We start from the raw sequence: 57,671 nt of genomic DNA on the forward strand, positions 1-57,671 counted from the left end.
GTGCTGCTACGCAACGGCCAACTCTATACGCCACGGAAGAAGGTGACGCCTGCGAAGGATTAACGCCTCCTTTGCTAAAGTCCCTGGCATAATTCCCAGTTAAAATCTGGATATTATCTCGATTTTTCGCTGGGTTCAGTTTGAGCTGTCCTTTTTTCGGCACTCCCAGCTGTTACAGCCAAGAAAATTTCCAATTCGACCGATTCGGGGACTTGACATCATACCGCTGGACTTGAACCTGAACCGCACCCGCAGCGTCGGTGGAGACGCCGCTTGGGAGGGATGCTGCCGCGGCGCCGGAGTTTTGCGCAGGCACTCTCATTTCCGTGCGGGACGATTGTCCCTGCCCCATAAGCGCCGGTTCCGACAGAAGCAAGCCGGTTACGGCTTCGATCAAAATAAGTACAGAGGTAAGCAATCCGATCCATAAATGAAGCTGGCGATATTTTCTCATAGCCCATTTCTCCTTGCGAGCGCAGGCGCTCTATATTTTAAGAATTCCAATCATTTGGCAGGCTGTCCAGCCTCTCTGCCGCCTCCCGCCGGGCGTCCTTGGCCGCCTGCGCCTCCCGGCCCTCGACCTCCGCCGGGACCCATGCCGGTATTCGCGGTAGTAACACCCGATTCGTTGACATAAGTAACTGTGTCGCCCAGCTTGAAGGTGACGACCTTGGCGCTTCCGCTAACCGTTCCTCCCTGGTACATGCCGTCTTGCACCGTGCCGGAGGACGCGCCGCCGGTGGAGATAGTATACTCTTCTCCGGCTTTCAAATTCGCCCCGGATACGACGATGCTGCTGAAAGCTTTCGCCGGCGCGAATGCTGCGACCTCCGCCCCCGATCCGTCCGTGATCGTCACCAGTGTGCCGCCTTCCAAAGTACTCGGGAAGGTCATCAGGAAGGAGCGCTGCGGCGAAGTCTCGGACGGCGCTTGGGCCATGCCCGAGCTTCCGGCGGCGATGAGTGTGCCGCCCGACAGATCGAAGGTGCCGTCGTAATCCAATGCTCCGTTGCCGTCGCGAGTCGGGCCGTTCACAATGACGGTTCCGCCGGTCATGGATACCGAGCCGTTGGAATCAAGCCCGTCGCCCTCCGCGTCGACATATACGTAGCCGCCGCTGATCGTCAGCATGCCGTTCGCAGAGCCGGACATTCCCTTGCCTCCCTCGGCCGAATCGCTGCCGCCGCCGCCGTTCAAGCCGTCGTCGCTCGCGACAAGATGAATCGTGCCGCCCGAAATCGCGATATCCATACTTTCAATGCCTTCATAGCTCTTGCTGATCTCGATCGTCCCGTCCGAAATGGAGATGGAGGTGTCGGCGTGGATTCCGTCATCCCCGGTTGCTAGGCTGTACTTCCCTCCCAGGATAGCGATATTGGCATTGCTATGAATGGCGTCGTCCGCCGCGTCAATCTCGAAATCTCCGCCCGAGATCGTCATATCGGCTGCTGCCTTTAGCGCTTTGGCGCTAGGAGATTCGCTATCGTCCTGCTGAGTCTGCTCCCCGGCCGTGTTCGGGTTCTGCCCCGCCGCCTGTCTGTTAAAGCCTCGCGGACCTTGATCTTGATCCTGATGTGTCTTGGTGGAGGCTGCGCTGCCGCCGCCTGTAACAATACGGAATGTCCCGCCCCCGATCAGTAAGGAAGCCGCCGACTGAATGCCGTCGTTCGCGGAAGTTATGTTCAGCGTCCCTCCCGCAATAACGACTTTCCCTTTGTTCTCGTCGGTATCGTTCGTCGTCTTCACGCCGTCGCCGCCCGCTTCAATCGTGATCGAGCCGTCTTGCACGGCGAACAGATCGCGGCCGATCAGGCCGTCGTCCGCGGCTTTCACGCTGATCGTTCCGCTCATGATCTTCAGATCGTCCTTGCTGGTAATGCCGTCGTTCGCATTGCCTTGAACGGACAGCTTGCCGGCGCCGTTGATCGTCAGATCGCCTTTGCTATACAGCGCCGCCGTCGGCGCATCGTCTGACGTATCCGCGTAAGTCGCACCGTCCGTTAATGCATTGTCCGTGCCTTCCGGCAGCGTGACGATCGTTTTATCCGCTTCTTTCACATGGATCGCCGGACCGTTATCGTTATGGATCTGGACGCCGTTCAGCACCAGATGCACGACCGCATCCTTCGGCGCATTAACGACAATCTGACCGTCGAACGTCCCCTTCGCTATATAAGTGCCGGCTTCGGAAATGGTTACGACATTTCCCTCGGCCTTGGCTCCCGATCCCTCTACAGCAGCACCGGAGCCGTTTAATGTAATCGCGGTCGAACCGTCCTCGCTCCAGCTTGTCAGCGCATCGTCTTCATTGAAGCCTGCCGTCTCCGATGCGTTCACGTTCGTCAGCTGTACGGCGGCTGCCGAAGCGGAGCCGCCGGATGGAAGCGCGGCGGAGGCGGAAGACGAAGCGGCGGTTGTGGCTGCCGTCTCGGAAGTATTCGCGCTGCATCCGGCGACAAGGATAAGGGCTAGAAGTGCGGCGGCGATCTTTTTGGATTTACTGTAACGTTTCATAAGCTATCAGCTCCTCATTGGTTTTATTCCTGCAAAGCAGGATTCATAGTCAGCGTAATATCGAGATTGCCGTTCCGCGTACGGACGGCGTCGAGCAGTTCCTTCTGATCCGTATTCGGGCCGAGCTTCACGGCATAAATGACTTCGTACAGGCTGCCGAGCTCGGTGGTCCGTACTTTTTTCAATTCGTAATCGATGTTAAACTTCCGGAAAATGTCGTCGAACGCTTCCTCGTAACCGAGACTCTCCGGGATAGTGACCTTCAGCGTCTTCATAGACTCCTTGCTGACGCCGAACTTGACGGCTCTTAGAATAAACATCAATGCGCACAAGAGCACGGTGAACAGCGCTGCGTAGCCGTAAGCCCCGACGCCGCAGGCAAGGCCCGACGCCATCGAGAACAGGACGTATGAGATATCTTTCGAATCGCCAGGGGCGCTGCGGAACCGGATGATCGAGAAGGCGCCGGCAAGACTGAAGGCGCGCGCAATATTGCTGCCGATCAGCAAAATAATAACGGCGACAATTACCGGTAAAATCGTCATCGTGAGCGTGAAGCTCGGCGAAGGCGAGGTTTGCGTCTTCATATAGGTCCAGCTGATCATACCGCCGAGAAGGATAGCGACCGCGAAGGTAAGCAACGCCTGGGACATCGTTAATTGCGAGACGGTTGCGCTTGAATTGAAGATAGACTCGATCATAGAAACACCTGCTCCTTTACTGGTTCCGCGTAACGGATCGATTTTTTATACTCGTTGCCATACTTGGAGAAGCTCGTTCGATACATCTGATGAGCCGACAGCAGCTTGGACAGCCAAACCGGAATCGTCTTCTCCGCCTTCACTTCCATCAGCCACTGGCCGCGCTCCAGCAACTGCTCGCCGTAATCGCCGCACTCCAGCGACAGATCGTAACGCCTCGTCCGGATATTCGTGTCGAACGTGATCCTCAAATCCCGGTTCCCCTTGCAAAACATCGCGATCCGGTCGTACGCCAAATACGTCATCGGCTGCAGCTCGTATCTTGACAGGAAGTATCCGATCTCCCGGATCACTTGCCGGTTCATTCCTTCCCGGTATGCCGGTGGCTGCCCGGTCCGGACAAATTCGTATGCTTCCTGAAGCCGGATCGCGGTGCGCCGCTTGTTGACAAGACCGAACACCTTTTTCTTCAGCTCCAGATAAACCTTGGCATCCGGAGCGGGGACGCCGTAAGCTCTGATCCGCAGTTTCTCTCTGTACTTCGGCTTCGAGAGACTGTTGCGCACCAAGCTGTGGTACTTGGTATCGTAGTACAGATTGCTGATGGAATAAAACTTGTCGTCCTTGTTGTACGCATCCGGCTCCATATATTCCATCAGGCTGCTGTAGAGCCGGTGAAACGCTTCGGTATCCATCAAGTATTTGTTCTCGTATCGGTTGAACACTTCGATCGCCATCGTTCAACGCTCCTTTCTCTGTTAGCGACTGTCTCGTATTTCGCATGTCTGTATCTTAGGAGGCGAACCTTTAACGAATCTTAAATTCCTTCACGAGCCGAAAAATTTTTGGAAACCGCATGGGGTTTTATGTTATAACCGAAGCAGACGAACCGAACCGGGAGCGGCTTAAGGTTGATTAAAGGTTCTCCTGCCATAATAGAAATATAAAGACGCGAAGGGAGTTGCAGCCATGAGAATATTAATTGTGGAGGACGAGATCAATTTGGCGGAGGCGCTCTCGCAAATTTTGAAGAAGCAGCACTATTCCGTCGACGCCGTTCATGACGGCCAGGAGGGATTGGATAACGCGCTGAGCGGCATCTATGACCTGCTTCTGCTGGATATCATGCTTCCCGGCATGGACGGAATGACGATCTTGAAGACGATTCGCGCGCAAGGCATCCACACGCCGGTCATTCTGCTTACGGCCAAAGGGGAGATTCCGGACCGAATCGCGGGGCTCGACTACGGCGCAGACGATTATGTAGCCAAGCCCTTCTCTACCGATGAGCTTCTGGCGCGCATTAGGGCGGCGCTCAGACGCAAGGGAGAGATCGTGCCCGAGGACGGGCTGCGATTCGAAGATCTTGAGCTGAATACCTCAACGCTGAAGCTTACGTGCAAAGGCAAGGAACTGAAGCTGATTCTGAAAGAAAGCGAATTGCTCGAGCTCTTGATGACGAGAAAGCAATCGGTAACTTCCAAGGAGCAAATGATCGAGAAGCTGTGGGGATTTGACTCGGACGCCGAGCACAATAACGTAGAAGTGTACATTTCGTTTCTAAGAAAGAAGCTGGCTTTCCTGCATTCCTCGGTCAAGATCAGCACGATTCGGGGCGTCGGCTACGTATTGGAGGTATCCTCCTGATGTTCGACAAACTGCGCAACCGGCTTCTTTTGATGAATATGGTCATCATTTCGATCATCATGCTCGGCGCTTTCACCATCATCTATACGATTACGTATCAAAACGTGCGCAAAGATATTATGATGGATCTTCAGCACACGGCGGATGCGTCGAATAAAAAGGACGGACCCATAGGCAAAAAAGGCGGACCCGCAGGACCGAGGGGCGGGGATATGCCGGGGGAGGATCATATGCGTTCCGTCTCCTTCTCGCTGCAAACCGACAAGCAATGGAGTATAACCGAAACGAACTCGCGGTTCGATATGAGCAGCGACTTTTATGCCGCCGCGGTGAAGAAGGCTGCCGAGCATCCCGAAAAAATCAGCCAGTTCACCCTCAACGGAACCCGCTGGGCCTACAGCGTCATCAATAATCAATCGGGGTATTTCATCGTATATATGGACGTCACCGACCGGCAAACGATTCTAACCAATCTCGTGTACACCTTCTCCGCCGTCGCCCTCTTCATGCTGGGGATTATTTATTTGACCAGCCGCTATTTCGCCGACCGGTCTATCGAGCCGGTCAAAGAAGCCTTTGAGAAGCAGAAGCGTTTTATCGCCGACGCTTCTCACGAGCTGAGGACGCCTCTGGCCGTCATTAATACCAATGCCGACGTTCTGCTGGCCAATGGCGAGGACACCGTCAACGGGCAGGCCAAATGGCTGCATCATATTAAGGCGGAGACGGAGCGCATGAAGACTTTGACGAGGGATTTGCTCTATCTCACCGAAATGGATGACGCCAAGCCGCGGATGCTTTACGTCCCCTTCGATCTGAGCGAAGCCGTAGAGAGTGTCATTCTGACCATGGAGGCCGTCATATTCGAGAAGGATCTTGCGCTGGATTACGACATTGAGCCTGAGCTAACCGTCACCGGCAGCAGCGAACAGATGAAACAAGTGGCGATGATCCTGCTGGACAACGCCATTAAATATTCCAATCCTAAGGGCTCTATCGTTCTTGCGTTGAAAAAGCATCAAAACCATGTGCGATTGACGGTAAGCAATACAGGACCGGGCATACCGGCGGAGCATCTGGATAAAATTTTCGACCGTTTCTACCGGGCCGATCCTTCGCGCTCGCGGCAAAACGGCGGCTATGGCTTAGGGCTTGCCATTGCGAAATCCATTGTCGTGCAGCATCAAGGCAAAATTTCCGCAAAAAGCGTTCCGAACGGGACGACGACGTTTGAAGTTCAGCTGAACGAGCGCTAGCTTCTTGCTTTTTCACACATCGGCGGCGGCAGCAAGCAGCGGCAACAACGAAAAACCGTTTCAAGCGATAAGCCTGAAACGGTTTTTTTGGCGATGCCTTATTATATTAGCTGCTTTCGGCCGGAACCCAGTTTCTTACCCCGTTGTCTTCCAGTATTCCCAAAGTGACATCGGTAATATCCGGGTCCTGAAGCAGTTGGTCTCTCACTTTAAATTTGATATCGTCCGCATCGGCCAGCGTTAAGCCGCGCTGCAGCTCGATCAAGCCTTCCACGTGATAATAGCGTCCTTCCTGAAGCACCCTCAGCTGGTAGATGTCGGTCACGAAGCTTTCGGCTAATATGATACCCGCGACCCTCTCCTCTACTTCGAGAGGAGCGGCTACGCCGATCAGACCCGCCATATTGTCATAGCCTACGCGAAAGGCGATTAGCACCATCAAGCAGCCGATCGCAACCGTGACGACGCCGTCCAAGACGGCAAAGCTGCTAAGCGAGGTGACGATAACGGCGAGAAGCGCAAGCAAACCGCCTATGGTTGCCACCAGATCTTCATAGAAGACAAGACGTGTCGGAGGCGCCGCCCGCTTCACATTGCGGAACGCGGCGGATACGACTGCCAACCCTTTCGCATCGCTGCGGGATTCGCGGACGACTTCTTTCATCGCTTTGACAAGCACGAAGCCGTCTATAAGAATAGAAACCGCCAATACGATTATATTGAGCCAGAAGCCGGATGAATGGATAGGATGCTGGATCAGATGAATTCCTTCCTTGATCGTCTCGTACGCCATAATCGTGACGACGATTACAGCGACCATACAGAACAAATTGATGACGCGGCCGAAACCGGCCGGGAATCGCTTCGTCGGCTTTTTCTCTGCAAGCACGCTTCCGGCGAAGACGAACATTTGATTGACGGCGTCCGCTACCGAATGCATCGTCGAAGCGAACATCGCGCCATTGCCTGTCATGACAGCCGCTGCCCATTTAATAAGGGCGATGAAGGTGTTGCCTGCCGCCGCGGTCGCGGACGACATATTTCCTTTTCGGATCAAACTTCTAAACGTATTTCGTTCGGGCTCGGGGTCCATGTAAGAAAAATCACTCCTATTATTGTATGGTTTTAAATAAAAAAAGGATTCTTCAAACTATACGGCCGCCCAAACGATCGGTTTCAAAAAATTCAGGCTAAAAACGGAGCCTGGCGACCGCCTAAACGGTCAGAACAGCCACCGCAAAACGAACATCGCCGCGATGCCCGTCACAACGGTCCCTAGCAAGCTGCGGGTGAACACGGCGACGAGGAAAGTCGGCAGCGCCGCCAGCAATTCGATATTGCGGGTCCATGGAATTAAATCCCCTTCCTTCATCAGCAATTCCTGGCCGACAAGCGCGGCCATAACGGAAATAGGAACGTATTTGAGCCAGCGCATCCCCCATTCGGGCAGCTGCAGACGGCTGAGCACCATCAGCGGGATGACCCGCGGGAGGAACGTCACAACGGCCGACCCTATAATAACGATCAAAATATACCATTTTATTTCCATTTATCCAACACCATACCTATCGTCGATGCAATCACGGCAGCAATAATAATGCCGAGACTGTCCGAAATATAGCAGCTCACGGCTATGGCGACGAGGACGGCCGCGGCCGCAACGAACGTATCGAGCGCGAACCGTTTGCGGGCGGCGACGGACAGCACCAGCAGTCCGATGAACATGGCCGGAAGAGCGAAGTCGAGCCCGAATTGCTCGGGGTTCGTGATCCACTGCCCGAAGAAGGCGCCGGCGATATTGGCGGCGATCCAGTTCAAGTACGCCGTCACGTTCAAGCCGTGCATCCATTTCTCGCTGAGCCGATGCTTGGCCGCCGCCCGGCTGATCGCCACGCCGAAGGTCTCGTCGGTCAAAAGAGTGCCCAGCAGCATGTTTTTCGCCGGGGACAGATGCCGGAAGTACGGCGATAAAGCCGCGCTGAGCAGCAGATGGCGAAGGTTCACCAGAAATATCGTAACGATGATAGCCGTGCTGGATGTGCCTGCGGCAATCATGCCGGATGCGATGAATTGGGCGGCCCCGGCATAGACCAATATGCTCATCAGCGCAATCTCGGCAATGCTGAGCCCGGCGGTCTTCTCCACCACTCCGGCGGCCAGCCCGATGCTCAAATAGCCGAGCAGCGTCGGAATGCAGTCCTTCACGCCCTGAAGGAAGCTTTCTTCTTCCGCCCGGCCCGAAGCCGCCAGTGGCTCTATTCTTAGATGTTCGGGCTTCGTCATTGGATTCATACCGATCTCTCCTATGCAAATCTTCTTCCTGTGACGACATGATACGAGTCCGGCCTGCTTCTCCACAGCGCCTCGACTTTATCCGGGCCCAGCTGCTTCGCGATCTCAGCGAACATCATGTCATGTCGAATTTCGACCGCTGCCCATACAAGGGCGGGGTCGCGCGTTTTCATCGCCATGCCGACGAAGGCGCGGACCTGCAGATGAAACGGTCATGCGTTGTCGTTCCGATTACTCGCTTCTCGCTTCCCTTGCCGGACAAGCGGCTTATTCGGGCCACAGCTCCTCGCGGTAAGCCATGTCCCAGAACAAATACTCGAATTGCGTCGTATGCAGGAAAATCTCTTCAAGCCGGTCGAGCTCCCGCTGCGGTTTCCCTTCGGCCAGCTGATCCAAGAGCCCGATGCACCACTTGGCGAGCGAACCGAACTCCTCCGAGCTGTACATCCGAATCCACTCTCCGTAATATTCATGATCCGCGGCCCCGGGAATCCGCGCTAATTCCTTGCCGATTTCCCAGTAGCTCCACATGCACGGCAGCAGAGCGGCAACCAGTTCGGCCAGCGAGCCGTTCTGGGCGGCATGCAGCATATAGTGCGTGTAAGCGAGCGTAACCGGCGACGGCTCGGCTTGCTCCAGCTCATTTTCGGATATGCCGAACCGGGCGGCATAGGCGCGATGCAGCGACATCTCTTCGTTCATCGTCGAGTGCAGCAGTCCCGCGAACTCGCCCATCGTTTTCAAATCCCCCGCCTTGACGGCGCCCAGAGCGAACAGCTTGGCATAATCGATCAAATACAAATAGTCCTGAATCATGTAAAACCGGAATTTCGCAAGCTCCAGCTCTCCGCTGCCCATCTCCCGGACAAACGGATGAGAGTGATTTTTGCGCCAGACAGGCTGCAGCTTCTCCATTAAATATTCGGAAAATGTCATCGTTCGTTCCTCCTTATTTGAGCGTATGGCTCCATTCGTATATAAACTTCAGCATCACCTGAGTAAACCGTACCAATTGCTCCACGGAAACCCGCTCATTGACGGAGTGGGCGTTGCGCAAATTGCCGGGACCGTAGATCGCGGCCGGAATGCCGGCGTCGGAGAACCAGCCGCCGTCGGTAACCGTCGGGGATACGTCCACGATAGCCGGTTCCAGAAGTACGCTCTCATGGGCGCCGCCGAGCAGGCGGACGGCCTCATGCTGCGGGTCGACCTGCAGCGAAGGGAATATCTCGCCGCGGTCCTCGATCATGGAAGCGCCGCCCCAGCGAAATTGCGGAGGGTTGTCCTTAAGCCACGGATCGGCCTGGGAAACCCGGCCCAGCCAGTCCTCAATCTCGCGCGCCACCCCTTCGTATGTTTCATTGGGGTAAAAATGCACCGTAATCCAAAGCCGGCATTCGTCGGCGATGAACGCGGCGTGTCTGCCTCCCTCGATCACCGCCGGATTGATCGTATTCGTCCCCGGCGCAAATCCGGGATAGCTTTTGGTCACCGCCCAATGCCGCTCCAGCTCCTGCAAGCCCTGAATAATCTTCATCATCTTCTCAATGGCGCTCGCCCCGTGAAGGCCGCCTCCGGCATGGATCATATTTCTGCGGGTCGCATCGTGATAGGTTTCCTTGCTTTTCACCGTTACCCAGCCCGTGATGACGCCGCCCTGACCTTGAATATGCAGGTCGCTCGTATCGACCACAACGGCGAAATCCGCGCTGTACCCGCGCTTGCAGCACTGGAGCGTTCCCGCCTCCCCTACTTCCTCCCCGATGACGGATTGGAACAGCACGTCTCCCGGGAGCCGGATTCCTGCCTCGTGCAGCAGTTGGACGGCGAACAGCGCGCCGGCCAAACCGCCCTTCATATCCGCCGCACCGCGCCCGACCAGCGATCCGTCCTTCACGAACGGATCGAACGGATCGGTATCCCAAGCCTCGCCTTGGCTAACCTCCGCAACGTCGACATGACCGTTAATAATCAAGCTTTTGTACCGTGCCGGATCTTGCCCCCGCAGAACGCCTACCACATTGGGATCGCCCGGATAGACGTCCCAGCGGTCAATGGCGAAGCCCTTTTCTTCGAGAAACGATGCGATAAAGCTCTGAGCCTCCGCCGTATTTCTTGCCGGCGGCGCCGGGGTTTGGAAGCGGATCAATCGCGAAGCCAGCCCGACCAGCTCCTCCGCCCTTGCTTCCACCTGCTTTAATAACGATTCCAACGGTTCGTTCATCCGTTTTTGTCTCCTTTCGTTTTTGAACACCAGAGCAACGTCCCCCCGCCGCTCTCGGGAAGGAAGCCGCGAACCCTATCCGGATAAAACAAAAAACCGCTTCCTGTCGAAGCGGTCTGCCTGCGCATGTATGAAGTCCCGGGCATTGTCCACTTCCCTTCGCTAGCATTACCTAGATCAGGTGTAAGGGTTGAGGCTCCCGCCTCTCTCAGCTTAACGCACCCCTAGTGTTTAAGTTTGCTATATTTCTTTCCACTAAATAGTACCACACCTGTCCTGCGGACTCAACCGATAACGCGGCCCGGCCCTTCTCTACCGGCTTCCGCATACGACCAGCGTTTGCCTAATTCGCTGCTTATTCACCGGGCTTCATAGGTATGCTATACTATGATAGGCGTTTGACAGCTTTACACTAAATTCATATTAAGATGTGGTGATCTCATGGGGGAATTGCAGCTGGCAATTCAAAATCACGGATGGAGAGCGCTGCGGCGGCTGCCGCTGCTCTTGTGGTCCATCTGGATTGTATTTTTGGTAGAGCTGCTGAGCCGGGGGCAATGGGGAGATACGTTCAAATGGACGTTTCATGCGATGCCCGAGCTCTTATTGAACACATTGCTTGTTCTCGGCTTTATGTTTCTGCTTGCGGCCGTGACCGGACGGATACGGCTATCGTTCTGGCTCGTCTCGGCGGTCTGTCTGATCTTCGGTCTCATTAGCGGGGTCAAACTGGATATTCTGGGCGTTCCGTTCCTGCCTTGGGACCTGCTGCTCACCAGCGAAACGAAGGATATGGCGCAATATGTGACGGGTCTGCTGAACTTCACCGTCATTTCCGGAATTATCGCTTTCATTGTCATCAGCCTGCTGCTTCTCTACAAGCTGCCGCGCATCGCGGTCCGGCTGAATTGGAAGCACCGGCTCGGCGTCGGAATCATCGCGCTGTTTCTGCTTTCCAACATTTATTCCGACAGCACGGCATCGATGAAAAACTGGGTTCATATCCAAAACATCGCTTGGGACCAGACCGAAAACGTCAAGACGAACGGCTTTCTGCTGACGACGATGATGAATTTGAAGTTTTTATTCATGAGTCAGCCTGACGGGTATAATAAGGAGGCGATCCGCTCCGCCGCCGCTTCTACGGTACCCGAGGTGCCGGCGCCTGGCGCCGTCAAGCCGAACGTCATCATCGTGCTGAGCGAATCGTTCTGGGACGCAACGCAAATTAAGGGCATTACGTTTAGCCGCGACCCGCTCCCGTTCTATCACGAGCTGGTAAAGAAATATACGAGCGGCACCTTCCTGTCTCCGCAATTCGGAGGCGGAACCGCCAATGTCGAGTTCGAAGTGCTGACGGGCAATTCCATGCGCTTTCTGCCGCAGGGCTCCATCCCGTACAATCAATACGTCAATAAGCCGATCGATTCGATAGCCAGCATTTTAACAAGGCAGGGGTATCATTCGACGGCGATCAACCCGTTTCACAGCTGGTTTTATAATAGTAAGAAAGTTTACGAGAACTTCGGTTTCTCGAAATTCATCTCCCAGGAATTTTTCAAGCCTGAATACGACGGACCGTACTTGGCCGACCGGGAGGTCGCGAAGCAAATTATCGACGCCAGCGAATCGACGAACGGCCCCGATTTTGTTTTTGCCAATACGATGCAAAATCATTATCACTACTATCCGGGCAAGTTCAAAGAGAATACGATCCAGGTATCCGGCGTCAGCGGCGAATCGCAAGGGCTGCTCGAAACGTACGCTCAAGGCTTGGTCGGGGCCGACGATATGCTGAAGCGTCTGGTGACGCACTACGAAACGACTAAAGAGCCGACGATTTTGCTGTTTTTCGGCGATCATCTGCCGAGTCTCGGCGACAACTACAAGGCTTATAAGGACAGCGGTTATTTACAGGAAAACGATCCGCAATTTTTGGACAAAATGTATCGCGTGCCCGTCCTGATTTGGAATAATTACTTGCCCGAGCATAAGGACAATATTCATATGAGCCCTTCGTTCATGACTCCTTATTTGCTTCAATTGGCGCAAAGACCCGGCACTTATTATACGGATTATTTGGCTCAGCTTTATAAAAGTATGCCCGTGCTGCCGCCGGAAAATTTATACGATCAGATGCATATCGACAAGGAAGCGCTGAAAACATACGAGAAACTGCAGTATGACATTATTTTCGGGGAACAATACGGCTACGGGGAAATGAAGAACGAGATCAAAGACGAGCATTATGTGCTCGGCCTGGGCCCGATGTCCATTGACGGAGTTCAGAAGGAGTCGGCGGAGGAAGGAACGGCGCTCAAAATTTCGGGCCATTATCTCCCTTACAACAGCATCGTGCAAATTAACGGGCAGCCTGCGGAAACGGAGTGGGTGAACCCCGGAGAGGTTATCGCCCTGCTGAAGCCCGATAAGCAGAAGCAGCTTCCCGCCAAAGTCCAAGTGATCGTGAAGGACTCCAGAGATAAAATCATTGCCAAGTCCAACGAATTTCAATTCTCGCAGTCGGCTGCATTGAACAAGTAACGGCGGCCGCGCCAGTATAACGCAATAAGCCGCAGTCTTAGGGAATCCCCAAGGCGCGGCTTATTTGTTTGCTTCTATTTTACATGCTGTTAAAATAATCCTTCAGCCCGCTCACGATGGCCTCCGCGGCTTTTTGCTGATAAGCCGAGGTGCGGACGACGCCCTCATCCTTGGCGTTCGATAGAAACCCGAGCTCGACGAGCGCCGACGGCCGGGCGTTTTCCCTAAGCACATGATAATCGCCGAAGGAGATGCCGTTGCTTTTTAATTCCAGCGACTGATCCAGCCGAGACTCGATCTTTCTCGCCAGCGGCATATCCTTTGTTTTCGAGTAGTAGAAGGTTAACGTTCCGCTGACCGGTTTCGGAGAAGAATTATAATGAATGCTTATAAAAGCGTCGGCATGCTTGGATTCGCTAATGACGACCCGTTTGCTTAGTTCAGGCTTCTCCTTGTCGCTCGTGCGCGTTAAAATCGCTTGCGCCCCCGCCGACCTCAGCTTGTCCGCCAAGTAAAGCGACGTCTTGAGGTTCAGCGTTTTTTCGCTGGATGCATATTTCTTGCCGATCACGCCGTTATCGTTGCCCCCGTGTCCGGGGTCGATAACGATGACTTTGCCCTGCAGCCCTTTCGAAGAAGATCCCAGCTGCTGCGCCGCCGTTTTGGCGGGCTGGCTTCCTATGTATTTGCCGAACACCCAGCCGTTCAGGCCGTTCGCGGCCTTCACCTTAACCCAATCCTGATTGCGTTCCATCACCTGCAGCTTGTCGCCCTGAGACAAGACGCCCAGCGCCGTATGCTCCGTACCCGGACCTTTGCGCATATACAGGGAGTCGACAAGGACATTGGCGTTGCCGGAGCTGCCCGAGGCCGTTGTGACGGAGCCGGATTTACCGCTTGGATTGGCCGCCGTGCTTCCCGTCTGCTTAATTAAATATTGACCTGCTACCCATCCGCTCATATTGCCGGATTTCACTTTGATCCAGCCGTAGGCTTCATCGGATATGGCGACGACCGTATTGTTCGATAAGGTTCCGACGACCTTGGAGCCGGCATCGGGCTGACTGCGGACATTTAGCGTAGTTGCAGCCACTTTTGCGCTGCCGGCAAGATTCGGCTGGGCTTGCGCCGGAACCGTACCGATCCAATTCATCGCCAAAATGGTTATTATGGCTGCCTTGAGAAATGTTCGTTTCATCCATGTACCTCATTCATTGGATTCGATGTCGCATTATGTATACTATAGCAGGAACAACCTTCCATCTAAAGTGTATATTTTCTCATTTTCGCATCGTTTTGATCTTATTTGACAGCATAGGACCTCCAGCGTTCTACTAGGGCTAATTAACTAGAGGCGGAGGCTGCCCCAAGCTCACTGAGGATATTCCGGCCGCTGTCCTCCCCGGTTACCTAGAAACGTGATGGAAAAAAAGTCTGCGGCGGCGCCCATTTGATCCTCCAATCCGTTTTTCTTAGGCGACCGCTGACGCTTTTCCGGATTCAAATGGCCCCTTCGCTCGTTTTTCACCATACTTCCAGGGGAGATTCAAGTTTACATAATTATAATTATGTAAACTTGAGCTGGCATTGCCCGGAAATCGATAAACAAACCCGTCGGCAAACTTTGGCACGAAGGCGAAGCCTCCGCCCGTTCCCTGCGCTGCCAGCGGCGGACAAGCCGCGGCCGGATCACCCGATCATCGGCCTGTCGGCGCTTCTGTCTCCCTCAGACTCTAGCTCAATAGCCCCGCTCCCGGTTTACGATTCCCCGAAGCGGCTCGCCGGCCGCAAATAGCCGCAAGTTGTCCATAAAAAATTGCCCGACTGCGTCAAACTTGCTTTGGCCCGACAAATGCGGAGTGACATAGACGTTAGGCAATCCCCAGAACGGATGGTCCGGGGCGAGCGGTTCCCGGTCAAACACATCCAGCACGGCGGCGCGAAGCCGTCCTTCCGTCATCGCTTCTATAAGATCCGGCTCGGAGACGAGCGGCCCGCGACCGACGTTGACCAGACTTGCCTCCGGCTTCATGGCGTGCAAAATGCGGCGATCGACCGCCTGTCTCGTCTGCTCCGTCAACGGCAGCGTAAGCACCAAATAATCGAGCTCCTTAACGAAAGACAACCACTGCGCTCCGTCAAAATGCCGATCCACGAGGGATGCCCGCGCGCCGCTAAAGCTCAGACCGTAGACGGTCATGTCGAAGGCGCGTGCTTTGCGCACGATTTCCGAGCCGATGGACCCGAGCCCGGCGACGCCGATCACTTTGCCCTGCAGAGCATCGACGCGAAAAGGCGACCACCGGCGCTCGGACTGCGCCTTCATCATGCGCGGCAGCTCTTTGCCGATCAGAAGCAAATAGGCGAATACATATTCCGCGATCAAGCCGCCGAATTGATCGACGATTCTTGTGATCGCGATATGGCGCGGTATCGCGGGATCGGATACGAGATCCTCGATGCCTGCTCCTATCGACTGTATCCAGCGGACGGAAGCCGCCTCCGGTCTCGACAGCAGCTCCGTCGGAAAGCGCCATGCCATGATGCAGTCGGTGCCAGGCAGCAGCTCCAGCGCCGCCTCCGGCGTCGATGCCGTTTGCACGGAAGCGACGCCGCGTTCTCTAAGAAAATCGGCATATTTGTCCGCTTCGCTCGTATGGTAGACCAAAATATTCGGAATGTTCCCGTTCACAATTTGCGATGCCTCCCGGTATTATGCAGATGACTGCAAAGCTTTTGTGCAAGTACGAAGCCCATTGTACCTTATTTCCGCCCGAAGTGTAAAACGCCCCCCACAAAGCAAATATCGCCGCGCCTCCTGCTGTTCAAGCAAGAAACGCGGCGATTGCCGGTTCGATCCCTATGTGATGTTAAGTTCTACCCCGCGGCGTCCGCGCCGCCCTCCGTCTCCCACATATTCACGACGTCGCCGCTTCGCGCCTCCGGCGTCACCGACCAGCCGGCGAGCTTCCCTCCGCGCACTTGCCCTTGAACGACCGTTTGCCCCGGGGCGTGGAGCTTGAAATCGACATCCCACCCCCGCGGCCAAGCCGGCAGCAAATAGATCGTATCCCCCGAGGTTTGCAGCAGCATATCCTGCAGTCCGATCATGCCGCTGCCGCCCCAGTTATGATCGGGCAGCCAGTCATGGCCCGGCCCCCAGAAGGCCGGGAAGCGCAGCGGACCGTCCGCCAGCTTCTTCACGGCAATGGCGGCCGCTTCTTCGGTCAAACCCATTCTCGCGCAGAAAATGTTATCCTGATGCCAGCTGATATGGTTTTTCTGCTCCGGCGTATCGACGCCGTACCGCCAGGTGTCGATAGCCACCTGCAGCTCCCCTCTGCCGATTCCATACAGCTCGTAAGGAAAGACGGGATACAGCTGCGGAATCTCGACGTTCAGGATTCCGTTCCAGCTCTGCGCGGGGGCAATCGTCTTGCGGCCGCCGATGTACCGGTACGGCAGCTCCGGGAGCCGCTGCAGCAATTCGCGGTAATAGGCTCGGGAGCCGCCGCGCTCGCTCCCGTCGAGCCATTCCCCGGGAAGCTCCAGCACGGCGCTCACGGCGGCGGTCAAAGCGGCGACCAGATCCGCCGGATTCAGCGCCAGCTTATACGTCTCGCAAGCGGTGGACGGGAACAGGACGAGCTTACCTTGCTCATCGAGTCTGCGGGTCGTTTCAAGCGAATACATATATTGGTAATGCTCGTCGAAGAACCGGATGGAGCTTTCGATCAACGGCATGTACTCGCGAATATCCGCGCCGGAATATTCGCGGAATTTCATGATCATGAAGGAAAACTCCAGCTGATTCAAATACAAATATTTGATCCATGGAGCTACTTGCTCGGTCGGGTCCATGAACGGCTTCCGGCAATGAATCCGGTCGTGGCTGTCCGGCCACCCCCATCCCCAACCGATGGGCAGGCCGAAGTTCTCCAACTGCTCGGTGAACGAGCAGCCCTCGTGTCCCCAATACACCTTGGTCCTAAGCTCCGCATTGGGCAGCGCCCGGAGATAGAAGTCGAACTGCGGCTTCATCAGATCGCCGTCGCCGCTCTTCAGCATCGGCCAATAGACGAGCCGCTGATTTTGCGCCGTGAAGCTGCCGCCGCCCCACCGGCGGAAATCCGCCGACTCGCTCTGCCAGCTGTCGTCGCCGCTTAGAACGAAGCAGGGATCGACGGTGAACAACCCGCCGTTGAATTTGGTCGGATACGTTCCGAAGGCGTTGCAGCCCAGCATGTAGCGGAACAACTGATAATTCCGCCCCGTCTGCCATACCGGATCGTCCGCGTCGGGCCGCTCCGGGCGGATATGGATGTAGCTGCGCTCCCAGTAGGCTCTCCACCATTCGCGGGAATCGGCCTTGGCCCGGACTATGTCCTTCTCCGCATGGCGGATCAAGCGATCCAGCTCCCGCCTCCACTCCTCTTCGCTGTCCGCCTGCGAAGTATGCAAGTATACCGCCACCCGGTGATTGTTCTCAGCCCGCTTGCTCTCCAGCCTCCACCCGCGATACGGCGTCCGGATATAGCTGCCCTCCTCGACGCCTGAGGGCTTGCAGCCGCTTCCCGTCATCATGCCGCCGAAGGTCAAATTCTTCTGCGGATTCCACAGCTGCCGCTCCACCTCTCCGAGACCTTCCAGCCGCACCACCTTATCGAAGAACAGCTCCTCCGAGCGGTTCCGATGGAAAAACAAGACGCCCTCTCCGTCAAATGCGACCTGATCCGGCTTCGTCGTAACCGTCCCCGGATAACCGACGGTGCTGAGCGCCGACATGCGCCGGTCCTTCGGCACCTCGCGCTCCTGGAGCCGCCAGTTCTCATACACGGCTTCCAGCAGCGTCGGCTGATCCCCGTATACCTCGACGTGGACGACCGGCTGGTGAACGTCCACCCACACTTCAATGCGGGTTTGCCCGCCGTCCGCCGCCGTGCCGGTAATTTCCGCGTATCCTTCTCTGAGCTTCAGCTCCTGGCGAAAGCCGCAGCCTTCTCCGAACGGGCTCGGATGCAGCCGCAGCCGCACTCTCCCGAGCTTCAGCATCTGGTTGTTTTCATCGAAGCTGCCGCTGCGGTCCATATAAAAGAGCAGCTCCTCCCCTTCTACCCATACGTTCAAACCGATATCGTGACCGCCCACCGGCATGCTCTCGCCCGAGTGTCTGCTCGGAGTATCCCATGCGATATGGCATTGCTCCAGCCATTGCGCCACTTCGTTTCCCTCCTTTTTTGCGGCATTTATTAAGACTATTTCATCGATTTATCGTACGCTTCCTGATAAATTTGCAAATACCGCGGCAAATTCAAGTTGTTGAAGCCGCTCACGTAGGCGTCCCAATCTTTGTCCAGATCCTTCGTGCCGGTAACGAATTGAAGCATATTTTGCTCGATATAGTCCGTTATGTTCTGCCGCAGCATCGCCGCTTCATCCGCTACCGCCGTATCCACCCACACCGACCAGTAAGGGTATACTTCCTTCGGCTGGTTGCCCTCATAGAGCTTCGTCGCTTCGAACAACCGCCGCTCGTAGCCTTCCGCAGTGTAAATATCTTTGGCCGCCGTCCAGGTGGCGCGGTATTCCGCCGTATTGTAATACTGGGCCAGCGCTCCCCACTTGTTGTTCAGCGGCGGCGAATTCGGCGCCTGCGCAATCGGCGTAATTTTGCCCTTCACGCCCAGCCCTTCGTCGTCCGGCCCCGCATCCTTCCAGCTGACTCCTTTCTCGCCGAAGTATCCGAGCGTCGTCCCTTCCTCGGAGAATAAATAATCGATCAGCTTCATCGCGGCAATCTGTTTGTCCTCGCTTGCCTTATTCGTAATCGCGAAGGTCGCCCCGGCGACGTCGCCGTATCTCCACAGCGTATTATGCGCCCCTCCCGGGCCGGTGAGCGGCGGCAGCGGATTGTAGTCCTTATCCCGCTCCGTGCCCGTCGTGACGAAAATGCCGGGATGCATCGCCGCGCCGGCTCCGAGGAGCTGGGCGTCGGCCTTGTCGCCGAGCTGCTTGTAAGCATCGCTGTTTTGGGTAAACGCTCCCGTATCGATCAAGCCGTCCTTGACGAGCGAACGAGCGTAAGCAAGCCCTTGCTTCCATTCCGGCTTATTCGCCGCCATATCTACCTTGCCGTCCTTCATGATGAAATACGTCGTATCGTCGTCATAAATAAAAGCGTTCATTCGGCGCGCTGTTGCGGTACGCAAACAACAAGGCGATCAACAGGCCGAAGAGCAGCGTCGGGACGACGAGCAGCAGCGTAATCTTCTCGATATAGATCGCTTTTTTCATCACGATATGCTGCGGCAAGCCAACGACATACGTCCAGCCGTTATAATCGGATAAGGCGGCGATGATCAGATGATCGCGCTCGATATATTGCCCGCTCGCATACTTCGGGCGCTCCGATTGCGCAGCATCCAGCCCCAGCGATGTGATGCTCCGGCCGTCGCGGTCGACGATATACGCCCAGCCGCCGTATTGATCCGTAATGCTGCGCAGCAGGCTGTTGATCTGATTCTCGTCGATATGAACGACCAGCGTGCCTTTCGTCGACGCCGCGCTTTCGAGCGTCAGCGATTGCAAATAAGTAATGACATGCATATCGCGCCCGGCGCGGCTGTATGCATGCGAAGGCAGCACGGTCCGATTTTGCGCCTGTTGCAAATACGTATCGCGCCACCGCTCGAACGTCCAGCCGGTGCAGCTCATAATAATCGTCCGGACGAACGTAGGCGCCGTCCGCGGAGACGATAATTTTCGAATCGTTTAAATAGATGTAGAAGTCCAGCATAAAATTATTGGTCAAGCTGTAGGGCGCAAGGTCCCTCCACGCCTTCCACATGCCGTAAATGTTTTGCTGCGCCGGGTCCGGGCTCGTCTCGCTCAGCAAGTAATTCAAATTTTGGTTCAACGCAACCTGCCTGGCGAACGCCTCCACTTCCTTCATCCGATGCTCGAGCACATCCTTGCTCTGGTTCAGCATCATGTCCGACGCTTCGAACGCATTCGCTTTGATGATATTCACCGAAGTCAAGTACGAGATGAGCCCCGTGCACAAAGGAATGAGAAGAATCAAAACATAGGATACAAGAAATCGCCTAAATACCCCGGAAGGCATTAGCAGCAGCTTTTTGACATTCAATTCGATCACCCGACCCTGCATAGATTGCGCTTACATTTCATCATAAAAAAACGTTATGTAAAAGTCAGTCGAATTGCGGCTTGTTTTTTGGCGAACGGTGAAAAGAAATGGCGTTTCTTCCCTAATGCGCCGCAGCTTGTTCTCCATGCCAAAAAGCCATAGACGGCCGTCTACGGCTCTCGATCCTTTTTAACGCGGTCCGGACATCTTTGAAAGACCGTCGCCCGGCGTTTTTCATGCGCCTTTTCCAGGGGTCTTTTCACCCAGCAGCGAGTTTAATTGCTCCAGTAAGTTGCCTCCCTCCGTCAGCGAAATGCTCCCGATCTTGTCGCAAATTTTTTCCAGAAATTCAAGCTCCTTCAGCCTAAACAGCGTCTGATTCTCGTCCATCAGCTTCGCCGTATTCAGCAGGCTGCGGGTAGAAGCGATCTCCTCCCGGCGCGTAATCAGGTTCGCCTGCGCTTTCTTCTCCGCCAGAAGCACCGTGTTCAAAATATCCTTAATATCACCGGGAAGCACAATATCCTTAAGCCCGGCGGACAAAAACTGGACTCCGTACTCCTCGCTCTTGCCGTTCAGACGCGTCAGCACGTAAGCGGCGATCTCCTGCTTCATCTTCAGCAGATCGTCCAGCTTCAAGCTGCCTACATATTCGCGCAAAATCAGCTGCAGCTGAATGTACAGCTGTTCCTGAAACGACTTGATCTGCAGCAGACGCAGCGGATCTACGATCCGGTATTGGCATACGAAATTAAGCCGCAAGGTCACTTTATCCTCGGTCATTATCTCCTGTCCGGTCATATCCATCTGCTGCTGGCGGAGATCGACGGTCTGAACCTGCACGGATACCGGCCCTTTCCAGAAATAATATTTTCCTGGCGCAAGCTCCCGTATCATCCGGTTGTTATAAAATAAGGCGCCCGTCTCGTGACTTGCGACCTCGAACGCTTGATAGTAAGCGGACAGCTTTGGCAAAATCGATGCTTCTATCGTATCCGGCAGCTCGGGCGCGCGCGTATCGACGCGAATATACTCATGCTTCTTCAGCACATTCCAGAACGCGTAAGTGCCCGCCGTCAGCAGACCGGCGAAATTGCCGTCCTCGTAATGCAGCACATATTCATGGTCGGCTACCCGGATAACGTCCAGCTCCTCCAGCAGAACGCTGTCGTGCAGAAACAGCCGCACATCCTTGCCCGGAACGGCGAACGGCTGCGTTACGCCGAGAATCGTTACCCGCTCTTTGGAAAAAGGCCGCAGCCGGTAGGTACCGGGCATTAGCGGCTTAATATAGCTTCCGTCGCGAAACAGCAAACCGCGTTCGTCGTTTTGAACCGTTATCGTCGTCCAGATCCATTTTTTCAAATTCATGACATCCTCCTTAGTCGACCTGAACATAGGAATCTCACCGCGCGTTCGGGCGGAATCCCGTTTAAGGACGGGGACGCCTGGGCTTTGAGCAACCGGATGCATGGAGGCCGGGCGAGCGGGCCGAACTTGCTCCCGCTGCCGCCAGCCTGCCGCCGATCATCCGCCGTCCGCACGGTCCCCGATCCGGTATCCACGGATTGCATAGCCTTACACGCAGTATGCTGTCTAAGCCATGAGAGATTCCCTGTGCCGGTCACTGTTAACTTTTTCAATAAGAGTTGAACCCCTTCATCAGCAGGAAGCACGGCGGCAAGAGCGCACAGTATACCAGCGTCAACCTGACGCAAGCACTGCCGGATTGTCTGAAATCCAAGCCCTGGTGCCTCTGCCCCTCGCACTTCAAATTGTAAGAATATGGCCTTCGCCGTTGCTTACAAATGCTATTATCGCCGATGCGGGGCTTGACGAACATGGCGGAAGTATTACAATGTGCCGGTCCTTGACGCGCAAAAAAATCCGCTTTTGGCACAAAAGCGGATTCGTTGCGTTGTATATCGATATTAGCGGGTTTCCCGATGCAAAGTGTGCCGTTTCAAGCGCGGGCAATACTTTCGCAGCTCCAACCGGCCCGGTTGCGTCTTCTTATTTTTCGTCGTCGTATAATTGCGGTCTCCCGTTTCCGTGCAAGCCAGCGTAACAGTTACTCTCATGATCATTCATCTCCTTTTATGTAATTAACGAAAGGCCGGGAGCGGATCTTCAAGCTTGCTCCAATTGCCGTTCATCTCCTCCGGCGTCAGCAGCGCCTCGTCCAACGTCCGGATGATGTCGTCCCGGTTCATATCCACCCCGATAAAAACCAGCTTCGTCACCCGATCGCCCCACGTCTCGTCCCAATCCGCCGATTTGGGAACCTCGCTGCCGAAATAGGCGCGCCGCTCCTCCTCGGTTAACGCCGCAACCCACACACCGGCGGGCGCCAGCTGCCGGGATACGCCGGCTTGGCTGAAGGAAATGGCGGTCTTGTTGCGCGTCGCAATCCACATCAAGCCTTTGGAACGAACGACGGACGCGGGCCATCGCGAAAGCCATTTCAGCAGCCGCTTCGGATGGAACGGGATTTTGCGCGTATAGACGAAGGAGGCGATGCCGTATTCCTCGGTCTCCGGGGTATGTTCCTTCTGCAGCTCCTGAATCCAGCCGGCCGAGCGGCTTGCTTCCTCGAAGTTGAAGCGGCGCGTGTTCAGTATCTCCTTCGGATCGACGTTTCCGTTCACGGCACGGATTAGCTTGGCCTTAGGCTGCAGCCCGCGCAGCGCCGTCTCCAGCTTTTCCAGCTCCTCCTCGGACACCATGTCGCATTTGTTGACGATCAGCACATCGCAAAATTCGATCTGATCGATCAGCAGGCGAACGACGCTTCGCGTATCGCCTTCTCCCGCTTCCTGCCCGCGGTCCTTCAAGCTTTCGCGGGTGAGGTAATCATGCCAGAAATGATAGGCGTCGACGACTGTGACCATACAATCGAGCCGGGTTAGCCGGGATAAGTCGATCCCGTTCTCTTCATCCACATACGTAAACGTCTGGGCGACGGGCAGCGGCTCGCCGATTCCGGTCGATTCGATCAAAATATAGTCAAACCGCTTTTCCTTGGCCAGCCGTTCGACTTCCTCCAGCAGATCGTCGCGCAGCGTGCAGCAAATGCAGCCGTTCGACATCTCCACCAGCTTCTCTTCCGTCCGGCTGAGTCCTCCCCCGTCGCGCACTAACCCGGCGTCGATATTGACCTCGCTTAGATCGTTCACGATGACTGCTACCTTAAGCCCTTGACGGTTATGAAGTACATGATTCAAAACCGTCGTCTTGCCTGCGCCCAAGTAACCGCTCAATACCGTGACGGGAATTTTGTCGCTTAGCGCTTCCGTTGCCATTTACGCACCTCTTTAATAGTAATTATTACTATTAAATAATAACAGAATCCTGCTCATTTGAAAAGTCCCCTCTCTGCATGATTAAAAAGCCTCGGCTTTACCGGGAAAAATTCGCCGCTTGGCATTCACCGATTGCTGCATGCCGTCGCCTGTCGGCCGGACTGAACAAATCCCCAAAAGCGACGTGATGCTCTGAAGCTTAACAATGAAAAAGCTGCTCCGCCGAATATTGATGACGGAGCAGCCTTACGCCTGCGCTTCAGAGGCGTCATTGCATTGAAACTGCCGATCGCGGCGGGATTTGCCCGAATTCCGCCGCCCTCCTATTTATTCCCAAGAGAATCCAGGTCTATGAACGGCGTCGCTCCGCCGGTTACGGTCGGGAGGCGGCCGTCCCACTTCTCAAGCGCCTTCTCCTGAACCTCGATCTGCTTCAATTGGACCAGATCCGGCGTAATCTCCTGCTTCTTCAGCTTCAAGGCTTCGGCCTCCGCCTGCGCTTGAGCCACCTTCTGCTTCGCTTCGATCTCGATCCGCTTCAGGTCGTTCTCCGCCTTAAGCGCCTGCTGCTGGGCAACCTGCTTCGCTTCGATCGATTGATTGAACGCATCGGAAAATTTGAAATTGACGATGTTGATGTCGTTGACGATGAGATCGTACTTGGCAAGCCGCTTAGTCAAATGGTCGCTGATTTCCCCTGCGACGACGTCGCGCTTGGCGATCAAATCTTCGGCCGGGTATCGGGCCGTCACTTCTTTGACAATTTCCTGAATGGCCGGAGAAATAATGACCGTATCGAAGGAACCGCCGATATTGTTCATCAGATTAAACGCCGCTTCCTTATTCACCGAATAGTTTACCGCGACATGAGTCGATACGGGCTGCAAATCTTTGGATGAGGCCGAGGTATCGGTTTCCGCTTTCGTGACCTGCGTATTGACTTGAATGACCGTCTGTACGAACGGCATCTTCAGATGTATGCCCGGTCCGAGAATCTCGTCGTTGAGCTTGCCGAACGTTTTGTACAGTCCCACATGTCCGTATTGTACGGAAGCAAAGCTGTTCAAACCGGCGACGACGACGATAAAAGCTATCAGCAGGCTGGAAATAACGAAGCTGATATTCGTTCGTTTCGGGCTTTTGCTTACTTCTGCATCCATGAAGTCAACCTCCCTTGGGTTATGTCGTTACTTGGTAATACGCTTATGTTCAGGTTATGTTTCAATTTCCCGCTTCTTGCCAGCGATCTTTTGGGCACGCAACGATAAACAACACCCGTCAGCTTCGCCTGCGCGAAACGAATCGGGTGTTGTTCCTGTTTTTTCAAGCGCCGCTACTTCGCCTTTTCTTGAGCAATGGCAAGATTAGCTTCCTCTTCCGCGGTTCGCAGCGCCGAATTCAAATCGAGCTTACCGGTCGAAATGTCCACCAGCGGCTTCGTATAAGCCTTCTCGACGGCATTATCGTACTTGCTTTTGGCCGATAACGGAGCAAGCTTATTGTAGAAAATCGCTTTAAGATTTTTATCTTTAAAGGCCGCGCTTTGACCCAGCGCATTTTGCACGGCGGCGCTTTGCAGGACGGGGACAGTGGCGTTTTGCGCCGCATAGGTCTGATACTCCTCCGATACCAGGAATTTCAAAACCTCCATCGCCGCGTCCTTATTTTTCGCCATATTCGTTACGCTCATTAATGTAGGATAAGGCTGCGATCCGACCTCCGGCTGGTCCTCGAACACAGGCATCGATACGATATCCCAATCCAGATTAGCCATCTCCGCAGGCAAAATGGACTGCAGATCGGATAAATAGACGAACATGGCAAGGCTCTGTTCCTTCAAAAAATCGTCCTTGTAAGGGAGTTTATTATTTAAGGCCGCGATTCGATCCTTGTATACCTGATCTCTTGCCGGCTCCGTGTAGTAAGTTTCATACATTTTTTTCCACAAATCGCTGTTAATCGTCGCTCTCTCGTTCTTGGGATCAACGTACGGCAGCGAAAACTGGTTCATCCGCAGCACATGGGTCGGGGATACGACAAGCCCCGTATACTGCTTGCCGCCGTCATTGCGCGTCAGCTTTCGGGCAAGCTCCAGCGTCTGCTGCCATGTCATGCCGTCTGTAGGAAAAGGAACACCGAACCGCTGGAACAACGCTTTATTATAATAAGTTACCATCATATTGTTAAACACCGGAAGCCCGTACAGCTTGCCGTCCGAAACCGTCTTGGCCGCTTCAAGCAGCGTTGGCTCCAGAGCGTTCAAATCCACATTATGCTTTTTGAGAAGATCGGTCAAATCCAGCTGTAATCCCGCGGTGATCGATTCATTGAATACGCCGATCGAACCATAGTACAGATCAATCCGCTGTCCTGCCGTAACCAGCTGCTGAATCCGATTGTTAGGGTCAACAGGTATGTACTTAATGTCATAGCCGGGGAACTTCCGGCGAATGGCATCCCCGAAGCGGGCATCGAACGCCTCCGTCGTATCCCCGCCTCCCGAATAAAAGAACAGCTCCACCGGCTGATCCGCTTCCGTCTTCGCAACGGCGGACGATTCTCCGTCCTGCTGCGAGCAGGCGCTCGTCATCGATCCCGCGAGCAAGCATAACCCTAAAGAACTCAACCATTTCTTCCTCATGTAAACCCTCCTTTTGAATAGAAGCTGTAACCGTCGAAGCTGCTAAACAAAATACAAAGTTTAGTAATCGGAACTTCCGGATCAGCGCATAGGTAATCGCTTACAAAACAACGGATTTTATTATCGCACGTCCGCTGCACCTATGCAGCCCAAGCATAGCATCCGGCACAGCAAGGAGTCAATTATAGATTCAAATGTTTTTTACTAAACAATCGCTCAACAAACTGACATCGTCGCCTATCTCTTACCGCCATTCTTCACAAGTTAAAGTCAGATTCTTTGGGTTGTTGGGCCAATTACATCTCCCTGTACGTTAAAGACAAAAATTGCACGGTTCTTTCGTGCTTCGGCCGGCTGAACAATTGCTCCGGCGGGCCTTCTTCTACAATAACGCCGTCGGCGAGCAGGATCACCCGATCCGCCACTTCTCTGGCGAACTTCATCTCATGAGTGACGATAACCATCGTCATCCCTTCGACGGCCAACTGCTTGATGACCTTGAGCACTTCCCCGACCAGTTCGGGATCAAGCGCCGATGTCGGCTCGTCGAACAACAGCACGTCCGGGTCCATCGCCATAGCTCTGGCAATACTGACCCGCTGCTGCTGTCCGCCGGACAAACTGTGCGGATAGCTGTCCGCTTTTTGCTCCAGCCCTACCTTTTGCAATAAAGTCATTGCCGCGGCGCGCGCCTCGCCCTTCTTTTTCTTCTGCACGGTAACCGGGCCTTCCATCACATTTTGCAAAACCGTCCGATGGGGGAATAAATGATAGGCTTGAAAGACCATGCCGGTTTTTCTGCGAATCTCCAATAATTGCGACGGCTTCGGCTTCCTGCGCTCCTGAAATTCAAGAGAGCTTCCTCCTACGGTCAACCTGCCGCCGGTAGGAATTTCCAGTACATTGATACAGCGCAGCAGCGTCGATTTCCCGGAACCGGAAGGGCCGATAATGACGAGCACCTCCCCTTGCTTCACAGACAAATCGACGCCGCGGATCACTTCGGACGAGCCGAACGACTTGGTTAGATTAACGATCTCAATCATAGTTGACTTCCCTTCTAATGGGCGACGAATCGGTCGTAGCGCTTCTCCAGCCTGCTTTGCAGCGCCGATAAAATCGTACTGAAAAGAAGGTAGACGACCGCCGCTTCGGAGTACAGCAGGAGCGGCTCGTAGACGACCGCCGTAATTTGCTGCGCTTTCTGGAACAGCTCCGTTACGGTCACGGTAGCGGCGAGAGACGTATCCTTGACCAGGCTGATGAATGAATTGGACAGCGGCGGAATCGACACCCGGATCGCTTGGGGCACGATCACTCTGCGCAGCGCCTGCCAGCGGGTCATTCCGATGGAATAGGCGGCCTCCCATTGCCCCTTCTGAATCGAGCGGATCGCCGCCCGGAAAATTTCCGAGCCGTATGCTCCTACGCTGATCGAAAATCCGATGACCGCCGCGGTAAAGGCATCAATCGTAAGACCGATGGACGGCAAGCCGTAAAATATGATGAAAAGCTGGACCAATAAAGGCGTCCCCCTTATGATCCACACATAGAACCGCGCCAGCCAGTCCAGCGGCCCCTTTCCGATAATCCGGACGAGCGCAGTGACGAACGCCAGCGCGATGCCGAGCGCAAACGAAATCAGCGTGAGCGGAACCGTGTAGGCGATGCCGGCCTGCAGCAGCGGAAGAAACGAATCGAGAACGATGTGAACGGATCTGTCGCTCATCTTCGTCTTCCTCTACTTGGAAACGTCTTGCCCGAAATATTTTTGCGATATGTTCAAATAAGCGCCGTCGCTTTTCATATCCGCCAACGCTTTATTGACCGCCCCGACCAAATCCTCATTGCCTTTATTGAACATTATGGCACTCTCGGAAGCGTCCTTCGTTTCATCGACGACCTTGATCTGCACATCCGGCTTCTGCTTCTTCAAATCGAGATAAGACAAGCTGTCGTTAACCGTCGCATCGATCCGGTTCGACAGCAGCAGATCGACCGCTTGGTTGAAGCCGTCCACTTGGACAATGGAAGCGCCGTTCGATTCCGCAATGGCGCGCAAATTACTGGTCAGCGACTGCCCCGACTTCTTCCCTTTCAAATCGGCCAGCTTCGTGATGCTCTGGTTGTCCGCCTTCACGATCAGAACGGCTTTGGATACGATATACGGGTCGGAAAAGTCGTATTTGGCTTTACGATCCTCATTGATCGATACTTCATTCACAATGGCGTCAAATCGTTTGGCATCCAGCCCGGCGACCATGCCGTCCCATTTGGTTTCAATAAATTCCGGCTGAACGCCGAGCCGCGATGCCACCTCCTGAGCGACTTCCACATCGAAGCCCGTCAGCTTGCCGTCCTTATCGTGGAAGCTGAACGGCGAATAAGTGCCCTCCGTTCCGAAACGGATTTTCCCGCTGCTCTTGATGGCGGCCAATGCGCCTTGGCTTGCCGAGGCGCCGCCGGACGGCGACGGGGTCGGCGCCGCTTCGGGCGGGATCGCTTCCTTTTTGCCGCAGGCGCCAAGCAGCCCCAATGCGAGCGTCAAGCCGATAATCAAGCAAAGCCGTTGTCTCATTCTTTGTTCAACCTCCGTAGAAATCCATTTTCCAGTTCTAATTCCTATTATTGGCTTGTTCTGCCGAATATTATTTATGAGCGCTGCATTTCTTGACAAACCAACGCCGCCAATCCTATAGTAAAGTCACATTCCGTTCTGGCGTATATAATAGCTGACTTCAGAAACGGTTTACGGATCTATCGGAGGGATGCATCATGTTTAAGACTGAAAGCTATACAGGCACGAAGGAAGAACGCTACGAATCGGTGGTGCGGCAGCTTGCCGCTTTACTGGAAGGAGAAACCGACCGGATCGCCAATCTGGCCAACGCTTCGGCGCTGCTTCATCAATTTCTTAGCGATGTAAACTGGGTAGGTTTCTACATATTAAAGCATCAGGAGCTCGTGTTAGGCCCGTTTCAAGGCCTCCCTGCCTGCGTCCGGATTCCGCTCGGAAAAGGCGTCTGCGGAACGTCGGCCCAGCGGATGGAGACGATGCGCGTGGACGATGTGCATGCATTTCCAGGGCACATCGCCTGCGATGCCGCATCGCGTTCCGAAATCGTCGTTCCGATTATTAAGCAGGGACAGCTGTTGGGCGTATTGGATATTGACAGTCCGCTGCCGAGCCGGTTCGACGAAGCGGATCAGCGCGGTCTTGAAGCGTTCGCCGAGGAGCTGGCCGCGCATTTGTAGCTCGAAAAAACGCCGCCGTTATAAATGAAACGACCATAAGCCAATTCCTTCTTGTCTTGATAGGAGCCGACTTGGCTTATTGCATGCGCGCCTAACCGGCGGCCCATCGACGTCTCGGTACGCCGCCGAATCTCCCCTCTTCTATCGCACAACTGCCTGAATACAGGCGCAATCCTCCTCCGCTCCTCCGTTGAGTTTTTTTTCGTAAAAGGACTATACATTTCCGGAATTTGTGCTACTATTTGTTATGGAAGTAACACGTGTGATAATAGTTTACATCATTAAAATCACAAACGGTGCTGCAATGAAGGAGGAGCAAGTATGTTTAAGAACCTTTGGGCCATCAGATCATCCTGGGGCGGTTATTTCGCCGTCATCCTAGTCCTCCATGCCGTAGGCATCGTCGGATTGGTGTCGGCGGCCCGAACGGACCCGGCTTTCTGGAGCCTCGGATTATTAGCCTATACTTTCGGTTTGCGCCATGCTTTCGACGTCGACCATATCGCCGCTATCGATAATACGGTGCGCAAGCTTATCCAGCAAAAGCGAAATCCGCTAGGTGTCGGATTTTATTTCTCGCTGGGGCATTCCTCCGTCGTGTTCCTGATGGTGCTGGCGATTGCGCTGTCCATCAAATGGCTGCAGGACCGAATGCCGGTCATGCAGGAGGTCGGAGGCATCATCGGCACGACGGTGTCCGGGGCTTTTCTCGTCATCATCGGCTTGATCAATCTGGTTATTCTGCTCAATTTGTATCAAGTATTCCGCAAGCTGCGCTCGACCGGAATCCATAACGAGCAGCTCGAAGACATGCTGGACTCCCGCGGACTTTTCTCGCGCCTGCTGAAGCCCATGTTCCGGCTTATTAACCGCAGTTGGCATGTGTATCCGCTAGGCTTCTTATTCGGTCTCGGCTTCGATACGGCGACGGAAATCGGGCTGCTCGCCATTTCCGCCAGCGCGGCCAAAACATCTATTCCCGTGTTCGGAATTATTGCGCTGCCGCTTCTGTTCGCCGCCGGGATGAGCCTGATGGACACTGCGGACGGCATGTTCATGACCAAGGCGTACCGCTGGGCTTTTACTTCGCCGATCAAAAAGCTGTATTACAATGTCACCGTAACCACCGTGTCCGTCATAGCGGCGTTAATCATAGGCATGGTCGAGCTGATCCAAGTATTGAGCGACAAGCTGCAATTGGAAGGGTCTTTCTTCTTATGGATCAACGAGCTGGATTTCGGGGACTTCGGCTATTTGCTGGTCGCCCTGTTCCTTCTGGCGTGGATCGTTTCCGTAACCGTCTGGAAGGTGATGAAGGTTGAGCAGCGTTACACGCGTAGCGATCAAGCCACACCATGATAGGTTGTAAGGGGAGCGCCAATGAATAAATCCGACCGTATGTTAGCCGTCGTGCTGGAGCTGCAGCGCAGAGATGTAGTAAAAGCCGAAGATTTGGCGAACCTATTCGAAACCAGCGTGCGGACCATCTACCGTGACATTCAGGCATTAAGCGAAGCGGGCGTACCGATCGTAGGAACGCCCGGAACGGGATATTCCTTGATGGAAGGCTATTTCCTGCCGCCAATCAGCTTCACGGTAGAAGAAGCCGTGACTTTACTTATCGGCACCGATTTTATCGAACAGCGATTTGATCATGACTATCGTGTCAAGGCTCAAGCCGCTCGCAGTAAGATCGAAGCCATTCTGCCGGAGAACGTCCGCAATGAAACCGCTCGCGTAAGCAAATCGATGCGCCTGCTCCCGTCCGATAAACGGATCGCACCGACCAAAGAAACGGAGCATCTCGGAACGATCCGGAAGGCGATATTGGACCAGCGAAAGATCAGCTTTCATTATACAAAACGACATGCGGATTCCAACGGCCAACGCCATAGCGCTCGTACCGTTGCTCCCTACGGGCTGGCGCTCGTTCAAGGGTCGTGGATGCTCGTGGCCCATTGCGATCTGCGCCAAAGCATTCGCCATTTCCGCTTGTCCCGTATGACGGAGCTTATCGATTCGGAAGACCGGTTCGAGCTGCCCTCTCATTTTAATCTAAGAGAGTACGCGCCCCCAGATGATCGGAACTTGCAAGTTCGCCTTCGATTTAACGATGACATAGCGGATAAGGTAAAGGAATCCAACTATCATTATATGGAAAGCATGACAGAACAGCCGGATGGGCTGCATGCGATCTTGCGCGTTCGTCGGCAGGAAGAATTGCTGTCCTGGGTACTTGGCTGGGGAGCGGATGTAACCGTATTAGAGCCAGAATCGTTGCGAAATCGCATTCGTGAAGAAGCCGAAAATATGTTGAAACGCTACTGACACGCTGTTGTCAGTAGCGTTTTTATATAATCGGAGGCAAGAGGGTTAAAAGAGATGGACATGTCGGCGTCTGGCATAAACCTTCGATGAATCGGGAGCCGTTGTATGCAGCGGCATTTTTCAAACTAATTATTGAAGGGATAGAATAATCTTGAGTATTGCAAATTGGCAAGTTGACCCGGAGCATAGCTCCGTTGAGTTTTCGGTGCTAGTATTATGAATTCAATTTCTCCCGTGTCGTCCATAAGCCGGCTGAAGGCGTGCTGGCAGCTTGAACGAAGTGCTGGCGCCCCGGACTTCATCCGTTCGTCACAAAGGAGCCATCGTTTAGCCACGAAACTGACGGTAAAATGACACCAGGCAGTCATGACAATCCCTCCTCTCCAGGCCTACAATTAGAGGTGAAGGAGGGATTACGCAGCATGGACCGATCCTACACCGTATTGGTCGCCGACGATGAAGAGCGCATCGCCCGGCTGGTTCGTATGTATTTGGAGAAGGACGGCGCAGCCGTAGAAGAGACTGGGGACGGGCAGCAAGCCTTGAATCTGGCTTTGACCCAAGATTACGATGTGGTGCTGCTCGATTGGATGATGCCTGGCTTAAGCGGATTGGATGTATGCCAAATGCTCAAAAGCATGAAATCGACGCCTGTCATTATGCTTACCTCGAGGGGAGAGGAAACGGACCGGCTGCAAGGATTCGAGGCCGGGGCCGACGATTACGTCTCCAAGCCGTTCAGCCCGAGAGAGCTTCTGTGCCGAATCCACGCGATTTTGAAGCGCACGAAAAACGGTCATTCCGTCCGGGAACGGGCCTCGGCCGACCGCTTCATTTACCCCCGGCTCGTGATCGATCATGACGCCCGGCGAGTAACGGTAGATGGACATACTGTCCCGTTAACGCTTAAAGAGTATGAGCTGCTTCGTTTTTTCGCAAGGAATGAAGGCAGATCGTTATCCCGTGAAACGTTGTTTAAAGAAATTTGGAATCACGAGACATACGGGGATTACCGGACGGTGGACACGCATGTCAAACGAATCCGGGAAAAAATAAATATCGCCGCGCCTTCGTCCCCTTCATTTATCCATACCGTGTGGGGGATTGGGTACCGGTTTGACGCACAGTGTTATTGAACAGGCTGAAAGATGAAAGAAGCCTCCCGGCGGCGCCAGGAAGCTTCTTTGCCATTTTACCGATTCATGAAGAGGTTTCCGCGCTGCGGAACAATGAAGCGGACACGGCTACGATACCCGCCACAATCAGGATAGGAACCCAGATGATCGCAAGCGGATGCGAGGTTTCCGCAATGGAGCCGACGATCGCGCCCAAGCCATAAATGACGATAGCCAGCAGTCTTAGCGCCGAATCGAGGCTGAAGCCGGAAGCCTTATCTTTGCGCAGCCATGCTCTTGCCTTGCTCATGACATCCTCGACTACATTGGCCAAGTTATTCGTTAACACCGTCGTCGAGATGCCGGCAATTCCCAGACGACGTGCGGCGGTAGTCTGCATTCCCATCGCTACGCTCAGCAGAATAATGAGCGCATACACCATCGTATCGGAAGCCTCCGCTCTTGACAGCAGCGCGAATCCGAGCAATATCAGCCCTTCGATGCCAAGCGCGAGCGTGACCTCCCGGGGCCAAAACGATTTGGTCTTGTTTCTTCCCACGATAACGGCGGCCGCGGCCGTGCCTGCAATAAAGCCCAGCAGCGCCGCAAGCGACCGAAGCACGGCAAATCCCTCCTCATGGCCTATGGCCAGTCCGAGCAATACGATATTCCCCGTCATATTGGCCGTAAATACATGCCCGAGGCTTAAGTATCCGATCACATCGACAATGCCGGAGGTTAAACAAAGCAGAATGATCATCACATTCCGACAAGTAGCCGGGGTCACGGCGCATCCACTCCTTTTCCCGCTATTTTATTTTCGACATTTTCTCTTTTCGAACGACAAAAATCTATGAATCTATTATAATGATGATACGAAATGTAGAAAGAAGGATCGACATGTATCGGAAAATGTTTGCACTCGCACTCATCATTATGGTAGTGGCCGGATGCGGAGCGAAACCCGCAGCGCAGGATTCAGCCCAGGGAACCGATCAGACGGCGCCCGTTTCAACCGTAATCAACCCTGTCTCCGCTAATGCCAACGGAAGCAATATCGGCGGCAATCCGGCAGTACCGCTCGCTTCCGGCCAAGAACCGGCTGCCGCAGCCTTTAACGTCAAGGAGCATGTCATCTATTCGGGACCGCGTTCCGAGAAAAAAGTAGCGCTCACCTTCGACGACGGACCCGACGCCAAATTTACGAACCAAATTCTCGACATTTTGAAAAAGGAACAAGTCGTCGCGACCTTCTTCGTCACCGGAGAACATGCGTCCGCACACAAGGATGTCATGAAGCGCATCGTGGAAAACGGCCATGAAGTCGGCAACCATTCCTGGGATCATCAGGATCTGACCAAGATGGACGAACAGCAATTAAAGGATGAAATAGATAAAACGGATGCCGTCATTCAAGGCTTTACCGGTCGGCCTTCAACGCTGCTGCGCCCTCCCTACGGAGCGATATCCAAGCAAGTCGTCGATCACGCGGAATCCAATCACAAGCTTATATTCTGGTCGGTGGACACAAGAGACTGGCAGGGCTACACCAGCGAGAAAATTATGGAGACGTTCAAAAAAGAGCTCAAGCCCGGCGCGATCATTTTGCAGCATTCCGCCGGCGGGAAAAACGGCAACTTGAGCAATACCGTCAAAGCGCTCCCTCAGCTTATCCATTATTTGAAGGAGCACGGGTATGAAATGGTGACTGTCTCCAACCTTGCTCCTTAAACCGAACCACGATTATCCGAATGACCAGACGAAGGCCTGCTGCGCCCCGGGCTTATGCCACTCCAAGTTCCCTTGGAAGCAGCCTTCGTCTGTGTCATCCGATTCAAATTTTTTCCAATGCCCCTCATCCCCTGCCTCCCTGATTTTACCACATTTATTCCATTCGTTGATACAATATTTCCCGTTCCGCCTCTAGCAGCAGCTTCTCGTTGTACATCTCCGTCAACTTTTCCGGAATGTTCTCTTGCAGCATCGCGCTATCCAGCACCGCAATTTTGCGTTCCACCGCTGCAATTTCCGCTTCCAGCTTGGCTAACTGTTTCTCCGTCTGGCGGGTGCTCTCCGCTGCGGCGGTGGCGATCTCTTGCTTTCGCGCAGGCTTGGCCGGTTCGGCGCGCCCGATCGTAGCGGAGGACCGAAGCTCGTCGCGTTTCTTCCTGGCTTCATCGTAAAACCCTTCATAGCGCGCAAGCTCCCCCCGCTCGATCCAATACGTAATCGGGAACAGCTTGTTTAGCAAATAGCGGTCGTGCGACACGCAGAGGATCGTCCCCTCGAATTGAGCGAGCGTATCTTCGAGCGCCTCTCTGGCGTCAATATCCAGATGGTTGGTCGGTTCGTCCAGCATCAGCACGTTGACGTCCTGATACATCAGCTGAGCGAGCCGCAATCTCATCCTCTCGCCGCCGCTCAGAGCTTTGACCTTACGGAAAACGGCCGCACCGTAAAAGAGAAACTTGGCAAGCAGATGGCGCGCCTCCCCTTCTTCTACCATCACGGCGTCGCGGAAGGCGTCCAAGATCGTCATCTCGTCATTCACGAATCCGTCCTGCTGGGCCAAATAGCCGAGCTTGACCTGACTTCCTAATTGTACGGTGCCTTGATCCGGCGCGAGCCCTTCGGCAATCATCTTGAGCAGCGTCGATTTGCCGCTTCCGTTATCGCCTACAATCGCAGCAAATTCGCGATAGCGGACCAGCATATTCACCGAGGAATACAACACCCGAGATGCGGCTGCCTCGCTTGAACCCGGCGCCTGCCCCGCTCTTACGGACATTTTCACGTCTTTAAGCGTGATCACGTCGTTCCCGCTGCGTTCTCCCGCCTGGAAAGACAGCCCGATCTTCTTGCGCTCAAGCATGGGGCGGTCGAGCTTATCCATCCTGTCCAGCGCTTTTTGCATCGCTGCCGCCCGCTTGAACATCTTCGGGTTATCCGCCTGCGCCGCCCATATCCGCAATCGCTTTATCGCTTCCTCCATCTTCCTGATCTTCTTCTGCTGCTCTTGAAAAGCCGCGAATTCCGCCAGCAGCCGGCGCTCCTTCTCCACTACGAAGTAAGAATAGTTCCCGTGATACACTTCGCCTGAGCCGCCTTCCAAATCGATGATTTTGCCGGCGACACGGTCGAGGAAGTAACGATCATGGGACACGATCACCACGCTCCCCCGGTAATCCCGCAAATGGCCCTCCAGCCATTCAAGCGCTTGAAGATCGAGATGATTGGTCGGCTCATCCAGGAGCAGCAGGTCCGGCTCCCTCAGCAAAATATTGGCCAAACATACCTTCGTGCGCTCCCCGCCGCTTAAGCTGCTGAACGGTTGCCCAAGTAAAGCCGTCAAGCCGAGACCGCCGGCCACCCGCAGCATTCGGGCCTCCATCTCATACCCGCCCATCTCGGCAAACCGGTCCTGCAGCTCACCGTACTCCTTCAGCCTTCTGTCCGTAAATGCGGCATCGGCCATTCCGGCTTCCAGCTCCGTCATCCGCTCGCGCATTAGCAGCAGGTCTGCGAATGCTTTCTGAAGCACTTCTTCCGCCGTCGTGTCCGCACCGTAGTCCGGTATTTGCGCCAGCAGCGCCGTACGGGCTCCCTTCCTGCAATGAATGGCGCCGCTATCCGGCGGTTCCAGACCGGCTATGAGCTTTAACACCGTCGTTTTGCCGCAGCCGTTAGGCCCTACCAATCCAATTCGGTCGCCTTCGTGAATTTCTACCGTCAAATTTTGAAGGACCGGGGCTCCTCCCCAGCCTTTGTTCATTTTATCTAAAGCGCAGATGATCATGGTCATCACTCTCTCTTTCATTCGATAGGTCGATAATGGGCGTACGGGTTTACGATCGGCATGTCCCCGGTTACCGGTAAGACAGCGCCGTCCCTCGTTTCCCGACAACGACAAAAAAGCCGCAGGGCAAAAGGCAACCTTTTACCCGCGGCTTTCGTTAGCCGTAGAAACCTTACCGTGGCCGGCATGGATTATACCGGTCTCACCGTACGCTCTATATGGGTCAAAATGCTGCAGTCGCCGTAAAAAGACAGACCTCTCCCGCCGATGGCGGAGCGAAATACGATCGTAGTTAGATGCACCCAATAATGGGACCACTGACTACTTAAGGCAACTTGCAGCATGTTGACACCTCCTTTATCGATAAACGATTGAAATGTGGAATGACGTATAAATAGTACTATAGCATATGGAAAAAGATTCCACAACCGCCATATTCAGAAGCTACAAATAAGGCTCGACGATTCTCTGAATCCGCGCGAGTCCTTCCCACATATCGCCCGGACCGTCATAGATCAGTACGACGGAACCGTTATAGCCGGCCGCATGCAGCGTATCCAGGCAGCGGCGAAATTCCGGCTCGTCCGGCATGCCCGCCTCGTCGTAATGCGCCTTCGCATGGACCGAGAGGCTGTGAGGCAGCGTCAATGCGAACTCGCCGTATTTGGCGGGAGCTGCGAAATTGCCGAAATCCGTAATCATGCGAACCTGATGATTCGTCCGATCCAGAAGCTCCAGGCAGTTGTCCGCGCGGGACATGAGCGGCTTGAAGTTTTCCGTTATGACGCTTACACCGCGTTTGGCCGCATACTCGTGCAGCTCCGACAAGCTCGCCGCCGAACGATACAGCGCTTCCTTATCCTCGGGCGAAGCATCCCCGGCGATGACGCGAATCTGCTTCGCGCCGGCTTGAGCAGCCACTTCGATCCATTCTTGAACGAGGCGATAATCCGCTTCGCGTCTCTTCTCGTCCCGCGTCGATAAATCTCCGTAATCGAGCAGCAGCGTATCGAACGACACTCCGGCCGTTTCGAACCGATTGCGCAGCAGCTGCAGGTAAGCGCTATCCGTCGAAGGGAAATGAAAATGACAAATCTCGACCGCTTTATAACCCCTCGCCCCCGCTTCGGCCGGCAGCTCCAGCAAAGTCAGAACCTGCGGCTGTTCCTGCTCGCGGGTACGATGCGATCCCGCCTCCTCATCCCAAACCGTCCACCGAAGCGGACCAAGCAGCCGATGCAAGCTCCACGTACTGACAGATAAATATGACATCGTCCACGCCTCCCCCAAATAGGATCAATATCGCCTCGCCGCATTCATGTAACCGTTCCGCGGCGCCCGGTTTATAGCGCGCCCTCGAACGAGTAAAAAGCCGGAGTCTTGCCGTCAGCCTCGCTCAGCCTCAACCGCTCCGCAAATTCCGGCATAAGCTCCCGTGCGGTCGGAAGATCGACCCATCTGACTTCCGCTATATCGCCGTCGGGGTCCTGGATCTGAAGCGAACCGCCGACGATTTCGGCAAAGAACGTCGCAATAAGAGCATGATGCCCCGCTTCCGTAAAGAACATCTCCCTTAGCGAGCTTAAGCCAACCAGCCCGACCGTGTAGCCCGTCTCCTCCTGAACCTCGCGGATACAGGCTTGCTCCAGCGTTTCTCCCGCCTCCACCGCGCCGCCGGGAAGCCCCCAGTACGACGAAGCTCCGCGAACATTTTTTACCAGCAGCAGCTGCCCCTTATCGTTGAACACTTGCGCGGAAGCGACATCGATTCTTTTCAACTCCGTTCCTCCCCTCCAATACGATATTTTATTTACGTATTCGGTGCGCAGCTTCGTTTTCCTTTATTTTACTTTGGAAATTCGTAAAGCCGGGAGACGACTGCTTTAGCGGGCTTCCAATACAAAAAAAGCCTGATCGCTCAGGCTTTCCCAGAAAGGCGGTTATTTCGTCGTACTCTGCAAAAGCTCCAGATCGGTCCACGTCCGCTGCTCGTTGCGGCTCCAATTCGTCAGCGCATTGCTGTATCGGCCGATCGTATACAGATCGCCTTGCTTGTCTTTATACATGTGCAGATCATCGCTGGAATCGGGCGCCGCCGACAATTTCTTTAGCGTGAAGTCCGCTCCCGCTTCATACAATCCGTCCGTTTCCCCCGCTGCGGCCGGAAGCTCTAACGGATGTCTCCCCGAAGTCGGGTCGACCGGATAATTCCCGTTCCTCATAGCCGCTTCCTGCTCCGTATTAAGCGGTTTGCCGTACAAGCGAACCAGCAGCTTGCCGCTGCCGTCCACCGGCTCCGCCGACGGGCTGTCTAGTCCGAGAGGAGACACATCCTGCTCGTTCCAGACATCATTGGCCACTCTTACCTCGCCCTCCCGGTCCATAAGGGCCAGCAGGCCGGAACCGGCATAGTATAAATCTCTGAACGGCAGCCGATCCCGCGCTATCCAGACGGTGCCGTCCGGGTTCAGGGACACCAGCTCCGGTAAAAAAGGAAACTGCTCAATCGCACTCGCTTTGCCGTTGATGATCGAAAACAATTGGTAACGGGCTCCCGGCGCCGGCCCGATCTTGGCGATCGGGTAATAGGTATAGACGCCGAGAAGCCGGCGCTTGTCGTCAATTTCGTACAAATACCCTTTCGCCTCAAGCTGAGTTCCTCCCAGCTCCCCTGTCTCCGTATCGCGCAGCTTCGCGAGAGGCATTCCTTGATACGCCAGCATATCCCCGTCACGCTCAACAGGCACTTCCTTGCCTCCGCGACTGCGCTGCCCGGCAGCTTCTTCGGCCTGCCGCCGGATCGCATCCGCCTGCTCCGGGCTCAGCCAGACTGGCGCCTCGCTCATCGACTTGGCGACCTTCACCATCGCTAGCGGCGAATCTTCCGCAGCCTGAGCGTCTATGTACAGCGCCTCGTCATCGTCGTACCGGATTTGCCCTAATACCTGATCCTGCCCGCTCCACACGGCCAAGCCGCCCTCTGCGCTCCACTGCAAATCCATCATCAGCCGGCGGTGCGCATAATCCCAAGTCAGCGGCAAGTAAGTAATATTGCGAAACTCCAGGAAAGGGTACGGCGCCTCCGCATTGTTAACCTGTTGTCCATAAACCTGGATCGGATAAGTGCTGACATTGGCGGTATAAGAACGATTCAGCGCGTTGCTCGCCGTCAGAACAGGTTTATAAGGGGCCTTATCCAGAGCGGAAATCTCCCACTCCCTGTTCGTGCAGCAGCTTCTATACAGCTGCAACCCTTCCTCTGGGCTCCAGTCAAGACGAAGCTCCAGCTCCTGAACCGTATCCCAGTTGAGCGGGACGTAGGTAACGTCGTTATAGACCAGGAACGGATATTCCGACTGCCGGTTGTTAATAAGCTGCCCGTTGACCTGAATCGGGAAAGCGGCGATGCGAACCTGCACTTCCCCTGCGGCCGCATGGGAATTTGCCGGAAATAACGGCAGAAGCATCATGCATACAAGCCATGCGGATAACCATCGTTTCACTCTCTCACATCCTCCATATGTATTTTGAACTTGCACGAATCTCCGGCGGCCGGTCATTGCGGTACGGCGAGACGGCGGTCAAGCTCGCGCAGGAGGTATCACTGCCAAACTATAGACGCCGTTCCTTGCTAAAAAGTTTCTTTTCGGCCCAAGCCCGCCCCGCCGCCTTCCCGGTAATACCCGACCAGAAACCCGTAAAACTGCTTGGCTACAGGACTTAAATACTTCCTCGCGTTCCAGGCGATGCCGATGCTTCTCCGGCAAGCCGGTTCCTTCACCTGCAGCAAGACGACCTCGGACGTATCGACCCGCTTGAGCTGCGGCAGCAAGGCTACGCCGAGTCCCGCGGCAACAAACCCGATGACCGTAACGGGGTCCTCTCCCTCGAACGTAATATTCGGCGGCAAACCGGCTTCCCTGAATAGCTCCTCGAAAATCGTCCTCGTCCCGTATCCTTTCTTCAGGGCGACGATGCGTTCGCCGGCAATTTCATGAAGAGCGATGCTTTCGCGCAGCGCCAGAGGATGGCTCCTTGCGACATAGACGTACAGCTCCTCGCTCCACAGGTATTCCCATTCAATGTCGGGGCGTTCCTCCGTCATGGAAGACAAGCAGTAATCGATCTCGCCGCTGAGCAGCTGCTCCATCATTTCGCTGGACGATTTTTGATACAGCTGAAATTGAACGTGAGGATGCTCGGCGAGAAAGCGGCTGACGAGCTGCGGAACTTCAAATCCGCCCAGCGATTTCAAAAAAGCGAAAGACAGCGTTCCGTAATCCGGTTTGAGCAAATCCCATATCTCCTGCTTGGCTTCTTCCAGGTCCTGCAGTACGCGCGACGTTCGTTTATAAAACAGCTCCCCGTACGGATTGAGCGTCACGCCCCTGCCGACGCGCTCAAATAGAGGCACCCCAAGCTCCTCCTCCAGCTTGGCAATCGAACGACTTAGAGTCGATTGGGACACGGCTAGCCGCTCCGCCGCCCTCGTAAAATGCTGCATTTGCGCGACAACTTGAAAATATTCGATCTGCTGCCATTCCACGGCATTTGCACTTCCTTATCCCGCAATATAGTCATTACATAATATCATGATTATATTGAGTTTAATACATTAGACGCATCATTATCAGACGTGATTTAATAGTGGGAGGATATGACAACACGTTACACGGTTTGGAGGAACGCTGGGATGGGAATTTCAATTATATTGTCCATGCTTGTCGTCGGACTTCTGCTCGGATTTGTCGGAGCGGGCGGCTCCGGTTTTATTATAGCGATGCTCAGCACCGCTTTCGGCTTTTCGATTCATACGGCTCTCGGCACGTCGCTCGCCGCGATGGTGTTTACGACGTTATCCGGCGCATTCAGTCACTACCGCGAAGGGAATGTTGCTGTGAAGCCGGGTATCGTTATCGGCATTACGGGAGCCGCGGGAGCATGGATCAGCTCGGGCTATTCCGCCTACGTCCCTGCCGAGCATCTGATGTGGATGACCGCGGGGATGCTGTTTCTCTCGTCGCTATTGCTCTGGATTCGCATGACGATGACGAGCCGCGCATCCCAAAACGGCGGACGGCCTCTCCGGGAATCGGGTGTCCGCTTCTGGCTTGCATCGGCGGCCATCGGAGCCGTTACCGGCGCGATGTCGGGCTTTTTCGGAATCGGTTCGACGCCTTTTATCCAGATCGGAATGATCATTCTGCTCGGCCTCTCCATCCGGCAAGCGGCGGGCACGACCATGCTGGTCATTATACCGATCGCGCTGGCCGGAGGCGCCGGGTACTATCAGATGGGCTACCTGGATATTCCGCTGCTGATTCAGGTTGTGGTCGGATCGATGATAGGCTCATACATCGGCGCCAAATTCACGAGCCGCGTTCCGCTCGGCGTGCTGAAGACCGCTATGATCGCCATGCCTTCCATCGGCGCTTTGCTGCTCATGATACGCTCTTGAAGGACTCGTCCCTTCCTTTTTTTTGCAGAGCGGTCCTGGGACAAGCATGGCGCTTTGTCGAAGAATGCTGTAAAATAGTGTTATTCATCTAATTCATAAGGAGGGACCTATGCGTAAGCTGTTTCCTTTCCTATGCGGGATCGGTTTCCTCGTGTATTCTCTCGGATTTTGTGCGGCGAGCCCTGTCCAAGCCGGTATTTTCGACAAAGTGAAAGATATTTATAACATGCCTGATAAGCTGAACGAGCTTCAAGATCAATACGATGAGGCCGCCCAAAAGCTGAGTGAGCAGCAGCAGAAGCTGCTGGACATGCAGCGGTATTCCGAAGAGCTCGCATTGAAAAATTCGGAATTGACGAAGCAATTGGAGCAGATGAGCGAAGAACGCGCATCGCTCAAGCGCAATGCCGTCGGTGCGGCGGCCATTGTCGCCGGTCTGATTGCCGCCTACATCCTGTCGATCCGCTTATGGCGTTATAGCGCATGGCGCAAGCAAAAGCAGCATAACGGAGGGATGTTCGGATCATGAGAGTGTCCGCTCCCCCGCCTCTCGGCCATGTCAGCCTCGCTCTGGAGTCCGACGAATCGCTGATCGTGCTGCATCCCAAGTCTATCCTCGCTTATCGGGGAATGCCGCATCAGCGGCAGGATCAGCTTATGAACTTATCGAGCGCCTATCATAAAAAGAGATGGATTCGTTCTTTGCTGCAAGGCCCGTGCGATATGATTCTGGGGCTCCCGCCGGGCTGTTCGCTAACTACCGTCGATATTGCGGATCGGGAAGAGCTGCTGTTCGATCTGCGAAACATCATGTATTTCTCCGAATCGCTGGCAACCAAAAGCGTCGTTCAAAAAATGCGCACCGCCTGGATTACGAAGGATCTCGTGCGCATTCGCTTCTCAGGCATCGGCAGCATCGGAATTTTGACCGCGGGCGATCTGGCCGTGCTTCAGCTGCATCCCGATAAGCCGATATTCGTAGACAAAAGCGCCTTGGTCGCTTATCCGCAAGCCGCCTCGATTGAGTTGTCCGTTTATGGCAATCCCTTGGCCAGCCAGCATATGAACGTGCAGTGGCGGCTGACCGGCAGCGGACCGGTTCTCATTCAGACGGGCCACAGGGATGCCGAGCTGATCGATCGTCTGCAGGACGATAATGTGGTGAAACGCATTTTGCGGGAAGTGATCCCCTTCGGCAGCGTCTTTATCAAGTAAACTCCGTCTAACGGACATATGACGATTAGCCGCGCAGAGCCAGTCTCTGCGCGGCTTTTTCCGCATCGCTCCCTTCCTTCCCTGAATACCCCCGTGCCAACTGGACACTATAAGGTACGGGTGAACTGGAACGATTTTACTCGAAATGACTGCTGGAATTTCGGACATACGGAGCAGTACAAGACTCTGCGGGCGGGAAACGGATATGAATGCTAACAACGGCAAAATTACTTTCTTACAAGCAGCTATGATCCTGATGCTTATGAACGGGCTGACGAATCACGTCATCGTGAATCCGATGATTTTGGACGCTTCCGGCCGTGACGCCTGGATCAGCGTAATCGTCACTGCATTCCTGTTCTTTCCCTGGTGTTTGCTGGTCACCTATATCGCCAAAAAATCCGGGCAGCAGAAGCTCCAACCCTGGCTTGCCCGGCAAACCAACTCTTTTATTTCGTGGATATTGATTATTCCCATCGCCCTGCAGCTGTTTATAATCGGCGGACTGACCGCTGTACATACGACCATTTGGACCATTACCAACTATTTGCCCGCAACTCCCAAAATCGTTCTGAACGCCTCGCTGGTGCTCGTCTGTATGTACCCTGCGACGATCGGCATCCGGGCGATTGCCATAGGCTCAGGAATACTGCTGCCTACCGTCGTGCTGCTCGGCATATTCGTCGCCGTCTCCAACTCCCCCGAGAAGGACTACAATCTGCTGAAGCCTATCCTGGAATTCGGCTGGAAGCCGGTTATGGACGGCATGCTGTTCGCTGGAGGGGGCTTTGCCGAGCTGATCGTCATTCTCGTTATGCAGCATCAGTTGAAGAGCGCAGTAAAGACATGGAAGTTTCTGATTCTCGCTTTCCTGATGGTATATATAATGCTCGGCCCCCTCGTTGGAGGCATTACCGAATTCGGTCCCGTCGAGGCCGCCAAGCAGATGATCTCTCCTTATGAGCAATGGCGTCTTGTGAAATTGGGCAATTATTTCGAGCATGTCGATTTCCTGTCCGTCTATCAATGGCTTTCGGGCGCTTGCGTACGAATCAGTCTCGCCCTCTTCCTGCTGGCCGATCTGATGCCGCTTAAAAAGCCCAAGACACGCAACCGCTTCATCATGGGAGTTTCTCTCTGCTACATTCTAATGTCGCTCGTCCCGTTGAATCAAAACGATTTTTACATGTGGATGTATCATTTCTATTTCCCCGGCTCCCTGTCCGTCATACTCGTTATCACCATTATATGGGCGGTCATAGCATTGCTCAGCAAAGGAGTAAAGGAGAATCGCACATGAGGATGCCGCAAAATTCAGAAGCTTCTTCCGCATGGACGGAGCAAGCCTTGCGCGATCTATTCGCCGATTCGGCCGATGTCCAGGTCCAGATCCATCAGGTGGACCCAAGTGAAGGCTCGCGTATGATGATGATCTATGCCGAGGGACTGTGCGATGCGGTCCAGATCGGCAAAACCGTGCTCCCGGAGCTGCTTTCCTACTATCGCTCCTCCAGCTTCAACTCCATGCACAGCGGGGACTTTTACGGCTCTTTGCCCTTAATCGCGCTCGATCGCAATATGAACGAAGAACAATTGACGGACGCGGTTTTCCAGGGAGACCTTCTGCTTTTTTTCCAGCATACCCGGTCCTTATACAAGCTCAACATCTGCAACCCGCCGGGACGAACGCCGGAGGAATCGACGACGGAAATATCGATCAAGGGGCCGAAGGACGGCTTCGTCGAGGATATTACGACCAATGTCGCGCTCATTCGCAAGCGGATCCGCAGCAATTGTCTTCATTACGAGACGAGGATCATGGGCCGAAGGACGCGAACCAAAGTCGGGTTGCTATACATCTACGATATTATCTCGCCGCAAGTGCTGGGCGAGGTGCGCAAACGGCTGGATAAGATCGATGTCGACGGTATATACAGCATCGGTCAGTTGGAGGACAAGCTGGCCGATGTGAAATATTCGCTGCTGCCTCTGCTTGATTTCACCGGGAGGCCGGATTACGTCGTAAGCGCCCTGCTGGCGGGAAGATTCGTTATCGTCGTCGACGGCAACCCGTTCGTTCTTATCGGCCCGGCTTCCTTCTCTCTCATCATGAAATCGCCGGAGGACATTCATTTCAGCTTCCAGTATATTTCCTTCGCGCGGCTCATCCGGCTGTTCTGCTTCTGGCTGTCGATTTTTTTGCCCGGATTTTGGGTGGCTATAGCCGCCTTTCATCAAGATCAGGTTCCGTTCCGACTGATGGCCACCATTTCCGTAACGCGTCTGGGGCTGCCATTCTCCGCACAAATGGAAATGATCGTCCTTCTGCTGCTGCTCGAAATATTCCGCGAAGCGGGCGTACGGCTCCCCAGCTCCATCGGCCAAATCCTTACCGTCGTCGGCGGGTTGGTTATCGGGGACGCCGCTATCAGAGCGGGCTTGGTCTCGCCTTCGGTCGTTGTTGTCGGCGCGATTACGGCCGTATCCGGATCGACCTTGGTCAATCAGACGCTGAGCACGATGGTGGGAATTATCCGTATCGGATCGTTTATCATCGCTTCGGTGCTGGGCATGTTCGGATTGATCCTCAGCATCATCCTGTTGATGTTTTACTTGTCCAAGCTGCAGTCGTTCGGCGTTCCCTATCTCGCGCCGATATCGCCGCTGCATGTCAAGGATTTGTTCAAAGCCTTTATGAGGGTACCGTGGAATCATATGCGCACCAGGCCGCAAACCTTGGACACGCAGGACTCCGATCATCAAGGAGAGGAACATAAGTGAGCAAACTGAAACTGCTGCTTGGATGTCTGCTGTGCGTACTCTCTCTGACAGGATGCTGGAATTCCAAGGATATTCAAAATATGGCCTATGTGACGGCGCTCGGGCTGGACTATCAAGATGGCAAGTATATCACCTACGTGCAAGTGCTGAACTTTTCCAACGTCGCCAAAACGGAAAATTCCCAGATCGGCAACGTGATACCGGTGTGGATCGGCCGGGGAGAAGGCAAGACCGTGACGGAATCGTTCAACGCCATTTACGCCACCTCGCAAATCCGGGTTTTCTGGGGTCATGTCAAGGCGATCGTGTGCACCGAAAACATCCTTCACCGCGGAGATCGGATGAAAGAAGCCTATGACATGCTCAACCGGTACCGCGAAATCAGATATAACATTTTGCTTTACGGAACGAAGGAGCCGCTGCAGGACATTTTTGCCCAGAAATCGATCTTGAACCTTTCCCCGCTGGATACGATCATGTATACGCCGGCTCAAATTTTTTCTCAGCGCTCCTATATTTTGCCTGTGTACGGCTTCAAGCTTATCGCCCAATACAACGAAGCCGGCAATCCGGCGATGCTTCCCTCCCTGACTATCGATAAAGAAGGCTGGAGAGAAGACTATAAGGTCAAGTCGATGCTGAAAATTAACGGGGCTTATTTTTTTCGGAAACAGCAGATGATAGGCTGGTTATCGGAGAGCGATCTCCAAGGATACCGGTGGCTGCAACGAAAGCTGGAACGCTCCCCTATAATGATTCCGAACGAGCGCAATCCCAGCGCGGCCGTCGTTCTTCTCCATCCTACCGCCAAAATTAAACCGGTGTTCGAAAACGGCAAGCCGTATTACAACATCCGATTGAAAATCGAAGCCTATTTGGACGAGCTCGCCAAGGAAATACCGGAGAAGGAAATCGAGAAGCAAGCGTCCAAGGTCGTCGAACAGCAAATCCGATACACCTATAAAAAGGGACTGCAAATCCGGTCCGACGTGCTAAAGCTTGATCAATCGCTGTACCGCGAGTATCCCGATAAATGGCATGAGCTGCACCAGAGCCGGGAATTTATCCTGGAGGAGGACTCCTTGAAGCAAATTCACGTCCAGGTAGAGCTGCTTCATACGGGCAAATACAAGGGAAGGCAAAATTAACAATGACAAAAAACCGCATGAGCCGCGGCGGTTGTGCATGGAACATGCGCCGCGGCTCATCGCGGCTGCCACACGCATTCCGAAGCCGGCTTATTCCACAGAAATTGCTGGAATACGGTTCCGATCAACTGATGGGCGTCCGTTCTCTCCGCATATTGAATCCGGCAGCAGATACAAGGCTCTATCCACTGGGTCAAGGCGTCGCGGTGCGTATGGAGCGAGGCCGCCAGCTCCAAAAACTTCTGCCTGTCCTCCGCGTCGATCCCCTGTTCCACAAGGCCGACCGGCTTATTGGACACCGTGCGGAAATTCAGCCCGGCGACAAGCGTGAACGGGCTCGTTCTGTATCCCAGGATCATGACGTCGATCGTTCGGACATGGTTGATCTGAAGCCAGTCCTCGCTCTTCGTCCCGAGACGATACCGCGAACTCATCCGTTTGGCGACAATACCCGCCATCCCCTGGCGTTCCGTCAGCTCGAATAAGGCTTTTCCTCTGACAGGTACTGACAATGTCGGCATCAGCAAGCCACTAGACTTAATGATATCGCCGAGACGCCGTTTGCGCTCCGTTAACGGTTCGTTCAAATGCTCGCGGGCAGACATAAGCAGATCGAATGCTACGAATGTTACCGGGTGAGTAAGAACTGCCGTACGGATTTTGGCGGCTTGACTGATCCGCAGCCTGTAGGTGAAATCGTCGAAGACCGCCCGTTCTCCTCTCATCACGATGCCTTCGCAGTCCACAATCGCCGTATCCGATTGGATGGATGCGCACGCTTCCTGCAGCTCGGGAAATTTCGCGGTGACATTCATTCCTCTGCGGGTAAAAGCTTCGATACGCTTCCCCTGCTTATGCAGCAGTATTCGCTGCCCGTCCCATTTGGGCTCGAAAATCGTATTCTCGTCATCGAACGGCTCCGGCGCTCTTCCGGCGATCATAGGCTTGAGCGGCGCGAATAACAGCACAGTTATCACCTCCCCCTTTCATCTTTCCAAAAAGTTCATGATCTTAACCCCGCGCTTTGAAAACGGCGGTTGGCAACGATTGAAGCGCTGCCACGCCCATCCGCTTCCCTCACCGGTTTCGGCATGCGGAAACCGGGGACAAATCCCCCAAAAGCCATCCATGCCGCTACGCGGCACCACAGACAATGGAAATGGGGTACCAAGAATAATTTCCAGGGTAGTGACGTGATGCTCTGAAGCTTATTCCGTCCGCATCCAGCCTAAGCTGGATCGGCGTCTAACCCTTCCGCTGGGATCGTTCTATGGGTAGACATTACTTTAGGGGGGAGCCCACGGATATCCACAGGAAATGGCTGCGCATCATTTCCTAAACAACAAAAAAAGCCTCAAGCGGCAAACGCTTCAGACTTGTAAAATCCAGTACTTTAATTAATAGGTATATTCCTCGAACGACAGGTCCCCGTTCACACCGATCGCAGCCCGGCTGCCTTCCGCCGCGGCAATGACCAGCTGCGACGGCGCGACGACAGAAGTATCTCCGGCGGCGTACACGCCTTTTACGTTGGTGCGGCCGAAGGCGTCGGTGACGAAGCCGCCCAGCTCGCTCGTAGCGCAGCCGAGTCTGGCGCCGAAAGGAGCGGCTTGAATCCAATGGGGCGTGACGAAGCCGCCCGCTCTTGCCACGGCGCTGCCGTCCTGGAACCGCACCTTCTCCAGTTGGCCGTCCGTCCCTTCAAAGGCGGCGATCGGCTGCTCGATCACCAGCAGCCCTTTCCGTTCCAAAGCCTGCTTCTGATCGAAAGAAAGCACGGCGCGGCCGTTCGTACACAAGAGAAGATTGCGGCTCCAATTATAAATCAGCATGGCGCTGTGAAACAGATTGGCGCCCTCGGATACGACGACAAGCGGCCTATCCCGAAGCTCCCAGCCGTCGCAATAAGGACAATTAAACAGACTGCGGCCATAGAACTGGGGAAAGCCGGCAATAGGCGGAAATTCCTCTCTAAGCCCTGTAGCCAATATCAGCTTGCGGGCGGCTGCGCGCTCTCCGGACTGCGCCGTAATTTCAAACCCGCCGCCATGATGCCGAATGTCCGTTACAGTCGCCTGCTTCATGCGCACGGACGGATATTTCATAATTTCCTCGTGAGCGATTCGGCGAAATTGCTCCGGCTTGACGCCGTCCCGGGTCAGAAATCCGTGCGATTCATGAGTCACCGCGTTGCGCGGCTTGTTATTATCGAACAGCAAGACGTTTCGACGCGCCCTTCCCAACACAAGAGCGGCATTCAAGCCGGCGGGGCCTCCGCCGACAATAACGCAATCGAGCAGCATACAGCGTTTCTCCCCTTTGCCCCCCGTCTATTCGATCAATCTTGAAATCCGCTTCTTCTTCCATACAGTCAAATAGTATGCGTACTGGAGGATAAGACTGACGATAAATGCCGCGGGATAACCGATCCATATCCCCTGTATGCCAAGTCCCGTGTAACGGGATAAATAAAAGGCGACCGGCACCTCGACCAGCCAGATCGATACGATGCTGATCAGCGTCGGCCACAGCACCGTGCCGCTGGCTCGCATCGTCGCGGTAATAATTTGGGCATGGCCAAAAACGAGGTAACTCCATAACGTGATCATCAGCAAATGATGCGCTATTTCCATTGTATGCTCGCTGGTCAAAAACCAGGACAAAATGGTTTGCGAAAATACGTAAACGAGGAAAATAACCGCGCCGCCGATGAGATAATTCAGCAGAATGCCGACCTTAATTACCTGCTTCAACCGATCCGTCCGGTTCGCTCCTATAGCCTGCGCGGCGAATATGGATACCGTAATTCCGAGGCTGATCGCCGGCATCTGCACGTAGCTGGCAACCTGATTGACGGCTCCGTATGCTGCGGTCGCATCCGACCCGTATCCGTTAACCAGCGATATAACGGCGATCTCGGATAAGGAAACCAACACCATATTGACGCTGGAAGGAATCCCTAGACGCAATAATAGCTTCAGCAGAGCGCCGTCCATACGGAGATACTTGCGGACCGAGGCGTCGAACTGCAGCGGATGCCCGGTTTTGCTTAAATAGACGAGCATGACGACGAAAGTGAGCAGCGTGGATACCACGGTCGCATAGGCGGAGCCGTAGATGCCGAGTTTGGGCAGTCCCAGCCAGCCGAAGATCAGGATAGGCAGCAGCGCCAAATTGAGAACCGTACTGACGATCAAAAAATAAAACGGCGATTTGGAATCCCCTGTTCCGCGCATGAAGGTCGTGTACACGAAGTATAAGAACATCACCGGTAAGGACAAGAGCAATATCCGTGCATAATGTACGCTAACCGCGATAATATTGTCAGGCGTCCCGACGAGACGCAGCACATCCCAGGTAAATACGCCGCCGAGGATAGCCAGCACGACGCCGACGATAAAAGTGAAGGTCAGCGTCGTCCCGACGATCGCTTTCATCCGCTCCATGTTCCCGGCTCCATACGCTTGGCCGATCAAAATCGAGCTGCCGGACCCTATGCCGATGCAGAAGGAAATAAGCAGAAAAAATAACGGAAAAAACGCCGAAATTGCTGCAAGCGCGTCCACGCCCAGCCAGCGGCCGACAATAATGCTGCCGGCCAACTGCCCGATGGACTGCATCACATTGCTGAGCATCAAAGGGATTAAAAATATCGATATGGAACGCCATAAGGACGGTGCGGGTTTCCCCGCGTCCTGCGGCTGCTTCATCGCTTGATCCGAGTTCACTTTCAAAAGCTCCTTTTCTGTTTGCCGTTTTTCATTATTTTACCGGCCTTTTATTGTAGCCCCGTTCCCCGTAAGGCTGAAGCTCTTCAAACCACAGCTGTTCCATACAGGCGAGTTCTTCTTTATATTTCTCCAATGCGTCCGGACTTTGCACAAATTCCTCGCGCGGTTTGATTTGCTCCACAATCTCGAAGGAAAACTGCTCCGCTCCGTAACGCTTCCAGTCTTCCTGAAGCGCTTTGTTAACGTGGGTGTTCATATTCAGTTGAAACTGCAGCCGGTTGTTCATGCCGTTTAAATCCATGCTGCTGCCGAGCCATATTTTGCCGTTTGCCTTATTTTTTAATTGGTAGACGCCCATTTGACGATGTGTCTGGACATATTGATTGGCCAGCTCTTTCTTTTTCTTTTGATCCATTGCGGTCCCCTCCCGGTTCCTGGCATTATTACAGCTCGCGTGTACTCATGGTCATGCAGCCGCGCAATTCATCACAACCATTTTCGACATACGTCTATAATTACCTAGACATTATATATTTTTGTTTATAATTTTACAACATTTTTCTCATTTATGCATTTTTCCTCCGCCGGTCCCGCCGGGGATTTGCCGCAGGCATCCATCCGGCAGCGCTCCCCGCCCAATATCGGAGCAAGCTTATTTTCGGGCTCTTCGCCGGATGCCCGGGATCGCCTTTGGCGTTTCGATTTCACTGTGGTAAAATCAACCTATACATACAATTCGCAGGAGGGATTTGGGATGAAAGATCTGTTTGGAAAAGCGGTTTCCCTTGGACTCGGATTTGCCGTAGCAAGCAAAGAGCAAGCGGAGAAATTCGTTGACGAGCTTGTGAAAAAAGGAGAGCTGAACAAAGCGGAATCCCAGCAATTCGTCGATGAGCTGGTCCGTAAAGGCCAGGAAGCGCAATCTTCCCTGGAAACGAAGGTTCGCGGATATATCCGGCAGGCGCTGCACGAGATGAATCTGACGACCAAAGACGACTATGTCCGGCTGACGCAGCGTATAGGCGAGCTCGAAAGAAGAGTGGCCGAGCTGGAAGGGCAGACCAAAGGTCCGGGACAGCTTCCTCCTCCGTCCGAGCTATGAGTCTGGGTCGTAAATTCCGGCATCTGCAGCGATACCACGACATCGCCAAGGCGTTCGGCAGAAACGGCTTCGGCTTCCTGATCAAGGATCTCGGACTTCCCGATCTTCTTTCAGGAACCCGCATCGGGCTCAAGGAAAGGCGCGATACCCGCTCCCGCTCTATCGGCGAGCGGGTCCGCATGTCGCTGGAGGAGCTTGGTCCCACGTTTATCAAAATCGGCCAAATCGCCAGCACGCGCCCGGACCTGATTCCCGCGGACATTATCGCCGAGCTGATCAAGCTGCAGGATCAGGTCCCTCCCTTCCCGTTCGAGCAGGCGCGCGAGGTGCTTGAGAACGAATTCGGCGATCCGCTCGATAAGCTGTTCGCCGAATTCGCGGAGACGCCGATGGCTGCCGCTTCAATCGGACAAGTTCACCTTGCCCGGCTGCACAGCGGGGAGAAAGTCGCCGTCAAAATTCAGCGACCGAACATCCGCTCCGTCGTGGAGACGGACCTGGAAATATTGGAGGATCTCGCCCGGCTCGCCGAGCATCGTATCGAATGGGCCGCCAAATATCAGGTGCGGGATATGGTGTACGAATTGTCTCAATCGCTGCGGGCCGAGCTGGATTATACGAATGAGGGCCGCAATGCCCAGCGGATGGGCAAGGCTGCGGAGCGGAACCCGCATGTCCGGTTTCCGAATATTTACTGGGACTTTACGAGCAGGAACGTTCTGACGATGGATTACCTTGAAGGGGTCAAAATAACGGAGACGGAGCAGCTGGAGAAGCACGGTTACGATCGCAAGACGATCTCGGAGCGGATAGCGCGGACGCTGTTTCAGCAAATTTTCGTCGACGGATATTTTCATGCGGACCCGCATCCGGGGAATATTATGGTGCTGCCCGGGGAAGTGATCGGGCTTATCGACTTTGGAATGGTCGGCCGGCTGACGCCGATGATCAAATACCATTTTGCCTCGCTCGTCATCGCCCTGCGGCGCAACAGCACGGAAGGCGTTATCAAGGCGATCGACGGCATCGGCATCATCCCGGAGGAAGTAGACATGGACAGCTTGCGTGCGGATATCGACGAGCTGCGGGAGAAATATTACGATGTGCCGCTGAGCAGACTAAGTCTCGGCGAAGCCGTGAGCGATCTGCTCAGCGTCGCCTACGAGCATCGAATCCGCATTCCTTCGGATTTGACGCTGCTCGGCAAAACCCTGCTGACGATGGAGGGCGTAGTTACTTCGCTTGATCCTTCCTTCAGCGTCGTCAGTATCGCCGAGCCGTTCGGCCGCAAGCTGTTCGCGGAGCGGTTCAGCCCTGGCAATGTGGCCGAGAACGTATGGCAGCAGCTCGGGCAATACGCGGAATTGTTGACCGACATGCCGTCGAAGCTGCGCGATCTGCTTCGGATGGTTAAGAAGGGCAAGCTTCACCTCGACATTTCGATCTCCGAGCTGGACGCTCTGATGATTAAGCTTGACCGTATCAGCAACCGGTTGTCCTTCAGCATCGTCCTGCTTGCCTTCAGCATTATTATGGTCGGCTTGATCATAGGCTCGTCGCTTGGACGGCAATCTACGCTGCTATGGGATTTCCCGGTTATCGAGATCGGATTCAGCATTGCGGCGCTGATGTTTTTGTGGCTGATCTATGCGATCTTCAAATCGGGCCGTTTTTGATGCATAGAGAGGGAAAAGGCAGGGAGCTTCGCTCCCCCTATCCAGCCCCTCTCCCGGTTCTGCTTTCATTTCATATAAGCCGCTACCGCAGCGCTTCTCGTTGTTTGGTCAACTGCTTATTTAATTCCGCAACCCGGCTTTTCGTCAAATGATAAATAAAGAGCATCGCGGCCAGCGACAACAAGGAGCCCAGCGCAGGCACGAGCGTAATCGCGCTTTTTATTCCTCTGGCTACTTCCGCCGATTGCGCATCGGCTCCGGACACGTATCCGATCAGCGCCAAACATCCTCCTCCCAATCCTCCGGCCGCCGCTTGGCCGATTTTACGCATTAACGAATATACCGCGTAAACCGTCCCCTCTTCTCTCTTGCCGGTTAAATACTCGTGATAATCGATGCAATCCGACACCATGGCCCAGACGATTACGTTCATGAAGGCCATTCCCATCCCCGAGACGAAGCTGAGCGCAATATACACATAAGGATTAGAAATAGGCAGCATAAATAAAAAAGCGTTTACAATAACGGCAATCGAAAGCCCTCCTATTGAGGATTCCTTTTTGCCGAACCGCTTAACCAGAGGCGATAAGACCGGCATAACGACCAGCATGGCCCCCATCGTCATGAAACCGGCCAGCGAGATCAGACCCGGCTTATGAAAATAATCTTTAAACAAATAAGGCAGCAGTGCGGAGGTCAGCATTGAGGATACCAGCAGTCCGAAGGAAGCGAGCATAAGTCCGAGCAGAGAGCGGTTTCGCATAAAGCTTTTGACGATGCTTCTTAAGCTTGCTTGTTCATGAGAGGTCGTTTTGCGCGGCTGCACCCGTTCCGTCGTCAAAGCATAAGCGGAGAAATAAAAAACAATCGCCATGACGGCAAATAAAACGGCAGCGGTTACAAAACCTCCTGCGGTAGGCGTCTTCCCGTGGCTGAACAAGATAGCCGGAGCGGCCGCCAAAATAATCAAATTGGCGATGCAGGCGCCGAGCATCCTGAAGGTGGACAGCGAAGTCCGTTCCACCGGGTCGGAGGTGATGACCGAAGCGAGCGAGCCGTACGGTATATTGATCGTCGAGTAAGCGAAGCCCCATACGATATAGGTGACCGCCGCATAGGCAAGCCTCCATCCCGCGCTTAAGTGCGGCAGCGCTATGAACGTCAGTACGCCAAGCGCCGTAACCGGCAGGGCGCTGTAGAGCAAATAAGGTCTGAACTTCCCCCGGGGTCCCGGCTTTCGCGAATCGACGAAGGCGCCCCAGCCTACATCGAACAACGCGTCCAGCACCCGGGCCACAAGAAGAATGATCCCCGCGGTCGCCCCTGCAATACCGGCTACATCGGTATAAAACAGCATTAAATACCCGCCGATAAAAGCAAAAAACATATCGTTGCCCATATCCCCGAACATATATCCGATCTTATCCCGCATGCCGAACGGGCGCCGCTGCCGTGATATAGCTTGCGGGCGATTCGACTCCATCTGTGTTTTCATATGTGTGTTCCCCCGTGTCGGATTAGTATAGAGTTTTTGCGGGGAACCATACTTTTAGATATGGCTTAGGCTCCCCGCATTGGAACTGCTTATTTATAGTAGTAATTGGGAATCGACGACCATCTGCTGCGCAGCTCGTAAGCCGCATATTTCGGTTTGCGTTCGCGGGTAAAAATCCCCTTTTTATTCCCCTGAACCCTCATGATGCCCTGACTCGTCTGAAAATCGGCAAAATTCCATACCTGCTCGCCGATCACATGCTCGAATTCGTCGAATACCTGATGATTCGCCTGCAAATATTCGGCCTGATATTCCTCGGTAAACATGACGGAATCGACGTCGTGGAAACCGGCGATCGTGTCCGCGCCGTACTCGGTGAAAATAACCGGTTTGCCGGGGCAGCGGCTTTGCCAGCCCTGCAGTTCTTGACGCAAATAAGCTTTGGCCGTATCCAGGCTGCCCGGTTCGAAATACCAGCCGTAGTACCGGTTCAAGGCAAGCACGTCGACGAGGTCGGAGACTTGACATTTCTCCGGCGTCGCCATTTGGTGGGTGACGATCGTAATAGGTCTTTTTTGCGGATCGAGCTCTTTGGCCAAATCGGCGAGCGGCGCAAAATAATCGTAAGCTCCTTCTTCCTCCGTAGCCGCCTCGTTCGCCAGCGACCACATCACCACGCACGGATGATTTTTATCCCTGGCAATCAGTTCCCTAATCACATCTTTGTGATGCTCCAAGGTCGTTACATTCGACCAGGTGCTGCGCCGTTCTCCTCCGGTGAACATGGTCATAAAGCTCAAATGCAGGCCGACGGCCGGCGTCTCATCGATAACGACAATCCCTTCCTTGTCAGCCAGCCGCATCAGCTCTTCCGAATACGGATAATGAGACGTCCGGAAGGAATTCGCTCCAAGCCATTTCATCAACTGGAAATCTTTGACGTTCACCGCTTCGTCCATTCCCCTCCCGTGCACAGGAGCGTCTTCATGCTTGCCGAAGCCTTTGAAATAAAACGGCTTGCCGTTGATCAGAAACTGTCTATCCTTCACTTCGACGGTACGGACGCCGAAGGGCTGCTCGTATACGTCGAGGATACGATCCTCCTTCATCAGCTCGACTTTTAGCGTATATAAATAACTTTCCTGCGGTTCCCACAGCTTGACGCCGGCAATTTCGACCGTGCCCTGCGCTCCCCTGCTGAAGTCCGCCGCCTTGGCGCCGTTCTCGTCCAGAACGCTTACCCGCGCTTCGGCGTCGCCTTCGATAGCCAGCTCGTAATCGGCGAACCCGGTATCTCCTTCATAACGCGTCACAACGGTAATATCGCGGACATAGGTTCGCGGCGTCGTATAAATTTTAACGGGCCGGTGCAGACCCGCATAGTTGAAGAAATCAAAATTAGGCGAGTTTTTAACCACTTTGCCGAGTCCAGGCACTTCCTTCTCCGAATAGATGCCGATCGGCAGCGTGCTCTCGTCCAAAACGTTGTTGACGGCGACGGTAAGCCGGTTTTTGCCGGCAGCCAGCAGCGAATTGATCTCGCATTCGAAAGGGGTAAAGCCGCCTTTATGCTCAGCCGCCAATATCCCGTTCACATACACCTTGGCCGTATGCGTCGCCGAGCCGAATCGCAGTACAACGCGCTCGGAGGAAATCATCGCCGGGACCGCGAATTCCCGCTCGTACCATACCCAGCCGACATGATCGCGGATTTCCTTGCCTACGGCCAAATCGTTATAAGAGGAAGGCACCGCCATACGAATCGGATTGTCCAGCTTAGCTTCGTACCATTTGTGTTCGAATCCTTTGCCGTCGTCCAGCTTGAAGTTCCAAATCCCGCTTAAGTCGATAACCGCGCGGGACTCCGTTACGATCGGATATAACATGAGTTCACCACTCCTTATTTGAAAGTGCTTACTTTTTGTATTATAGTTGAACCTGGGAAACATACGTTAGGACTATAATTGCAATAACAGGATGATATTGATCCTTTCTAATATGCCGATCGAGAGGAGCAAATAGGATGAATCATAAAATGACGGAAGCTTCGGAAGAACGGGAGGATGAAACCGTCCGGCATGAAGCCCGATTGTCGCTGGCCGGAATGACGGTATTCCGGCTGACGGATATGAATACGAGCGTCCTCTCGCTGCAAGGCGCCGTCCAATTTCATTTGGAGCGAATCGAGCTTCCCGACTTTTTGCTTGAGCAACAGGAGGAATGTTACCGCGCTTTAAGAGACGACGCGCAGCTTGCGCTTGCGCAAGGCGGACCCTCGCGCTGTTCTCTGTATGCCGGATCGC

The 57,671-nt window shown here is 54.3% G+C and carries 52 protein-coding genes and 1 riboswitch (1 of these 53 running past the window's edge); of the genes, 17 read left to right on the forward strand and 35 right to left on the reverse strand.

What is annotated here, in order from left to right; genetic code table 11:
• Window positions 1-172 precede the first annotated feature (172 nt).
• Genes N0M98_RS33910 through N0M98_RS19095 form a run of 4 tightly spaced genes read right to left on the reverse strand, consistent with a single transcriptional unit; the run spans window position 173 to window position 3,952 of the window.
• Window positions 173-454 (reverse strand): hypothetical protein, encoded by a 282-nt coding sequence (locus N0M98_RS33910; protein WP_375295503.1) that lies wholly within the window; start codon window positions 452-454, stop codon window positions 173-175.
• A gap of 50 nt (window positions 455-504) precedes the next feature.
• Window positions 505-2,514 (reverse strand): carbohydrate-binding domain-containing protein, encoded by a 2,010-nt coding sequence (locus N0M98_RS19085; protein WP_259618855.1) that lies wholly within the window; start codon window positions 2,512-2,514, stop codon window positions 505-507.
• Window positions 2,515-2,537: 23 nt separating this feature from the next.
• Window positions 2,538-3,215, reverse strand: a complete 678-nt coding sequence (locus tag N0M98_RS19090) for a DUF4956 domain-containing protein (RefSeq protein WP_249863199.1) — start codon at window positions 3,213-3,215, stop codon at window positions 2,538-2,540.
• Complete coding sequence (locus N0M98_RS19095) at window positions 3,212-3,952, reverse strand: polyphosphate polymerase domain-containing protein (protein ID WP_259618856.1); 741 nt, start codon at window positions 3,950-3,952, stop codon at window positions 3,212-3,214. Before N0M98_RS19095 ends, N0M98_RS19090 begins: the two co-directional genes overlap by 4 nt.
• A 232-nt stretch (window positions 3,953-4,184) precedes the next feature.
• Here N0M98_RS19095 and N0M98_RS19100 point away from each other — a divergent pair, with 232 nt between their 5' ends.
• Both N0M98_RS19100 and N0M98_RS19105 read left to right on the forward strand, forming a co-directional pair.
• Window positions 4,185-4,862, forward strand: coding sequence for a response regulator transcription factor (locus N0M98_RS19100; protein WP_249863197.1), 678 nt, complete (start codon window positions 4,185-4,187; stop codon window positions 4,860-4,862).
• A complete protein-coding gene (locus N0M98_RS19105; RefSeq protein WP_249863196.1) occupies window positions 4,862-6,118 on the forward strand; it encodes a sensor histidine kinase in 1,257 nt (418 codons plus the stop codon). The genes N0M98_RS19100 and N0M98_RS19105 overlap by 1 nt, the downstream gene beginning before the upstream one ends.
• A gap of 106 nt (window positions 6,119-6,224) precedes the next feature.
• Here the strand turns inward: N0M98_RS19105 and N0M98_RS19110 are convergent, their stop codons facing one another.
• From N0M98_RS19110 to N0M98_RS19130, 5 genes are all read right to left on the reverse strand, one after another.
• Window positions 6,225-7,211: a cation diffusion facilitator family transporter gene (locus tag N0M98_RS19110; RefSeq protein WP_259618857.1), complete on the reverse strand. Its 987-nt coding sequence runs from the start codon at window positions 7,209-7,211 to the stop codon at window positions 6,225-6,227.
• A gap of 129 nt (window positions 7,212-7,340) precedes the next feature.
• The gene (locus tag N0M98_RS19115; protein ID WP_249863194.1) at window positions 7,341-7,667 is read right to left on the reverse strand and encodes a branched-chain amino acid transport AzlD family protein; all 327 of its coding nucleotides are present in this window, start codon (window positions 7,665-7,667) and stop codon (window positions 7,341-7,343) included.
• Window positions 7,658-8,401: an AzlC family ABC transporter permease gene (locus tag N0M98_RS19120; RefSeq protein ID WP_249866130.1), complete on the reverse strand. Its 744-nt coding sequence runs from the start codon at window positions 8,399-8,401 to the stop codon at window positions 7,658-7,660. Before N0M98_RS19120 ends, N0M98_RS19115 begins: the two co-directional genes overlap by 10 nt.
• Before the next feature lie 276 nt (window positions 8,402-8,677).
• On the reverse strand, window positions 8,678-9,346 hold the full coding sequence (tenA, locus tag N0M98_RS19125; protein ID WP_249863193.1) for a thiaminase II: 669 nt from the start codon (window positions 9,344-9,346) through the stop codon (window positions 8,678-8,680).
• A 13-nt stretch (window positions 9,347-9,359) separates the two neighbouring features.
• Window positions 9,360-10,634, reverse strand: coding sequence for an acetylornithine deacetylase (locus N0M98_RS19130; protein ID WP_259618858.1), 1,275 nt, complete (start codon window positions 10,632-10,634; stop codon window positions 9,360-9,362).
• Window positions 10,635-10,771: 137 nt separating this feature from the next.
• Window positions 10,772-10,870: riboswitch (TPP riboswitch) on the reverse strand.
• 205 nt (window positions 10,871-11,075) lie between these two features.
• Between N0M98_RS19130 and N0M98_RS19135 the strand changes: the two genes are divergently transcribed.
• Window positions 11,076-13,178, forward strand: a complete 2,103-nt coding sequence (locus N0M98_RS19135; protein WP_259618859.1) for an LTA synthase family protein — start codon at window positions 11,076-11,078, stop codon at window positions 13,176-13,178.
• Between the two features lie 79 nt (window positions 13,179-13,257).
• Here N0M98_RS19135 and N0M98_RS19140 read toward each other — a convergent pair whose 3' ends face one another.
• From N0M98_RS19140 to N0M98_RS19200, 13 genes are all read right to left on the reverse strand, one after another.
• Window positions 13,258-14,376 (reverse strand): N-acetylmuramoyl-L-alanine amidase family protein, encoded by a 1,119-nt coding sequence (locus N0M98_RS19140; RefSeq protein WP_259618860.1) that lies wholly within the window; start codon window positions 14,374-14,376, stop codon window positions 13,258-13,260.
• A 540-nt stretch (window positions 14,377-14,916) separates the two neighbouring features.
• Window positions 14,917-15,870: a D-2-hydroxyacid dehydrogenase gene (locus tag N0M98_RS19145; RefSeq protein WP_259618861.1), complete on the reverse strand. Its 954-nt coding sequence runs from the start codon at window positions 15,868-15,870 to the stop codon at window positions 14,917-14,919.
• A 185-nt stretch (window positions 15,871-16,055) separates the two neighbouring features.
• Window positions 16,056-18,398: a DUF5703 domain-containing protein gene (locus N0M98_RS19150; protein WP_259618862.1), complete on the reverse strand. Its 2,343-nt coding sequence runs from the start codon at window positions 18,396-18,398 to the stop codon at window positions 16,056-16,058.
• 35 nt (window positions 18,399-18,433) lie between these two features.
• On the reverse strand, window positions 18,434-19,363 hold the full coding sequence (locus N0M98_RS19155) for a type 2 periplasmic-binding domain-containing protein (RefSeq protein ID WP_259618863.1): 930 nt from the start codon (window positions 19,361-19,363) through the stop codon (window positions 18,434-18,436).
• Window positions 19,344-19,892 carry a cache domain-containing protein gene (locus N0M98_RS19160; RefSeq protein WP_259618864.1) on the reverse strand — a complete coding sequence of 183 codons (549 nt, stop codon included), beginning with the start codon at window positions 19,890-19,892 and terminating at the stop codon, window positions 19,344-19,346. Before N0M98_RS19160 ends, N0M98_RS19155 begins: the two co-directional genes overlap by 20 nt.
• A 667-nt stretch (window positions 19,893-20,559) precedes the next feature.
• A complete protein-coding gene (locus N0M98_RS19165; protein ID WP_259618901.1) occupies window positions 20,560-21,678 on the reverse strand; it encodes a slipin family protein in 1,119 nt (372 codons plus the stop codon).
• A gap of 578 nt (window positions 21,679-22,256) precedes the next feature.
• A complete protein-coding gene (gene rpmG / locus N0M98_RS19170) occupies window positions 22,257-22,406 on the reverse strand; it encodes a 50S ribosomal protein L33 (RefSeq protein WP_259618865.1) in 150 nt (49 codons plus the stop codon).
• Window positions 22,407-22,430: 24 nt separating this feature from the next.
• Window positions 22,431-23,627 carry a GTP-binding protein gene (locus N0M98_RS19175; protein ID WP_259618866.1) on the reverse strand — a complete coding sequence of 399 codons (1,197 nt, stop codon included), beginning with the start codon at window positions 23,625-23,627 and terminating at the stop codon, window positions 22,431-22,433.
• Between the two features lie 323 nt (window positions 23,628-23,950).
• Window positions 23,951-24,787, reverse strand: coding sequence for a prohibitin family protein (locus N0M98_RS19180; RefSeq protein ID WP_249863181.1), 837 nt, complete (start codon window positions 24,785-24,787; stop codon window positions 23,951-23,953).
• Window positions 24,788-24,960: 173 nt separating this feature from the next.
• A complete protein-coding gene (locus N0M98_RS19185) occupies window positions 24,961-26,268 on the reverse strand; it encodes an ABC transporter substrate-binding protein (RefSeq protein ID WP_259618867.1) in 1,308 nt (435 codons plus the stop codon).
• A gap of 296 nt (window positions 26,269-26,564) precedes the next feature.
• Complete coding sequence (locus N0M98_RS19190) at window positions 26,565-27,314, reverse strand: amino acid ABC transporter ATP-binding protein (RefSeq protein ID WP_249863178.1); 750 nt, start codon at window positions 27,312-27,314, stop codon at window positions 26,565-26,567.
• 14 nt (window positions 27,315-27,328) lie between these two features.
• A complete protein-coding gene (locus tag N0M98_RS19195; RefSeq protein WP_249863177.1) occupies window positions 27,329-27,997 on the reverse strand; it encodes an amino acid ABC transporter permease in 669 nt (222 codons plus the stop codon).
• Window positions 27,998-28,009: 12 nt separating this feature from the next.
• Window positions 28,010-28,846: an amino acid ABC transporter substrate-binding protein gene (locus tag N0M98_RS19200; protein WP_249863176.1), complete on the reverse strand. Its 837-nt coding sequence runs from the start codon at window positions 28,844-28,846 to the stop codon at window positions 28,010-28,012.
• A gap of 197 nt (window positions 28,847-29,043) precedes the next feature.
• Between N0M98_RS19200 and msrC the strand changes: the two genes are divergently transcribed.
• The 4 genes from msrC to N0M98_RS19220 all read left to right on the forward strand — a co-directional run bounded on the left by msrC (window position 29,044) and on the right by N0M98_RS19220 (window position 32,987).
• On the forward strand, window positions 29,044-29,523 hold the full coding sequence (msrC, locus tag N0M98_RS19205; RefSeq protein WP_259618868.1) for a free L-methionine (R)-S-oxide reductase MsrC: 480 nt from the start codon (window positions 29,044-29,046) through the stop codon (window positions 29,521-29,523).
• Window positions 29,524-29,844: 321 nt separating this feature from the next.
• Window positions 29,845-30,882 (forward strand): HoxN/HupN/NixA family nickel/cobalt transporter, encoded by a 1,038-nt coding sequence (locus N0M98_RS19210; RefSeq protein WP_249863174.1) that lies wholly within the window; start codon window positions 29,845-29,847, stop codon window positions 30,880-30,882.
• A 21-nt stretch (window positions 30,883-30,903) separates the two neighbouring features.
• On the forward strand, window positions 30,904-31,851 hold the full coding sequence (locus tag N0M98_RS19215; RefSeq protein ID WP_249863173.1) for a helix-turn-helix transcriptional regulator: 948 nt from the start codon (window positions 30,904-30,906) through the stop codon (window positions 31,849-31,851).
• Between the two features lie 422 nt (window positions 31,852-32,273).
• Entirely contained in the window at window positions 32,274-32,987 is a 714-nt protein-coding gene (locus N0M98_RS19220; protein WP_249863170.1) for a response regulator transcription factor, read from the forward strand.
• Between the two features lie 64 nt (window positions 32,988-33,051).
• Here the strand turns inward: N0M98_RS19220 and N0M98_RS19225 are convergent, their stop codons facing one another.
• A complete protein-coding gene (locus tag N0M98_RS19225; protein WP_259618869.1) occupies window positions 33,052-33,753 on the reverse strand; it encodes a YoaK family protein in 702 nt (233 codons plus the stop codon).
• A 113-nt stretch (window positions 33,754-33,866) separates the two neighbouring features.
• Here N0M98_RS19225 and N0M98_RS19230 point away from each other — a divergent pair, with 113 nt between their 5' ends.
• Window positions 33,867-34,697, forward strand: coding sequence for a polysaccharide deacetylase family protein (locus tag N0M98_RS19230; protein WP_259618870.1), 831 nt, complete (start codon window positions 33,867-33,869; stop codon window positions 34,695-34,697).
• A 154-nt stretch (window positions 34,698-34,851) separates the two neighbouring features.
• Here N0M98_RS19230 and abc-f read toward each other — a convergent pair whose 3' ends face one another.
• The 6 genes from abc-f to N0M98_RS19260 form a co-directional block, all read right to left on the reverse strand.
• The gene (abc-f, locus tag N0M98_RS19235) at window positions 34,852-36,738 is read right to left on the reverse strand and encodes a ribosomal protection-like ABC-F family protein (RefSeq protein WP_375295504.1); all 1,887 of its coding nucleotides are present in this window, start codon (window positions 36,736-36,738) and stop codon (window positions 34,852-34,854) included.
• 215 nt (window positions 36,739-36,953) lie between these two features.
• Window positions 36,954-37,106: a hypothetical protein gene (locus N0M98_RS19240; RefSeq protein ID WP_249863167.1), complete on the reverse strand. Its 153-nt coding sequence runs from the start codon at window positions 37,104-37,106 to the stop codon at window positions 36,954-36,956.
• A gap of 100 nt (window positions 37,107-37,206) precedes the next feature.
• Window positions 37,207-38,034 carry a sugar phosphate isomerase/epimerase family protein gene (locus N0M98_RS19245; protein ID WP_249863166.1) on the reverse strand — a complete coding sequence of 276 codons (828 nt, stop codon included), beginning with the start codon at window positions 38,032-38,034 and terminating at the stop codon, window positions 37,207-37,209.
• Window positions 38,035-38,105: 71 nt separating this feature from the next.
• Window positions 38,106-38,540, reverse strand: a complete 435-nt coding sequence (locus N0M98_RS19250) for an NUDIX hydrolase (protein ID WP_249863165.1) — start codon at window positions 38,538-38,540, stop codon at window positions 38,106-38,108.
• A 162-nt stretch (window positions 38,541-38,702) separates the two neighbouring features.
• Window positions 38,703-40,265, reverse strand: coding sequence for a hypothetical protein (locus N0M98_RS19255; RefSeq protein ID WP_249863164.1), 1,563 nt, complete (start codon window positions 40,263-40,265; stop codon window positions 38,703-38,705).
• 128 nt (window positions 40,266-40,393) lie between these two features.
• Window positions 40,394-41,308, reverse strand: a complete 915-nt coding sequence (locus N0M98_RS19260; RefSeq protein ID WP_249863163.1) for a LysR family transcriptional regulator — start codon at window positions 41,306-41,308, stop codon at window positions 40,394-40,396.
• A 147-nt stretch (window positions 41,309-41,455) separates the two neighbouring features.
• Here N0M98_RS19260 and N0M98_RS19265 point away from each other — a divergent pair, with 147 nt between their 5' ends.
• The 6 genes from N0M98_RS19265 to N0M98_RS19290 all read left to right on the forward strand — a co-directional run bounded on the left by N0M98_RS19265 (window position 41,456) and on the right by N0M98_RS19290 (window position 47,364).
• Entirely contained in the window at window positions 41,456-42,220 is a 765-nt protein-coding gene (locus tag N0M98_RS19265) for a sulfite exporter TauE/SafE family protein (protein ID WP_249863162.1), read from the forward strand.
• A gap of 109 nt (window positions 42,221-42,329) precedes the next feature.
• A complete protein-coding gene (locus N0M98_RS19270; RefSeq protein ID WP_249863161.1) occupies window positions 42,330-42,749 on the forward strand; it encodes a hypothetical protein in 420 nt (139 codons plus the stop codon).
• Entirely contained in the window at window positions 42,746-43,435 is a 690-nt protein-coding gene (locus tag N0M98_RS19275; protein ID WP_249863160.1) for an AIM24 family protein, read from the forward strand. The genes N0M98_RS19270 and N0M98_RS19275 overlap by 4 nt, the downstream gene beginning before the upstream one ends.
• 205 nt (window positions 43,436-43,640) lie before the next feature.
• Window positions 43,641-44,735: a GerAB/ArcD/ProY family transporter gene (locus N0M98_RS19280; RefSeq protein ID WP_249863159.1), complete on the forward strand. Its 1,095-nt coding sequence runs from the start codon at window positions 43,641-43,643 to the stop codon at window positions 44,733-44,735.
• 2 nt (window positions 44,736-44,737) lie between these two features.
• The gene (locus N0M98_RS19285; RefSeq protein ID WP_249863158.1) at window positions 44,738-46,216 is read left to right on the forward strand and encodes a spore germination protein; all 1,479 of its coding nucleotides are present in this window, start codon (window positions 44,738-44,740) and stop codon (window positions 46,214-46,216) included.
• Window positions 46,213-47,364: a Ger(x)C family spore germination protein gene (locus N0M98_RS19290; RefSeq protein WP_249863157.1), complete on the forward strand. Its 1,152-nt coding sequence runs from the start codon at window positions 46,213-46,215 to the stop codon at window positions 47,362-47,364. The genes N0M98_RS19285 and N0M98_RS19290 overlap by 4 nt, the downstream gene beginning before the upstream one ends.
• Before the next feature lie 56 nt (window positions 47,365-47,420).
• On the opposite strand, the gene N0M98_RS19295 is transcribed toward N0M98_RS19290, so the two are convergent.
• The 4 genes from N0M98_RS19295 to N0M98_RS19310 form a co-directional block, all read right to left on the reverse strand.
• Window positions 47,421-48,332, reverse strand: coding sequence for an ATP-dependent DNA ligase (locus tag N0M98_RS19295; RefSeq protein WP_259618872.1), 912 nt, complete (start codon window positions 48,330-48,332; stop codon window positions 47,421-47,423).
• A gap of 429 nt (window positions 48,333-48,761) precedes the next feature.
• Window positions 48,762-49,667 (reverse strand): NAD(P)/FAD-dependent oxidoreductase, encoded by a 906-nt coding sequence (locus tag N0M98_RS19300; RefSeq protein WP_259618873.1) that lies wholly within the window; start codon window positions 49,665-49,667, stop codon window positions 48,762-48,764.
• A gap of 27 nt (window positions 49,668-49,694) precedes the next feature.
• A complete protein-coding gene (locus N0M98_RS19305) occupies window positions 49,695-51,074 on the reverse strand; it encodes an MATE family efflux transporter (protein ID WP_249866534.1) in 1,380 nt (459 codons plus the stop codon).
• A gap of 52 nt (window positions 51,075-51,126) precedes the next feature.
• On the reverse strand, window positions 51,127-51,510 hold the full coding sequence (locus tag N0M98_RS19310; RefSeq protein ID WP_259618874.1) for a GIY-YIG nuclease family protein: 384 nt from the start codon (window positions 51,508-51,510) through the stop codon (window positions 51,127-51,129).
• A 339-nt stretch (window positions 51,511-51,849) separates the two neighbouring features.
• On the opposite strand from N0M98_RS19310, the gene N0M98_RS19315 reads away from it, so the two are divergent.
• Entirely contained in the window at window positions 51,850-52,197 is a 348-nt protein-coding gene (locus tag N0M98_RS19315; RefSeq protein WP_249863153.1) for a phasin family protein, read from the forward strand.
• Complete coding sequence (locus N0M98_RS19320; RefSeq protein ID WP_249863152.1) at window positions 52,194-53,873, forward strand: ABC1 kinase family protein; 1,680 nt, start codon at window positions 52,194-52,196, stop codon at window positions 53,871-53,873. Before N0M98_RS19315 ends, N0M98_RS19320 begins: the two co-directional genes overlap by 4 nt.
• An 82-nt stretch (window positions 53,874-53,955) precedes the next feature.
• Here N0M98_RS19320 and N0M98_RS19325 read toward each other — a convergent pair whose 3' ends face one another.
• Both N0M98_RS19325 and uidA read right to left on the reverse strand, forming a co-directional pair.
• Window positions 53,956-55,368 (reverse strand): MFS transporter, encoded by a 1,413-nt coding sequence (locus tag N0M98_RS19325; RefSeq protein ID WP_249863151.1) that lies wholly within the window; start codon window positions 55,366-55,368, stop codon window positions 53,956-53,958.
• 89 nt (window positions 55,369-55,457) lie between these two features.
• Window positions 55,458-57,254, reverse strand: a complete 1,797-nt coding sequence (gene uidA / locus N0M98_RS19330) for a beta-glucuronidase (RefSeq protein ID WP_259618875.1) — start codon at window positions 57,252-57,254, stop codon at window positions 55,458-55,460.
• 137 nt (window positions 57,255-57,391) lie between these two features.
• Here uidA and N0M98_RS19335 point away from each other — a divergent pair, with 137 nt between their 5' ends.
• A protein-coding gene (locus N0M98_RS19335) for a helix-turn-helix domain-containing protein (protein ID WP_259618876.1) crosses the window boundary here: on the forward strand, window positions 57,392-57,671 show its beginning. The gene runs 1,022 nt beyond the window's last position; 280 of the gene's 1,302 nt are visible here — the first part of the coding sequence; the start codon lies at window positions 57,392-57,394; its stop codon lies beyond the right edge, outside the window.

Source organism: Paenibacillus doosanensis (assembly GCF_025060755.1).
Lineage (GTDB): Bacteria > Bacillota > Bacilli > Paenibacillales > NBRC-103111 > Paenibacillus_S > Paenibacillus_S doosanensis.

What these genes read in the sequence shown, in the direction of transcription:
- N0M98_RS33910 (WP_375295503.1), bottom strand. Translation starts at nt 454, where the DNA reads ATGAGAAAATATCGCCAGCTTCATTTATGGATCGGATTGCTTACCTCT.
- N0M98_RS19085 (WP_259618855.1), bottom strand. Translation starts at nt 2,514, where the DNA reads ATGAAACGTTACAGTAAATCCAAAAAGATCGCCGCCGCACTTCTAGCC.
- N0M98_RS19090 (WP_249863199.1), bottom strand. Translation starts at nt 3,215, where the DNA reads ATGATCGAGTCTATCTTCAATTCAAGCGCAACCGTCTCGCAATTAACG.
- N0M98_RS19095 (WP_259618856.1), bottom strand. Translation starts at nt 3,952, where the DNA reads ATGGCGATCGAAGTGTTCAACCGATACGAGAACAAATACTTGATGGAT.
- N0M98_RS19100 (WP_249863197.1), top strand. Translation starts at nt 4,185, where the DNA reads ATGAGAATATTAATTGTGGAGGACGAGATCAATTTGGCGGAGGCGCTC.
- N0M98_RS19105 (WP_249863196.1), top strand. Translation starts at nt 4,862, where the DNA reads ATGTTCGACAAACTGCGCAACCGGCTTCTTTTGATGAATATGGTCATC.
- N0M98_RS19110 (WP_259618857.1), bottom strand. Translation starts at nt 7,211, where the DNA reads ATGGACCCCGAGCCCGAACGAAATACGTTTAGAAGTTTGATCCGAAAA.
- N0M98_RS19115 (WP_249863194.1), bottom strand. Translation starts at nt 7,667, where the DNA reads ATGGAAATAAAATGGTATATTTTGATCGTTATTATAGGGTCGGCCGTT.
- N0M98_RS19120 (WP_249866130.1), bottom strand. Translation starts at nt 8,401, where the DNA reads ATGACGAAGCCCGAACATCTAAGAATAGAGCCACTGGCGGCTTCGGGC.
- tenA (WP_249863193.1), bottom strand. Translation starts at nt 9,346, where the DNA reads ATGACATTTTCCGAATATTTAATGGAGAAGCTGCAGCCTGTCTGGCGC.
- N0M98_RS19130 (WP_259618858.1), bottom strand. Translation starts at nt 10,634, where the DNA reads ATGAACGAACCGTTGGAATCGTTATTAAAGCAGGTGGAAGCAAGGGCG.
- N0M98_RS19135 (WP_259618859.1), top strand. Translation starts at nt 11,076, where the DNA reads ATGGGGGAATTGCAGCTGGCAATTCAAAATCACGGATGGAGAGCGCTG.
- N0M98_RS19140 (WP_259618860.1), bottom strand. Translation starts at nt 14,376, where the DNA reads ATGAAACGAACATTTCTCAAGGCAGCCATAATAACCATTTTGGCGATG.
- N0M98_RS19155 (WP_259618863.1), bottom strand. Translation starts at nt 19,363, where the DNA reads ATGAACGCTTTTATTTATGACGACGATACGACGTATTTCATCATGAAG.
- N0M98_RS19160 (WP_259618864.1), bottom strand. Translation starts at nt 19,892, where the DNA reads ATGAGCTGCACCGGCTGGACGTTCGAGCGGTGGCGCGATACGTATTTG.
- rpmG (WP_259618865.1), bottom strand. Translation starts at nt 22,406, where the DNA reads ATGAGAGTAACTGTTACGCTGGCTTGCACGGAAACGGGAGACCGCAAT.
- N0M98_RS19175 (WP_259618866.1), bottom strand. Translation starts at nt 23,627, where the DNA reads ATGGCAACGGAAGCGCTAAGCGACAAAATTCCCGTCACGGTATTGAGC.
- N0M98_RS19180 (WP_249863181.1), bottom strand. Translation starts at nt 24,787, where the DNA reads ATGGATGCAGAAGTAAGCAAAAGCCCGAAACGAACGAATATCAGCTTC.
- N0M98_RS19185 (WP_259618867.1), bottom strand. Translation starts at nt 26,268, where the DNA reads ATGAGGAAGAAATGGTTGAGTTCTTTAGGGTTATGCTTGCTCGCGGGA.
- N0M98_RS19190 (WP_249863178.1), bottom strand. Translation starts at nt 27,314, where the DNA reads ATGATTGAGATCGTTAATCTAACCAAGTCGTTCGGCTCGTCCGAAGTG.
- N0M98_RS19195 (WP_249863177.1), bottom strand. Translation starts at nt 27,997, where the DNA reads ATGAGCGACAGATCCGTTCACATCGTTCTCGATTCGTTTCTTCCGCTG.
- N0M98_RS19200 (WP_249863176.1), bottom strand. Translation starts at nt 28,846, where the DNA reads ATGAGACAACGGCTTTGCTTGATTATCGGCTTGACGCTCGCATTGGGG.
- msrC (WP_259618868.1), top strand. Translation starts at nt 29,044, where the DNA reads ATGTTTAAGACTGAAAGCTATACAGGCACGAAGGAAGAACGCTACGAA.
- N0M98_RS19210 (WP_249863174.1), top strand. Translation starts at nt 29,845, where the DNA reads ATGTTTAAGAACCTTTGGGCCATCAGATCATCCTGGGGCGGTTATTTC.
- N0M98_RS19215 (WP_249863173.1), top strand. Translation starts at nt 30,904, where the DNA reads ATGAATAAATCCGACCGTATGTTAGCCGTCGTGCTGGAGCTGCAGCGC.
- N0M98_RS19220 (WP_249863170.1), top strand. Translation starts at nt 32,274, where the DNA reads ATGGACCGATCCTACACCGTATTGGTCGCCGACGATGAAGAGCGCATC.
- N0M98_RS19230 (WP_259618870.1), top strand. Translation starts at nt 33,867, where the DNA reads ATGTATCGGAAAATGTTTGCACTCGCACTCATCATTATGGTAGTGGCC.
- abc-f (WP_375295504.1), bottom strand. Translation starts at nt 36,738, where the DNA reads ATGAACAAAGGCTGGGGAGGAGCCCCGGTCCTTCAAAATTTGACGGTA.
- N0M98_RS19240 (WP_249863167.1), bottom strand. Translation starts at nt 37,106, where the DNA reads ATGCTGCAAGTTGCCTTAAGTAGTCAGTGGTCCCATTATTGGGTGCAT.
- N0M98_RS19245 (WP_249863166.1), bottom strand. Translation starts at nt 38,034, where the DNA reads ATGTCATATTTATCTGTCAGTACGTGGAGCTTGCATCGGCTGCTTGGT.
- N0M98_RS19265 (WP_249863162.1), top strand. Translation starts at nt 41,456, where the DNA reads ATGGGAATTTCAATTATATTGTCCATGCTTGTCGTCGGACTTCTGCTC.
- N0M98_RS19270 (WP_249863161.1), top strand. Translation starts at nt 42,330, where the DNA reads ATGCGTAAGCTGTTTCCTTTCCTATGCGGGATCGGTTTCCTCGTGTAT.
- N0M98_RS19275 (WP_249863160.1), top strand. Translation starts at nt 42,746, where the DNA reads ATGAGAGTGTCCGCTCCCCCGCCTCTCGGCCATGTCAGCCTCGCTCTG.
- N0M98_RS19280 (WP_249863159.1), top strand. Translation starts at nt 43,641, where the DNA reads ATGAATGCTAACAACGGCAAAATTACTTTCTTACAAGCAGCTATGATC.
- N0M98_RS19285 (WP_249863158.1), top strand. Translation starts at nt 44,738, where the DNA reads ATGCCGCAAAATTCAGAAGCTTCTTCCGCATGGACGGAGCAAGCCTTG.
- N0M98_RS19300 (WP_259618873.1), bottom strand. Translation starts at nt 49,667, where the DNA reads ATGCTGCTCGATTGCGTTATTGTCGGCGGAGGCCCCGCCGGCTTGAAT.
- N0M98_RS19305 (WP_249866534.1), bottom strand. Translation starts at nt 51,074, where the DNA reads ATGAAGCAGCCGCAGGACGCGGGGAAACCCGCACCGTCCTTATGGCGT.
- N0M98_RS19310 (WP_259618874.1), bottom strand. Translation starts at nt 51,510, where the DNA reads ATGGATCAAAAGAAAAAGAAAGAGCTGGCCAATCAATATGTCCAGACA.
- N0M98_RS19315 (WP_249863153.1), top strand. Translation starts at nt 51,850, where the DNA reads ATGAAAGATCTGTTTGGAAAAGCGGTTTCCCTTGGACTCGGATTTGCC.
- N0M98_RS19320 (WP_249863152.1), top strand. Translation starts at nt 52,194, where the DNA reads ATGAGTCTGGGTCGTAAATTCCGGCATCTGCAGCGATACCACGACATC.
- N0M98_RS19325 (WP_249863151.1), bottom strand. Translation starts at nt 55,368, where the DNA reads ATGAAAACACAGATGGAGTCGAATCGCCCGCAAGCTATATCACGGCAG.
- uidA (WP_259618875.1), bottom strand. Translation starts at nt 57,254, where the DNA reads ATGTTATATCCGATCGTAACGGAGTCCCGCGCGGTTATCGACTTAAGC.